The organism is Pseudomonas sp. DY-1, assembly GCF_003626975.1.
Taxonomy (GTDB): Bacteria; Pseudomonadota; Gammaproteobacteria; order Pseudomonadales; family Pseudomonadaceae; genus Metapseudomonas.
On the sequence record NZ_CP032616.1, the window covers coordinates 3554139 to 3610066 of the forward strand.

At 58.8% G+C, this 55928-nt stretch carries 61 protein-coding genes, 6 tRNA genes and 3 rRNA genes (2 of these 70 cut by a window edge); 10 read left to right on the forward strand and 60 right to left on the reverse strand.

The window, feature by feature from the left end; translation table 11 throughout:
• The 52 genes from rpsD to tyrS form a co-directional block, all read right to left on the reverse strand.
• A protein-coding gene (rpsD, locus tag D6Z43_RS16795) for a 30S ribosomal protein S4 (protein ID WP_069081980.1) crosses the window boundary here: on the reverse strand, positions 1-329 show its 5' portion. It extends 292 nt beyond the left edge of the window; 329 of the gene's 621 nt are visible here — the first part of the coding sequence; the start codon lies at positions 327-329; its stop codon lies beyond the left edge, outside the window.
• Between the two features lie 16 nt (positions 330-345).
• Complete coding sequence (gene rpsK / locus D6Z43_RS16800) at positions 346-735, reverse strand: 30S ribosomal protein S11 (RefSeq protein WP_003093689.1); 390 nt, start codon at positions 733-735, stop codon at positions 346-348.
• A gap of 30 nt (positions 736-765) precedes the next feature.
• Complete coding sequence (rpsM, locus tag D6Z43_RS16805) at positions 766-1122, reverse strand: 30S ribosomal protein S13 (protein ID WP_077525972.1); 357 nt, start codon at positions 1120-1122, stop codon at positions 766-768.
• A gap of 132 nt (positions 1123-1254) precedes the next feature.
• Positions 1255-1371 (reverse strand): 50S ribosomal protein L36, encoded by a 117-nt coding sequence (gene rpmJ, locus D6Z43_RS16810; RefSeq protein ID WP_037025762.1) that lies wholly within the window; start codon positions 1369-1371, stop codon positions 1255-1257.
• 30 nt (positions 1372-1401) lie between these two features.
• Positions 1402-2730 carry a preprotein translocase subunit SecY gene (secY, locus tag D6Z43_RS16815; RefSeq protein ID WP_120653275.1) on the reverse strand — a complete coding sequence of 443 codons (1329 nt, stop codon included), beginning with the start codon at positions 2728-2730 and terminating at the stop codon, positions 1402-1404.
• Positions 2731-3165: a 50S ribosomal protein L15 gene (gene rplO, locus D6Z43_RS16820; RefSeq protein WP_120653276.1), complete on the reverse strand. Its 435-nt coding sequence runs from the start codon at positions 3163-3165 to the stop codon at positions 2731-2733. It abuts the gene before it with no gap.
• Positions 3166-3168: 3 nt separating this feature from the next.
• Positions 3169-3345: a 50S ribosomal protein L30 gene (rpmD, locus tag D6Z43_RS16825; RefSeq protein ID WP_120653277.1), complete on the reverse strand. Its 177-nt coding sequence runs from the start codon at positions 3343-3345 to the stop codon at positions 3169-3171.
• Between the two features lie 2 nt (positions 3346-3347).
• Positions 3348-3848 (reverse strand): 30S ribosomal protein S5, encoded by a 501-nt coding sequence (rpsE, locus tag D6Z43_RS16830; RefSeq protein WP_003448746.1) that lies wholly within the window; start codon positions 3846-3848, stop codon positions 3348-3350.
• A 3-nt stretch (positions 3849-3851) separates the two neighbouring features.
• Complete coding sequence (gene rplR / locus D6Z43_RS16835) at positions 3852-4202, reverse strand: 50S ribosomal protein L18 (protein WP_044872684.1); 351 nt, start codon at positions 4200-4202, stop codon at positions 3852-3854.
• 10 nt (positions 4203-4212) lie between these two features.
• Positions 4213-4746, reverse strand: a complete 534-nt coding sequence (gene rplF, locus D6Z43_RS16840) for a 50S ribosomal protein L6 (protein ID WP_077525967.1) — start codon at positions 4744-4746, stop codon at positions 4213-4215.
• A gap of 12 nt (positions 4747-4758) precedes the next feature.
• Positions 4759-5151: a 30S ribosomal protein S8 gene (gene rpsH / locus D6Z43_RS16845; RefSeq protein ID WP_016490543.1), complete on the reverse strand. Its 393-nt coding sequence runs from the start codon at positions 5149-5151 to the stop codon at positions 4759-4761.
• Positions 5152-5342: 191 nt separating this feature from the next.
• Entirely contained in the window at positions 5343-5648 is a 306-nt protein-coding gene (gene rpsN, locus D6Z43_RS16850; RefSeq protein WP_077525966.1) for a 30S ribosomal protein S14, read from the reverse strand.
• A gap of 13 nt (positions 5649-5661) precedes the next feature.
• On the reverse strand, positions 5662-6201 hold the full coding sequence (gene rplE, locus D6Z43_RS16855; RefSeq protein WP_077525965.1) for a 50S ribosomal protein L5: 540 nt from the start codon (positions 6199-6201) through the stop codon (positions 5662-5664).
• Positions 6202-6221: 20 nt separating this feature from the next.
• Positions 6222-6536, reverse strand: coding sequence for a 50S ribosomal protein L24 (gene rplX, locus D6Z43_RS16860; protein ID WP_077525964.1), 315 nt, complete (start codon positions 6534-6536; stop codon positions 6222-6224).
• A gap of 12 nt (positions 6537-6548) precedes the next feature.
• Positions 6549-6917 (reverse strand): 50S ribosomal protein L14, encoded by a 369-nt coding sequence (rplN, locus tag D6Z43_RS16865; protein WP_003448734.1) that lies wholly within the window; start codon positions 6915-6917, stop codon positions 6549-6551.
• A gap of 22 nt (positions 6918-6939) precedes the next feature.
• Positions 6940-7206, reverse strand: a complete 267-nt coding sequence (gene rpsQ / locus D6Z43_RS16870; RefSeq protein ID WP_021219597.1) for a 30S ribosomal protein S17 — start codon at positions 7204-7206, stop codon at positions 6940-6942.
• A 2-nt stretch (positions 7207-7208) separates the two neighbouring features.
• Positions 7209-7400: a 50S ribosomal protein L29 gene (gene rpmC / locus D6Z43_RS16875; RefSeq protein WP_016490538.1), complete on the reverse strand. Its 192-nt coding sequence runs from the start codon at positions 7398-7400 to the stop codon at positions 7209-7211.
• Entirely contained in the window at positions 7400-7813 is a 414-nt protein-coding gene (rplP, locus tag D6Z43_RS16880; RefSeq protein WP_016490537.1) for a 50S ribosomal protein L16, read from the reverse strand. The genes rpmC and rplP overlap by 1 nt, the downstream gene beginning before the upstream one ends.
• Positions 7814-7825: 12 nt before the next feature.
• Entirely contained in the window at positions 7826-8512 is a 687-nt protein-coding gene (gene rpsC, locus D6Z43_RS16885) for a 30S ribosomal protein S3 (RefSeq protein WP_028629286.1), read from the reverse strand.
• Positions 8513-8525: 13 nt separating this feature from the next.
• The gene (gene rplV / locus D6Z43_RS16890) at positions 8526-8858 is read right to left on the reverse strand and encodes a 50S ribosomal protein L22 (protein ID WP_007161246.1); all 333 of its coding nucleotides are present in this window, start codon (positions 8856-8858) and stop codon (positions 8526-8528) included.
• Between the two features lie 13 nt (positions 8859-8871).
• On the reverse strand, positions 8872-9147 hold the full coding sequence (gene rpsS, locus D6Z43_RS16895; protein ID WP_027590504.1) for a 30S ribosomal protein S19: 276 nt from the start codon (positions 9145-9147) through the stop codon (positions 8872-8874).
• Between the two features lie 14 nt (positions 9148-9161).
• Complete coding sequence (rplB, locus tag D6Z43_RS16900; protein WP_077525962.1) at positions 9162-9983, reverse strand: 50S ribosomal protein L2; 822 nt, start codon at positions 9981-9983, stop codon at positions 9162-9164.
• An 11-nt stretch (positions 9984-9994) separates the two neighbouring features.
• Positions 9995-10294: a 50S ribosomal protein L23 gene (gene rplW / locus D6Z43_RS16905; RefSeq protein WP_077525961.1), complete on the reverse strand. Its 300-nt coding sequence runs from the start codon at positions 10292-10294 to the stop codon at positions 9995-9997.
• A complete protein-coding gene (gene rplD / locus D6Z43_RS16910) occupies positions 10291-10893 on the reverse strand; it encodes a 50S ribosomal protein L4 (RefSeq protein WP_077525960.1) in 603 nt (200 codons plus the stop codon). Before rplD ends, rplW begins: the two co-directional genes overlap by 4 nt.
• A 14-nt stretch (positions 10894-10907) precedes the next feature.
• Entirely contained in the window at positions 10908-11543 is a 636-nt protein-coding gene (rplC, locus tag D6Z43_RS16915; RefSeq protein ID WP_077525959.1) for a 50S ribosomal protein L3, read from the reverse strand.
• Positions 11544-11627: 84 nt separating this feature from the next.
• Positions 11628-11939 (reverse strand): 30S ribosomal protein S10, encoded by a 312-nt coding sequence (rpsJ, locus tag D6Z43_RS16920; protein WP_003243886.1) that lies wholly within the window; start codon positions 11937-11939, stop codon positions 11628-11630.
• A gap of 155 nt (positions 11940-12094) precedes the next feature.
• Positions 12095-13288 carry an elongation factor Tu gene (gene tuf / locus D6Z43_RS16925; RefSeq protein WP_103102850.1) on the reverse strand — a complete coding sequence of 398 codons (1194 nt, stop codon included), beginning with the start codon at positions 13286-13288 and terminating at the stop codon, positions 12095-12097.
• A gap of 30 nt (positions 13289-13318) precedes the next feature.
• On the reverse strand, positions 13319-15448 hold the full coding sequence (gene fusA / locus D6Z43_RS16930) for an elongation factor G (RefSeq protein ID WP_120653278.1): 2130 nt from the start codon (positions 15446-15448) through the stop codon (positions 13319-13321).
• 30 nt (positions 15449-15478) lie between these two features.
• Positions 15479-15949 carry a 30S ribosomal protein S7 gene (rpsG, locus tag D6Z43_RS16935; RefSeq protein WP_003448710.1) on the reverse strand — a complete coding sequence of 157 codons (471 nt, stop codon included), beginning with the start codon at positions 15947-15949 and terminating at the stop codon, positions 15479-15481.
• A 108-nt stretch (positions 15950-16057) separates the two neighbouring features.
• Positions 16058-16429 carry a 30S ribosomal protein S12 gene (gene rpsL / locus D6Z43_RS16940; protein WP_003448708.1) on the reverse strand — a complete coding sequence of 124 codons (372 nt, stop codon included), beginning with the start codon at positions 16427-16429 and terminating at the stop codon, positions 16058-16060.
• Between the two features lie 164 nt (positions 16430-16593).
• On the reverse strand, positions 16594-20793 hold the full coding sequence (gene rpoC / locus D6Z43_RS16945; protein WP_077525957.1) for a DNA-directed RNA polymerase subunit beta': 4200 nt from the start codon (positions 20791-20793) through the stop codon (positions 16594-16596).
• A gap of 67 nt (positions 20794-20860) precedes the next feature.
• Positions 20861-24934 carry a DNA-directed RNA polymerase subunit beta gene (rpoB, locus tag D6Z43_RS16950; RefSeq protein ID WP_120653279.1) on the reverse strand — a complete coding sequence of 1358 codons (4074 nt, stop codon included), beginning with the start codon at positions 24932-24934 and terminating at the stop codon, positions 20861-20863.
• A 221-nt stretch (positions 24935-25155) separates the two neighbouring features.
• Complete coding sequence (gene rplL, locus D6Z43_RS16955; RefSeq protein ID WP_028630534.1) at positions 25156-25524, reverse strand: 50S ribosomal protein L7/L12; 369 nt, start codon at positions 25522-25524, stop codon at positions 25156-25158.
• Between the two features lie 86 nt (positions 25525-25610).
• Positions 25611-26111, reverse strand: coding sequence for a 50S ribosomal protein L10 (gene rplJ / locus D6Z43_RS16960; RefSeq protein ID WP_016490524.1), 501 nt, complete (start codon positions 26109-26111; stop codon positions 25611-25613).
• Positions 26112-26323: 212 nt separating this feature from the next.
• On the reverse strand, positions 26324-27019 hold the full coding sequence (rplA, locus tag D6Z43_RS16965) for a 50S ribosomal protein L1 (RefSeq protein ID WP_120653280.1): 696 nt from the start codon (positions 27017-27019) through the stop codon (positions 26324-26326).
• Entirely contained in the window at positions 27019-27450 is a 432-nt protein-coding gene (rplK, locus tag D6Z43_RS16970) for a 50S ribosomal protein L11 (protein WP_003448698.1), read from the reverse strand. The genes rplA and rplK overlap by 1 nt, the downstream gene beginning before the upstream one ends.
• Positions 27451-27566: 116 nt before the next feature.
• Positions 27567-28100 (reverse strand): transcription termination/antitermination protein NusG, encoded by a 534-nt coding sequence (gene nusG / locus D6Z43_RS16975; RefSeq protein WP_028630537.1) that lies wholly within the window; start codon positions 28098-28100, stop codon positions 27567-27569.
• 10 nt (positions 28101-28110) lie between these two features.
• A complete protein-coding gene (gene secE, locus D6Z43_RS16980) occupies positions 28111-28479 on the reverse strand; it encodes a preprotein translocase subunit SecE (RefSeq protein ID WP_120653281.1) in 369 nt (122 codons plus the stop codon).
• 47 nt (positions 28480-28526) lie between these two features.
• Positions 28527-28602: transfer RNA gene (locus tag D6Z43_RS16985), tRNA-Trp, on the reverse strand.
• A gap of 53 nt (positions 28603-28655) precedes the next feature.
• On the reverse strand, positions 28656-29849 hold the full coding sequence (tuf, locus tag D6Z43_RS16990) for an elongation factor Tu (protein ID WP_103102850.1): 1194 nt from the start codon (positions 29847-29849) through the stop codon (positions 28656-28658).
• An 84-nt stretch (positions 29850-29933) separates the two neighbouring features.
• Positions 29934-30009, reverse strand: a tRNA-Thr gene (locus D6Z43_RS16995).
• A 26-nt stretch (positions 30010-30035) separates the two neighbouring features.
• Positions 30036-30109 (reverse strand) — tRNA-Gly (locus D6Z43_RS17000).
• A gap of 26 nt (positions 30110-30135) precedes the next feature.
• A tRNA-Tyr gene (locus D6Z43_RS17005) sits at positions 30136-30220 on the reverse strand.
• Positions 30221-30360: 140 nt separating this feature from the next.
• Positions 30361-31038, reverse strand: a complete 678-nt coding sequence (locus D6Z43_RS17010; protein WP_120653282.1) for an SPOR domain-containing protein — start codon at positions 31036-31038, stop codon at positions 30361-30363.
• Positions 31039-31047: 9 nt separating this feature from the next.
• A complete protein-coding gene (locus D6Z43_RS17015) occupies positions 31048-31797 on the reverse strand; it encodes a pantothenate kinase (RefSeq protein ID WP_120653283.1) in 750 nt (249 codons plus the stop codon).
• A complete protein-coding gene (gene birA / locus D6Z43_RS17020) occupies positions 31787-32743 on the reverse strand; it encodes a bifunctional biotin--[acetyl-CoA-carboxylase] ligase/biotin operon repressor BirA (RefSeq protein WP_120653284.1) in 957 nt (318 codons plus the stop codon). Before birA ends, D6Z43_RS17015 begins: the two co-directional genes overlap by 11 nt.
• A gap of 191 nt (positions 32744-32934) precedes the next feature.
• Positions 32935-33050 (reverse strand): 5S ribosomal RNA (gene rrf / locus D6Z43_RS17025).
• A gap of 135 nt (positions 33051-33185) precedes the next feature.
• Positions 33186-36076, reverse strand: a 23S ribosomal RNA gene (locus D6Z43_RS17030).
• Between the two features lie 227 nt (positions 36077-36303).
• Positions 36304-36379, reverse strand: a tRNA-Ala gene (locus D6Z43_RS17035).
• Between the two features lie 32 nt (positions 36380-36411).
• A tRNA-Ile gene (locus D6Z43_RS17040) sits at positions 36412-36488 on the reverse strand.
• Between the two features lie 65 nt (positions 36489-36553).
• A 16S ribosomal RNA gene (locus tag D6Z43_RS17045) occupies positions 36554-38090 on the reverse strand.
• Together the 16S, 23S and 5S rRNA genes with 2 tRNA genes alongside form the textbook arrangement of a ribosomal RNA operon.
• Before the next feature lie 527 nt (positions 38091-38617).
• Positions 38618-39817, reverse strand: a complete 1200-nt coding sequence (gene tyrS, locus D6Z43_RS17055) for a tyrosine--tRNA ligase (protein ID WP_120653285.1) — start codon at positions 39815-39817, stop codon at positions 38618-38620.
• A gap of 181 nt (positions 39818-39998) precedes the next feature.
• On the opposite strand from tyrS, the gene D6Z43_RS17060 reads away from it, so the two are divergent.
• Together D6Z43_RS17060 and D6Z43_RS17065 are read left to right on the forward strand one after the other, a co-directional pair.
• Positions 39999-41438 (forward strand): peptidoglycan DD-metalloendopeptidase family protein, encoded by a 1440-nt coding sequence (locus D6Z43_RS17060; protein WP_120653286.1) that lies wholly within the window; start codon positions 39999-40001, stop codon positions 41436-41438.
• Between the two features lie 4 nt (positions 41439-41442).
• On the forward strand, positions 41443-42534 hold the full coding sequence (locus tag D6Z43_RS17065; protein WP_120653287.1) for an anhydro-N-acetylmuramic acid kinase: 1092 nt from the start codon (positions 41443-41445) through the stop codon (positions 42532-42534).
• 57 nt (positions 42535-42591) lie between these two features.
• Here the strand turns inward: D6Z43_RS17065 and erpA are convergent, their stop codons facing one another.
• Positions 42592-42942, reverse strand: coding sequence for an iron-sulfur cluster insertion protein ErpA (erpA, locus tag D6Z43_RS17070; RefSeq protein ID WP_120653288.1), 351 nt, complete (start codon positions 42940-42942; stop codon positions 42592-42594).
• Positions 42943-43093: 151 nt separating this feature from the next.
• Positions 43094-44128, reverse strand: coding sequence for an N-acetyl-gamma-glutamyl-phosphate reductase (argC, locus tag D6Z43_RS17075; protein WP_120653289.1), 1035 nt, complete (start codon positions 44126-44128; stop codon positions 43094-43096).
• 134 nt (positions 44129-44262) lie between these two features.
• On the opposite strand from argC, the gene hemJ reads away from it, so the two are divergent.
• The 5 genes from hemJ (at position 44263) to D6Z43_RS17100 (ending at position 48909) form a co-directional block, all read left to right on the forward strand.
• Positions 44263-44688, forward strand: coding sequence for a protoporphyrinogen oxidase HemJ (gene hemJ, locus D6Z43_RS17080; RefSeq protein WP_120653290.1), 426 nt, complete (start codon positions 44263-44265; stop codon positions 44686-44688).
• Positions 44689-44709: 21 nt separating this feature from the next.
• On the forward strand, positions 44710-45672 hold the full coding sequence (locus D6Z43_RS17085; RefSeq protein WP_120653291.1) for a nitronate monooxygenase family protein: 963 nt from the start codon (positions 44710-44712) through the stop codon (positions 45670-45672).
• Entirely contained in the window at positions 45669-46928 is a 1260-nt protein-coding gene (locus D6Z43_RS17090) for an alanine racemase (RefSeq protein ID WP_120653292.1), read from the forward strand. Before D6Z43_RS17085 ends, D6Z43_RS17090 begins: the two co-directional genes overlap by 4 nt.
• A 94-nt stretch (positions 46929-47022) precedes the next feature.
• Positions 47023-48066, forward strand: coding sequence for a DUF805 domain-containing protein (locus D6Z43_RS17095; RefSeq protein WP_120653293.1), 1044 nt, complete (start codon positions 47023-47025; stop codon positions 48064-48066).
• 54 nt (positions 48067-48120) lie between these two features.
• On the forward strand, positions 48121-48909 hold the full coding sequence (locus tag D6Z43_RS17100) for an SDR family oxidoreductase (RefSeq protein WP_120653294.1): 789 nt from the start codon (positions 48121-48123) through the stop codon (positions 48907-48909).
• Between the two features lie 6 nt (positions 48910-48915).
• Here D6Z43_RS17100 and D6Z43_RS17105 read toward each other — a convergent pair whose 3' ends face one another.
• The gene (locus D6Z43_RS17105) at positions 48916-50397 is read right to left on the reverse strand and encodes an AAA family ATPase (RefSeq protein ID WP_120653295.1); all 1482 of its coding nucleotides are present in this window, start codon (positions 50395-50397) and stop codon (positions 48916-48918) included.
• Positions 50398-50487: 90 nt separating this feature from the next.
• On the opposite strand from D6Z43_RS17105, the gene D6Z43_RS17110 reads away from it, so the two are divergent.
• Together D6Z43_RS17110 and coq7 are read left to right on the forward strand one after the other, a co-directional pair.
• Complete coding sequence (locus D6Z43_RS17110; protein WP_120653296.1) at positions 50488-50826, forward strand: histidine triad nucleotide-binding protein; 339 nt, start codon at positions 50488-50490, stop codon at positions 50824-50826.
• An 84-nt stretch (positions 50827-50910) separates the two neighbouring features.
• Positions 50911-51558 carry a 2-polyprenyl-3-methyl-6-methoxy-1,4-benzoquinone monooxygenase gene (gene coq7, locus D6Z43_RS17115; RefSeq protein ID WP_120653297.1) on the forward strand — a complete coding sequence of 216 codons (648 nt, stop codon included), beginning with the start codon at positions 50911-50913 and terminating at the stop codon, positions 51556-51558.
• 60 nt (positions 51559-51618) lie between these two features.
• Here the strand turns inward: coq7 and speD are convergent, their stop codons facing one another.
• Entirely contained in the window at positions 51619-52413 is a 795-nt protein-coding gene (speD, locus tag D6Z43_RS17120; protein ID WP_120653298.1) for an adenosylmethionine decarboxylase, read from the reverse strand.
• A 251-nt stretch (positions 52414-52664) separates the two neighbouring features.
• A complete protein-coding gene (locus D6Z43_RS17125; protein ID WP_120653299.1) occupies positions 52665-53090 on the reverse strand; it encodes an OsmC family protein in 426 nt (141 codons plus the stop codon).
• Positions 53091-53316: 226 nt separating this feature from the next.
• Between D6Z43_RS17125 and crp the strand changes: the two genes are divergently transcribed.
• Positions 53317-53961, forward strand: coding sequence for a cAMP-activated global transcriptional regulator CRP (gene crp, locus D6Z43_RS17130; protein WP_028631060.1), 645 nt, complete (start codon positions 53317-53319; stop codon positions 53959-53961).
• Between the two features lie 60 nt (positions 53962-54021).
• Here the strand turns inward: crp and trpC are convergent, their stop codons facing one another.
• The 3 genes in view from trpC to D6Z43_RS17145 are tightly spaced (each overlapping or abutting the next) and all read right to left on the reverse strand, a layout consistent with a single transcriptional unit that may run on beyond the window.
• A complete protein-coding gene (gene trpC, locus D6Z43_RS17135; RefSeq protein WP_120653300.1) occupies positions 54022-54858 on the reverse strand; it encodes an indole-3-glycerol phosphate synthase TrpC in 837 nt (278 codons plus the stop codon).
• Complete coding sequence (gene trpD, locus D6Z43_RS17140) at positions 54855-55904, reverse strand: anthranilate phosphoribosyltransferase (RefSeq protein ID WP_120653301.1); 1050 nt, start codon at positions 55902-55904, stop codon at positions 54855-54857. Before trpD ends, trpC begins: the two co-directional genes overlap by 4 nt.
• Positions 55904-55928: the end of an aminodeoxychorismate/anthranilate synthase component II gene (locus D6Z43_RS17145; protein WP_120653302.1), read on the reverse strand. Its footprint extends 569 nt past the window's final position; the window shows 25 of its 594 coding nt (coding positions 570-594); the start codon falls outside the window, past its right edge — the gene reads right to left on this strand; it ends in the stop codon at positions 55904-55906. The genes trpD and D6Z43_RS17145 overlap by 1 nt, the downstream gene beginning before the upstream one ends.

Consider the following 55928-nt stretch of genomic DNA (forward strand, 5'->3'; position numbering starts at 1 on the left):
GTAGCGCCGAAGCCCATGCGGTACACGACGTTGTCCAGACGGCACTCAAGGAGTTGCAGTAGGTTTTCGCCGGTAGCGCCCTTACGAGCAGCAGCTTCTTTGTAGTAGTTGCCGAACTGACGCTCCAGAACACCGTAGATACGGCGCACTTTCTGCTTTTCACGCAGCTGGGTGCCGTAGTCGGACAGGCGGCCGCGACGGGCGCCGTGCTGACCAGGAGCGGATTCGATGTTGCACTTGGATTCGAGCGCGCGAGCACCACTCTTCAGGAAGAGGTCGGTACCTTCACGACGGGACAGTTTGCACTTGGGACCAATGTAACGAGCCATTTCTCACTGTCTCCTATTACACGCGACGCTTCTTCGGCGGACGGCACCCGTTGTGCGGGATAGGCGTCACGTCGGTGATGCTGGCGATCTTGTAGCCGCAGGCGTTCAGAGCACGCACAGCGGATTCGCGACCCGGACCCGGGCCCTTGACGTTCACGTCGAGGTTCTTCAGGCCGTATTCCAGAGCGGCTTGACCAGCGCGCTCGGCTGCAACCTGGGCAGCGAACGGGGTGCTCTTACGGGAACCGCGGAAACCCGAACCACCGGAGGTAGCCCAGGAAAGAGCGTTACCTTGACGGTCGGTGATGGTCACGATGGTGTTGTTGAAAGAAGCGTGGATATGGGCGATGCCATCCACAACTGTCTTTTTGACTTTCTTACGAGGACGAGCAGCAGGCTTAGCCATGACTTAATTCCTGTCGATTCGCGGGCGCAATTACTTGCGGATCGGCTTACGCGGGCCCTTACGGGTACGCGCGTTGGTCTTGGTGCGCTGGCCATGAACAGGCAGACCGCGACGATGACGCAGACCGCGGTAGCAGCCCAGGTCCATCAGACGCTTGATGTTCATGTTGATTTCGCGACGCAGGTCACCTTCAGTGGTGAGCTTCGCGACTTCGCCACGCAGCTGTTCGATCTGCTCGTCAGAGAGATCCTTGATCTTTGCCGCCGGATTAACACCGGTGGTAGCGCAGATGCTCTGCGCAGTGGTGCGACCAACACCGTAGATGTAGGTCAGCGAGATAACAGTGTGCTTGTTATCTGGAATGTTGACGCCTGCAATACGGGCCATTCAGTGAAACTCCAGTTGACAGCTACCTACGCCCCGGAAGCCAAGAAAAGGGCGCGAGATATTAGCGCTGTAGAAACGAATAATCAACCCGGCAGCGCACTAGCTGCCGGGTTCATAACGCGTGAATCACACTCAGCCTTGGCGCTGCTTGTGACGCGGTTCCGCGCTGCAGATCACGCGAACGACACCGTCGCGACGAACGATCTTGCAGTTGCGGCACAGCTTTTTCACCGATGCACGAACTTTCATCAGTAACTCCTAGAACCTTACGGAACTGGGTCAGCGGAGCATGCCGCTGCCGTAGCCCTTCAGGTTGGCTTTCTTCATCAGGGATTCGTACTGGTGCGAAACGAGGTGGGATTGTACTTGGGCCATAAAGTCCATAACAACCACTACCACGATCAGCAACGAGGTCCCGCCAAGGTAGAACGGTACATTCGCTGCAACCACCAGGAACTGGGGCAGCAGACAAACAGCCGTCATGTACAGAGCACCGAACATGGTCAAGCGGGTCAGTACGCCATCGATATAGCGCGCCGACTGCTCACCCGGACGGATACCCGGAATAAAGGCACCGGACTTCTTCAGGTTCTCCGCCACGTCTTTCGGATTGAACATCAAAGCTGTGTAGAAGAAGCAGAAGAAGACGATCCCTGCACTAAACAGCAGAATGTTCAACGGCTGACCAGGAGCGATAGACTGCGAGACATCCTGCAGCCAGCCCATGCTTTCGGACTGACCGAACCAGGCACCCAGAGAGGCCGGGAACAGCAGGATGCTGCTGGCGAAGATAGCCGGAATAACGCCCGCCATGTTCACCTTCAACGGCAGGTGGCTGGTCTGCGCAGCGAAGACCTTGCGGCCCTGCTGACGCTTGGCGTAATGCACAGCGATACGACGCTGGCCACGCTCAATGAACACCACGAAACCGATGATCGCTACTGCCAGCAGACCGATGGCGACCAGAGCGAAGATGTTGATATCGCCCTGACGTGCAGACTCGAAAGACTGCCCGATCGCTCTCGGCAGACCGGCCACGATGCCAGCAAAAATCAGCATCGAGATACCGTTGCCGACACCGCGCTCCGTGATCTGTTCGCCCAGCCACATCATGAACATTGCACCAGCCACGAAGGTGGTGACAGCCACGAAGTAGAAGCCGAAATCAGACGAGAAAGCGACACCCTGACTGGCCAGACCAACGGACATGCCGATGGCCTGAACCAATGCCAGGGCTACAGTGCCGTAGCGGGTGTACTGGCTGATCTTGCGACGGCCAGCCTCACCTTCCTTCTTCAACTGCTCCAGCTGCGGGCTGATCGCGGTCATGAGCTGCATGATGATCGATGCCGAGATGTACGGCATGATCCCCAACGCGAAAATGCTCATCCGCTCCAGCGCACCGCCGGAGAACATGTTGAACAGGCTAAGAATGGTCCCCTCGTTCTGCCGGAACAGCTCGGCCAGCCGGTCAGGGTTGATACCGGGCACTGGGATGTGCGCGCCGATCCGGTAGACGATGATCGCCAGGAACAGGAAACGCAGTCGAGCCCAGAGCTCGGACAACCCGCCATTGCTGAGCGCGGAGAGAGCACCTTGCTTAGCCATTTAGTCCTCGAACTTACCGCCAGCTGCTTCGATAGCCGCACGCGCACCTTTGGTGGCGGCGATACCTTTCAGGGTGACCGCGCGAGTAACGTCGCCGGACAGCATGACTTTCACACGCTGTACGTTCTGGTTAATCACGTTGGCATCCTTCAGCGACTGCAGAGTTACGACATCGCCTTCCACCTTGGCCAGCTCGGAGGTGCGCACTTCAGCGCGATCCATGGCTTTCAGGGAAACGAAGCCGAACTTCGGCAGACGACGGTGCAGCGGCTGCTGACCGCCCTCAAAGCCCGGAGCAATGGTGCCGCCGGAGCGAGAGGTCTGACCCTTGTGGCCACGGCCACCGGTCTTACCCAGGCCGCTACCGATGCCACGGCCCGGACGGTGCTTTTCGCGACGGGCACCCGGCGCGGAACGCAGATCGTTCAGTTTCATGGATTAACCCTCGACGCGCAGAAGGTAGTAAGCCTTGTTGATCATGCCGCGGTTCTCAGGAGTGTCCTGGACCTCTACGGAATGACCAATGCGACGCAGGCCGAGACCTTTGACGCAAGCCTTGTGGTTAGCCAGACGGCCGTTAACGCTCTTGATCAGCGTTACTTTGACAGTTGCCATGATTAGAGAATCTCCTCGACGCTCTTACCACGCTTGGCCGCAACCGACTCAGGGGACTGCATGTTCTTCAGACCCTTGAAAGTGGCGTAAACCACGTTCACCGGATTGGTGGAGCCGTAGCACTTGGCCAGAACGTTCTGCACACCGGCCACCTCCAGAACGGCACGCATGGCGCCGCCGGCGATGATACCGGTACCTTCGGAAGCCGGCTGCATGAACACCTTGGAGGCGCCATGGGCGGACTTGATCGGGTACTGCAGGGTGGTGCCATCCAGATCTACCTGGATCATGTTGCGGCGTGCAGCTTCCATCGCTTTCTGAATGGCAGCAGGCACTTCGCGGGACTTGCCGCGACCGAAGCCAACACGACCTTTACCATCACCAACTACGGTCAGCGCAGTGAAGGTGAAGATACGACCACCTTTTACGGTCTTGGCAACGCGGTTAACCTGAACCAGCTTCTCGATGTAGCCTTCGTCGCGCTTTTGCTCGTTATTTGCCATAACTTAGAACTCCAGCCCGCCTTCACGAGCAGCATCAGCCAGCGCCTTGACGCGGCCGTGGTACTTGAAGCCAGAACGATCGAATGCCACCTGAGTGACGCCAGCGGCTTTCGCGCGTTCGGCAACCAGCTGACCAACCTTCTTGGCCGCGTCGACGTTGCCGGTGGCGCCGTCACGCAGTTCTTTGTCCAGGGTCGAGGCGCTGGCCAGGACCTTGGCGCCGTCGGCCGAAATGACCTGGGCGTAGATGTGCTGGGAGGAGCGGTACACGCAGAGGCGTACGGCTTCCAGCTCGCGCATTTTCAGGCGTGCCTTGCGAGCGCGACGCAGACGAGTTTCTTTCTTTACGCTCATTTGCTATGCCCTACTTCTTCTTAGCTTCTTTACGACGGACGACTTCGTCGGCGTAACGTACACCCTTGCCTTTGTAAGGCTCCGGCGGACGGAAGTCGCGAATCTCAGCGGCCACTTGACCGACCAGCTGCTTGTCGATGCCCTTGATCAGGATATCGGTCTGGCTGGGGGTTTCAGCGGTAATGCCTTGCGGCAGTTCGTAATCCACCGGATGCGAGAAGCCGAGAGCCAGGGACAGAGTCTGACCTTTGGCCTGAGCCTTGTAACCAACGCCCACCAGCTGGAGCTTGCGCTCGAAGCCCTGGCTAACGCCGATTACCATGTTGTTCACCAACGCACGGGTGGTGCCCGCCATGGCCTTGTTCTGCTGGTCGCCATTGCGAGCGGCAAAACGCAGCTCACCGGATTCCTGCAGCACTTCCACAGACGAGTGCACTTTCAGTTCCAGAGCGCCCTTGGCACCCTTCACCGAAAGCTGCTGGCCGGCGATCTTGACTTCAACGCCAGCGGGCAGCTTGACGGGGTTCTTAGCAACGCGAGACATGCTTCAACCCCCTTAGAACACAGTGCAAAGCACTTCGCCACCAACACCAGCAGCGCGAGCAGCACGATCAGTCATCACACCCTTGTTGGTGGATACGATCGATACGCCCAGGCCGCCACGTACTTTCGGCAGCTGATCGACGGACTTGTACTGGCGCAGGCCAGGACGACTTACGCGCTTCAGCTCTTCGATGACCGGACGGCCTTCGAAGTACTTCAGCTCGATGGACAGCAGAGGCTTAATGTCGCTGCTGACTTGGTATCCCGTGATGTAACCCTCGTTCTTCAGAACGCTGGCTACCGCCACCTTCAGTTTGGAGGACGGCATGCTTACGACAGACTTTTCAGCCATCTGGGCATTACGGATACGAGTTAGCATGTCCGCTAACGGGTCCTGCATACTCATGGGCTAGATGCTCCTGATACAAAAAGAAATAGCCTTGCGGCTAGAGTCACACGCGAGCACTGGACGGACTAATGCCAGGCCCGGGCGAGCCGGACATTCTAGAGATACTCCAGAAACGAATCAAGCCCCAAAAGGGGCTTGATTCTGATGACCTGGGCTGGGCCGACCAAAGCCGGCCCCACCGACGATCATTACCAGCTGGCTTTCACCAGGCCGGGTACATCACCGCGCATGGCAGCTTCACGCAGCTTGTTACGGCCAAGGCCGAACTTGCGGTAAACGCCGTGCGGACGACCGGTGATGCGGCAGCGGTTACGCAGGCGGGAGGCGCTGGCGTCACGGGGCTGCTTCTGCAGAGCTACCTGCGCTTCCCAACGAGCTTCCGCAGTGGAGTTCGGGTTGGCGATGATAGCTTTCAGCTCAGCACGCTTCTTGGCGAACTTAGCAACCGTCTGCTGACGCTTCAGCTCGCGGTTCTTCATGCTCTGTTTGGCCATGTTCCTACTCCAATCAGTTGCGGAACGGGAATTTGAAGGCGCGCAGCAGAGCACGACCTTCTTCATCCGTACGGGCGGTGGTGGTCAGGGTGATGTCCAGACCGCGCAGCGCATCGATTTTGTCGTAATCGATTTCCGGGAAGATGATCTGCTCTTTGACACCCATGCTGTAGTTACCACGACCATCGAAGGACTTGGCATTCAGGCCGCGGAAGTCACGCACGCGCGGCAGGGAGATGGAGAGCAGACGATCCAGGAACTCGTACATGCGATCGCGGCGCAGGGTGACCTTGACGCCGATCGGCCAGCCTTCACGAACCTTGAAGCCTGCAATGGATTTGCGGGCGTAGGTCACGACGGCTTTCTGGCCGGTGATCTTTTCCAGGTCAGCAACAGCGCTTTCGATGACTTTCTTGTCGCCGATAGCTTCGCCCAGACCCATGTTCAGAGTGATCTTGGTGATGCGCGGAGTTTCCATCACGTTGCCGAGCTGAAGTTCTTCCTTCAGCTTCGGCGCGATTTCTTTCCGGTAAATCTCTTTTAGTCGTGCCATGGTTTTCTACCTAGCAGTGCTCAAGCATCAACCGGCTTTTGGGTCGACTTGAAGACACGAATTTTCTTACCTTCCTCAACCTTGAAACCAACGCGATCAGCCTTGTTGGTCTCGGCATTGAAGATGGCTACGTTGGAGAGGTGCATGGGCGCCTCTCGCTCGACGATACCGCCCTGGACACCGGCCATGGGGTTCGGCTTGGTGTGGCGCTTGATCAGATTTACACCGCTGACCAGCACACGACTGTCAGCGAGAACCTTCAGCACCTTACCGCGCTTGCCCTTGTCCTTGCCGGCGATGACGATGATCTCGTCGTCACGACGAATCTTTTGCATGACGGCTTCTCCTTACAGCACTTCGGGGGCGAGCGAGACGATCTTCATGAACTTCTCGGAACGCAGTTCACGGGTCACGGGCCCGAAGATACGGGTGCCGATCGGCTCCTGCTTGTTGTTCAGCAGGACGGCGGCGTTGCCGTCGAAGCGGATGATCGAGCCATCAGGGCGACGAACGCCATGCTTGGTACGAACCACAACAGCGGTCATTACCTGGCCTTTCTTCACCTTGCCGCGCGGGATCGCTTCTTTAACGGTCACTTTGATGATGTCGCCGATACCGGCGTAACGACGGTGCGAACCACCAAGGACCTTGATGCACATAACGCGACGAGCACCGCTGTTATCAGCGACGTCGAGCATGGATTGAGTCTGAATCATATCTTTCTCCGACCCTTAGTCCTTAGACTTCCACGGCACGTTCGACGACTTCCACCAGGGCCCAGGACTTGGTCTTGGCCAGCGGACGGGTCTCACGAATGGTGACCTTGTCGCCGATACGGCACTGGTTGGTTTCGTCGTGGGCGTGCAGCTTGGTCGAGCGCTTCACGTACTTACCGTAGATCGGGTGCTTAACGCGACGCTCGATCAGAACGGTGATGGTCTTGTCCATCTTGTCGCTGACGACGCGGCCGGTCAGCGTGCGGACGGTTTTCTGAGCTTCAGCCATGATTACTTACCTGCTTGCTGGTTGAGCACAGTTTTCACGCGAGCGATGTCGCGCTTCACTTGCGAGAGCAGGTGAGACTGCCCCAACTGGCCAGTTGCCTTCTGCATGCGCAGATTGAACTGGTCGCGCAGCAGGCCGAGCAGTTGCTCGTTCAGCTGCTGTACGGATTTTTCACGAAGTTCATTCGCTTTCATCACATCACCGTCCGCTTAACAAAGGAGGTGGCGAGCGGCAGCTTTGCAGCGGCCAGGGCGAATGCCTCACGCGCCAGCTCTTCGGAAACACCCTCGATCTCGTACAGGACCTTGCCCGGTTGAATCTGGGCTACCCAGTACTCGACGCCACCCTTACCTTTACCCATACGAACTTCGAGGGGCTTCTTGGTAACGGGCTTGTCCGGGAATACGCGGATCCAGATCTTGCCGCCACGCTTCACGTGACGGGTGAGGGCACGACGTGCGGCCTCGATCTGACGGGCAGTGAGACGACCACGGCCAGTAGCCTTCAGCGCGAACTCGCCGAAGCTGACCTTGCTACCGCGCTGAGCCAGACCACGATTGTGGCCGGTCATCTGCTTGCGGAACTTCGTACGCTTTGGTTGCAGCATTTGGCGTACCCCTTACTTAGCAGCTTTTTTACGAGGAGCGGGCGCTACGGGCTTCAGTTCTTCCTGGCGGCCACCGATGACCTCACCTTTGAAGATCCAAACCTTCACACCGATCACACCGTAGGTGGTGTGCGCTTCGTAGGTTGCGTAGTCGATATCGGCGCGCAGGGTGTGCAGGGGCACACGACCTTCGCGATACCATTCGGTACGGGCGATTTCAGCGCCACCGAGACGACCGCTTACCTGGATCTTGATGCCCTTGGCACCAATGCGCATGGCGTTCTGTACAGCGCGCTTCATGGCGCGACGGAACATCACACGACGCTCCAGCTGCTGAGCTACGCTCTGCGCAACCAGCATACCGTCGAGCTCCGGCTTGCGGATCTCTTCGATGTTGATGTGCACAGGCACACCCATTTGCTTGGTCAGGTCCTGACGCAGCTTCTCAACATCCTCACCTTTCTTGCCGATCACGATGCCGGGACGAGCGGTGTGGATGGTGATGCGTGCGGTTTGAGCCGGACGATGAATATCGATACGGCTTACGGACGCGCTTTTTAGTTTGTCTTGGAGGTACTCACGCACCTTCAGGTCGGCAAACAGATAGTCGGCATAAGTGCGCTTATCTGCGTACCAAACGGAGGTGTGCTCCTTGACGATTCCCAGGCGAATGCCAGTGGGATGTACTTTCTGACCCATCTGATCGACTCCGTTACTTGTCCGCAACCTTGACAGTGATATGGCAAGACCGCTTGACGATGCGATCAGCACGGCCCTTGGCACGCGGCATGATGCGCTTCAGCGAACGCCCTTCGTTGACGAAAACAGTGGAAACCTTGAGGTCATCCACGTCTGCGCCTTCGTTGTGCTCAGCGTTGGCCACGGCCGATTCGAGCACTTTCTTCATGATTTCAGCGGCTTTCTTACTGCTGAAAGTCAACAGGTTGAGCGCTTCGCCCACCTTCTTCCCGCGGATTTGGTCGGCGACCAAGCGGGCTTTCTGGGCGGAGATTCGAGCGCCCGACAGCTTAGCGGCTACTTCCATCGTTCCTTACCCCTTAACGCTTGGCTTTCTTGTCCGCAGCATGACCGCGATAGGTGCGGGTGGCAGCGAACTCGCCCAGTTTGTGACCGACCATGTCTTCGTTCACGAGAACCGGGACATGTTGACGACCGTTGTGTACAGCGATGGTCAGACCGACCATTTGCGGCAGAACGATGGATCGGCGCGACCAGGTTTTCACCGGCTTGCGATCGTTCTTTTCCACCGCCACTTCGACCTTCTTCAGTAGGTGAAGATCGATAAAAGGACCTTTTTTCAGAGAACGCGGCACTGTCGTATCCTCAGTTATTTACGGCGACGGACGATCATGTTGTCGGTGCGCTTGTTCGCGCGGGTCTTCGCACCCTTGGTCGGGAAGCCCCACGGAGACACCGGATGACGGCCACCAGAGGTACGACCTTCACCACCACCATGCGGGTGGTCTACCGGGTTCATCGCCACGCCGCGAACGGTCGGGCGAACACCACGCCAGCGCTTGGCACCGGCTTTACCCAGCGAACGCAGGCTATGCTCGGAGTTCGAGACTTCGCCCAGAGTCGCACGGCATTCAGCCAGGACTTTACGCATCTCGCCGGAGCGCAGACGCAGGGTTACGTAGGCGCCTTCACGGGCAACCAACTGAACGGAGGCACCGGCGGAACGGGCGATTTGCGCACCCTTGCCAGGCTTGAGTTCGATACCGTGAATGGTGCTACCAACCGGGATGTTGCGCAGCGGCAGGGCATTACCGGCCTTGATCGGTGCATTGACGCCCGAGATCAGCTGGTCGCCAGCGCTCACGCCTTTCGGCGCGATGATGTAGCGACGCTCGCCATCGGCGTACTTCAGCAGAGCGATGTGAGCAGTACGGTTCGGATCGTACTCGATGCGCTCAACGGTGGCAGGAATGCCATCCTTGTTACGACGGAAGTCGACCAGACGATAGTGCTGCTTGTGACCACCACCGATGTGACGAGTAGTGATACGACCGTTGTTGTTACGACCACCGGATTTCGATTTTTTCTCGACCAGCGGTGCGTAAGGAGCGCCTTTGTGCAGCTCCTGATTGACGACCTTGACCACGAAACGGCGGCCAGCGGAGGTCGGTTTGCATTTAACGATTGCCATGATGCACCCCTTTACTCAGCGCTGCTGGCGAAATCGAGATCTTGGCCCGGCTGGAGAGCGATGTACGCTTTTTTCCAGTCGTTACGCTTGCCCAGACCGCGAACGGTACGCTTGGTCTTGCCCTTGACTACGAGGGTGGTGACACGAGCGACTTTCACGCTGAACAGGCTTTCTACGGCCTTCTTGATTTCCAGCTTGGTTGCATCAGTGGCAACCTTGAAAACGAACTGGCCCTTGCTGTCAGCCAGCATGGTGGCCTTCTCGGAGACGTGCGGACCAACCAGCACCTTGAATACGCGTTCCTGGTTCATGCCAGCAGCTCCTCGAATTTCTTCACGGCGGACACGGTGATAAGCACCTTGTCGTAGGCGATCAGGCTGACCGGGTCGGAACCCTGAACATCACGAACGTCAACGTGCGGCAGGTTGCGAGCAGCCAGGTACAGGTTCTGATCAACGGCATCGGAAACGATCAGCACGTCGGTCAGGCCCAGGCCATTCAGCTTGCCCAGCAGAGCTTTGGTTTTCGGGGCATCGACAGCAAAGTCTTCAACCACAACCAGGCGCTCTTGACGAACGAGCTCAGAGAGGATGGAGCGCATGGCAGCGCGGTACATCTTCTTGTTGAGCTTCTGGGAGTGATCTTGCGGCTTGGCAGCGAAGGTGGTACCACCGGAGCGCCAGATGGGGCTACGAATGGTGCCAGCACGAGCACGACCAGTGCCCTTCTGACGCCACGGCTTCTTGCCACCGCCGGAAACTTCGGAACGGGTCTTCTGCGCGCGAGTGCCCTGGCGGCCACCGGCCATGTAGGCGACAACAGCCTGGTGAACCAGGGTCTCGTTGAACTCACCACCAAAAGTACGCTCGCTGACTTCGATAGCCTGAGCGCCATTTACATTCAATTGCATCTCAGCTTCCCCTCTTAACCACGAGCCTTGGCTGCCGGACGCACAACGACATCACCACCGGTAGCGCCAGGAACGGCACCTTTGACCAGCAGCAGATTGCGTTCTGCATCGACACGCACAACTTCCAGGGACTGCACGGTTACACGCTCAGCACCGAGGTGACCGGACATTTTCTTGCCCTTGAAGACACGACCAGGAGTCTGGCACTGGCCAATAGAACCCGGGGCGCGGTGGGAGACGGAGTTACCGTGGGTGTTGTCCTGGCCGCGGAAGTTCCAGCGCTTGATGGTACCGGCATAGCCTTTACCCTTGGACTGACCGGTAACATCTACCAGCTGACCAGCTTGGAACAGCTCAGCAGTCAGTTGATCGCCAGCCTGGTACTCGCCTTCTTCAAGACGGAATTCCCAAACACCGCGACCAGCAGCCACGCTTGCCTTGGCGAAGTGACCGGCTTGCGCCTTGGTCACGCGAGAGGCACGACGCTCACCGACAGTTACCTGCACGGCGCGATAGCCATCGCTTTCTTCGTTTTTGAATTGGGTCACGCGATTCGGCTCGATCTCAATGACCGTAACCGGAATGGAGACGCCTTCTTCGGTGAAAATGCGGGTCATGCCGCACTTACGACCGACTACACCAATAGTCATGTTGTAAACCTCATGAGTGTACGGGGCTTTCACCCGCTATGGCCGCCCATTTCAGAGCGTTACACGACTAAAACCCGAAGGTTATTAGCCGAGGCTGATCTGCACTTCCACGCCTGCCGCAAGGTCGAGCTTCATCAGCGCATCGACGGTTTTATCCGTCGGCTGGACGATGTCCAGAACACGCTTGTGGGTACGAATTTCGTACTGATCGCGCGCGTCTTTGTTGACGTGCGGAGAGATCAGAACGGTGTACCGCTCTTTGCGAGTAGGCAGAGGAATAGGACCACGCACCTGAGCACCAGTACGTTTCGCGGTTTCCACGATTTCCTGGGTGGATTGATCGATCAGGCGATGGTCAAAAGCCTTCAACCGAATACGGATTTGTTGGTTTTGCATTTTGACCTCAGACTCTATCTCTGCTTTCCCCAACGGACGGACTACGCCCGTTAAAAGGAGGCGTGATTGTACGGATGCGCCGAGGGGGTGTCAACTTTTGACCAGACAAAAGAAAAGGGCCCCGAAGGGCCCTCTCCTCTTAGCGAGATCTTCGATTACTCGATGATCTTGGCTACAACGCCGGCGCCAACGGTACGACCGCCTTCGCGGATCGCGAAGCGCAGGCCGTCTTCCATGGCGATCGGAGCGATCAGGGTGACAACCATCTTGATGTTGTCGCCCGGCATTACCATCTCAACGCCTTCCGGCAGTTCGCAGTTTCCGGTCACGTCAGTGGTACGGAAGTAGAACTGCGGACGGTAGCCCTTGAAGAACGGAGTGTGACGACCGCCTTCTTCCTTGGACAGCACGTACACTTCGCACTCGAACTTGGTGTGCGGCTTGATGGTGCCCGGCTTGGCCAGAACCTGACCACGCTCTACGTCATCACGCTTGGTGCCGCGCAGCAGGGCGCCAACGTTCTCGCCAGCACGACCTTCGTCGAGCAGCTTGCGGAACATTTCAACACCAGTGCAGGTGGTCTTGGTGGTCGGACGGATACCGACGATCTCGATCTCCTCGCCCACCTTGACGATACCGCGCTCAACACGACCGGTCACCACGGTGCCGCGACCGGAGATGGAGAACACGTCTTCGATCGGCATCAGGAACGGCTGATCGATAGCACGCACCGGCTCCGGAATGTAGGAGTCCAGGGTCTCTACCAGCTTACGAACGGCGGAAACGCCGATTTCGTTGTCGTCCTTGCCTTCCAGGGCCATCAGAGCGGAACCGACTACGATCGGAGTGTCGTCACCCGGGAAGTCGTAGGTGTTCAGCAGGTCGCGAACTTCCATCTCGACCAGCTCCAGCAGCTCGGCGTCATCAACCATGTCGGCCTTGTTCAGGAACACGACAATGTAAGGAACGCCTACCTGACGAGACAGCAGGATGTGCTCACGAGTCTGCGGCATGGGGCCGTCAGCAGCCGAACAAACCAGGATCGCGCCGTCCATCTGCGCAGCACCGGTGATCATGTTCTTCACGTAGTCAGCGTGACCGGGGCAGTCAACGTGAGCGTAGTGACGAATGGCGGAATCGTATTCAACGTGGGAAGTGTTGATGGTGATACCGCGAGCCTTCTCTTCCGGCGCGTTATCGATCTGGTCGAACGCACGAGCGGAACCGCCCCAGGTCTCGGAGCAGACCTTGGTCAGAGCAGCAGTCAGAGTGGTCTTGCCATGGTCAACGTGACCAATGGTGCCGACGTTGACGTGCGGTTTGTTACGTTCAAATTTTTCTTTAGCCACGACAGTAAACCTCTTACTTAAAGGGCTGAATCAACCTTGTTTTTTAACCAGTGCTTCGACGACGTTCGACGGAGCTTCGGCGTATTTGGAGAATTCCATGGAGTAGCTCGCGCGACCCTGGGACATGGAACGCACGTCGGTCGCATAACCGAACATCTCGCCCAGCGGAACCTCGGCACGAATAACCTTACCGGAAACGCTGTCTTCCATCCCCTGAATCAGGCCACGACGACGGTTCAGGTCGCCCATCACGTCACCCATGTAGTCCTCGGGGGTCACCACCTCTACCTTCATGATCGGCTCAAGCACTTTACCGCCACCCTTCTGGGCAAGCTGCTTGGTCGCCATGGAGGCAGCGATCTTGAACGCCATCTCGTTGGAGTCGACGTCGTGGTAGGAACCATCGAACACGGAGGCCTTCAGGCCGATGAGCGGGTAGCCGGCAACAACGCCGTTCTTCATCTGCTCTTCGATGCCCTTCTGGATCGCCGGGATGTATTCCTTGGGAATCACACCACCCACGACTTCATTGGTAAACACCAGACCTTCGGCGATGTTGCCTTTCTCATCCACGTCAGCGGAGGAGAAGCGGATCCAGCAGTGACCAAACTGACCACGACCACCGGACTGACGAACGAACTTGCCTTCGATCTCGACATTGTCCTTGGAGATGGTTTCGCGGTAGGAAACCTGCGGCTTGCCGATATTGGCCTCAACGCCGAACTCACGCTTCATGCGATCGACGAGGATATCCAGGTGCAGCTCACCCATACCAGAGATGATGGTCTGGCCGGTTTCTTCGTCGGTCTTGACGCGGAACGAAGGATCTTCCTGGGCCAGCTTGCCGAGGGCGATACCCATCTTCTCCTGGTCAGCCTTGGTCTTCGGCTCAACAGCTACCGAGATGACAGGCTCCGGGAAGTCCATACGCTCAAGGATGATCGGTTTCTCGATGTCGCACAGAGTGTCGCCAGTGGTGACATCCTTCATGCCGATCAGTGCAGCGATGTCGCCCGCGCGCACTTCCTTGATCTCGTCACGCTGGTTGGCGTGCATCTGCACCATACGACCAACGCGCTCTTTTTTACCCTTCACGGAGTTGATGACCGACTGGCCAGACTCCAGAACGCCCGAGTAGACACGAACGAAGGTCAGGGTACCGACGAACGGGTCGGTAGCGATCTTGAACGCCAGCGCAGAGAACGGCGCGCCATCATCTGCAGGACGCTCGTCGTGGATTTCGTTGTCGTCGGTGCTGTCCGGGTGAACGCCCTTGATCGCAGGAATCTCGGTGGGAGCCGGCAGGAAATCGATGACAGCGTCAAGCACCAGGGGCACGCCCTTGTTCTTGAAAGAGGAACCACAGACAGCCGGAACGATTTCGCAGGCGATAGTACGCTGACGCAGGCCGGCCTTGATCTCTTCGATCGTCAGCTCACCTTCTTCCAGGTACTTGTTCATCAGCTCTTCGTTGGCTTCGGCAGCAGCCTCAACCATGTTGTTGCGCCATTCGTTGGCCAGGTCCACAAGCTCAGCGGGAATTTCTTCCTCGCGATAGGAGGTACCCTTGTCGTCTTCGTTCCAGTAGATGGCCTTCATCTTCAGCAGATCGACCTGACCCTGGAACTCGTCCTCAGCACCGATGGCCAACTGAACCGGAACCGGGGTGTGACCCAGGCGGTTCTTGATCTGGCCGACCACGCGAAGGAAGTTGGCGCCAGCGCGGTCCATCTTGTTCACGTAGACGATACGCGGAACGCCGTACTTGTTGGCTTGACGCCATACGGTTTCGGACTGGGGCTCAACACCGGAAGTACCGCAGAATACAACGACAGCACCGTCCAGCACGCGCAGAGAACGCTCCACCTCAATGGTGAAGTCTACGTGGCCGGGGGTGTCGATGACGTTTACGCGGTACTTGTCGTACTGACCACGCGAACCTTCCCAGAAGGTAGTGATGGCAGCAGAGGTAATGGTAATACCACGCTCCTGCTCCTGCACCATCCAGTCGGTGGTAGCAGCGCCATCGTGAACCTCACCCATCTTGTGGCTCAGGCCTGTGTAGAACAGGATGCGCTCAGTCGTGGTGGTCTTGCCCGCGTCAACGTGGGCGCAGATGCCGATGTTGCGATAGCGGTTAATTGCTGTATTACGAGCCATAAAGCCCTCGCAAAAGAATGGATGCCGTAATTAGAAGCGGTAGTGCGAGAACGCTTTGTTGGCCTCAGCCATACGATGCACGTCTTCACGCTTCTTGACAGCAGCGCCTTTGCCATCGAAGGCATCCAGCAGCTCGCCTGCCAGGCGCAGGGCCATGGACTTCTCGCCGCGCTTGCGCGCGGACTCAACCAGCCAACGCATGGCCAGAGCATTACGACGGGACGGACGAACTTCGACCGGAACCTGGTAAGTGGCACCGCCTACACGGCGGGACTTTACTTCGACCAGCGGAGCGATGGCGTCGAGAGCTTTCTCGAAGATTTCCAGGGGATCGCTGTTCTTGCGGGATTTGACGGTATCCAGGGCACCGTAAACGATGCGCTCGGCTACGGCTTTCTTGCCGCTTTCCATCACGTGGTTCATGAACTTGGCGAGGATCAGGCTTCCGTATTTCGGATCGTCCAGAATCTCACGCTTGGCTGCTACACGACGTCTTGGCATTGATAAGCCCTCAAACGGTCTTCAGGTTAGCCCGGGACCATAACCATTCGGTTACGCCCGACCTTACTCTTATCGACTCAATGAATAAAAAACTGATTTAGCACCGAATTACTTCGGACGCTTGGTACCGTACTTGGAACGACCCTGCTTACGGTCTTTAACGCCGGTGGTATCCAGCGAACCGCGCACGGTGTGGTAACGCACACCCGGAAGGTCTTTTACACGACCGCCACGGATCAGCACTACGCTGTGCTCTTGCAGGTTGTGACCTTCACCACCGATGTACGAAGTCACTTCGTAGCCGTTGGTCAGACGAACACGGCAAACCTTACGGAGTGCGGAGTTCGGTTTCTTCGGCGTGGTGGTGTAGACGCGGGTGCATACGCCACGACGCTGCGGGCAGTTCTGCAGCGCAGGTACGTCGGATTTCTCGACGATACGGCTGCGCGGCTTACGCACCAGCTGGTTAATAGTTGCCATCTAATTGCTCCACTGTTGTCTTTCGACGCTATTGCCTTACAAAGAAAGCAAAATGACAGGGCATAGCGCCCTGCCAAATTTAGGGGTGCATGAGTCTAAAGAGACTCAATGTCCCCGTCAAGGCAATACCCCCCGACGGCCAAGGCCTCCGGGGGGTATCACGCTTAGTTGCTGCTGGAGTTCAGCGCTTCGGTCAGCGCTGCTTCCACTTCGCTCGCGCTCACGCGAACCGGCTTGCCGGCTTCACGCTGACGTTTGCGCTCGCTGTGGTAGGCCAGACCGGTACCAGCCGGGATCAGGCGACCCACAACCACGTTTTCCTTCAGGCCGCGCAGGTAGTCGCGCTTGCCGGTAACCGCCGCCTCGGTGAGGACGCGGGTGGTTTCCTGGAAGGACGCCGCGGAGATGAACGACTCGGTGGACAGCGAGGCCTTGGTAATACCCAGCAGGACGCGTTCGAACTTGGCGATGAAGCGGTCTTCGGTCGCCAGACGCTCGTTCTCTTCCAGCACCTGGGTCAGCTCCATCTGGTCGCCCTTGATGAAGCTGGAATCACCCGACTCGGCAATCTCGACCTTGCGCAGCATCTGACGCAGGATGGTTTCGATGTGCTTGTCGTTGATCTTCACGCCCTGCAGGCGGTACACGTCCTGGATCTCGTTGACGATGTACTTGGCCAGCGCGCTGACACCCAGCAGACGCAGGATGTCGTGCGGGTTGCTCGGGCCGTCGGAGATAACTTCGCCGCGGTTCACCTGTTCGCCTTCGAACACGTTCAGGTGACGCCACTTCGGAATCAGCTCCTCGTACGGGTCGCTGCCATCGTTCGGAGTGATGACCAGACGGCGCTTGCCTTTGGTCTCCTTGCCGAAGGAGATGGTGCCGCTGATTTCGGCCAAGATCGAAGGCTCTTTCGGACGACGAGCTTCGAACAGGTCGGCAACGCGCGGCAGACCACCGGTGATGTCGCGGGTCTTCGAGGTTTCCTGCGGGATACGGGCGATAACGTCACCCACACCCACCTGCGAACCGTCGGCCACACCAACCAAGGCGTTCGCCGGCAGGAAGTACTGGGCGGGAACGTCGGTACCCGGCAGCAGCAGCTCCTTGCCATTGGCGTCGACCAGCTTCACGGCCGGACGAATGTCCTTGCCAGCAGCCGGACGATCCTTCGGATCCAGAACTTCGATGTTGGTCAGACCGGTCAGTTCGTCGGTCTGGCGCTTGATGGTGATGCCCTCCTCCATGCCGACGAAGGTAACGGTACCCTTCATTTCGGTCACGATCGGGTGGGTGTGCGGGTCCCACTTGGCAACGATGGCGCCCGGATCGACCTTGTCGCCTTCCTTCACGGAGATCACAGCACCGTACGGCAGCTTGTAACGCTCGCGCTCGCGACCGAAGTCGTCGGCCACGGCCAGCTCGCCGGAACGGGACACGGCAACCAGATGGCCGTTGAGGTTCTCGACGTGCTTCAGGTTGTGCAGGCGGATGGTACCGCCGTTCTTAACCTGGACGTTGTCGGCTGCGGAAGTACGGCTGGCCGCACCACCGATGTGGAAGGTACGCATGGTCAGCTGGGTACCCGGCTCACCGATGGACTGGGCGGCGATTACGCCGACCGCTTCACCGATGTTCACCTGGTGGCCACGCGCCAGGTCACGACCGTAGCACTTGGCGCAGATGCCGTAGCGGGTTTCGCAGCTGATCGGGGAACGCACAATTACTTCGTCGACGCTCATGCGCTCGATGAACTCAACCCACTGCTCATCGACCAGAGTACCGGCCGGAACGATGACTTCATCGGAGCCCGGCTTGAACACGTCACGGGCAATGACACGCCCCAGTACGCGCTCACCCAGAGGCTCGACGACATCGCCGCCTTCGATGTGCGGGGTCATCAGCAGACCGTGCTCGGTGCCGCAGTCGACCTCGGTCACTACCAGGTCCTGGGCAACGTCTACCAGACGACGAGTCAGGTAACCGGAGTTCGCGGTCTTCAGTGCGGTATCCGCCAGACCTTTACGAGCACCGTGAGTGGAGATGAAGTACTGGAGTACGTTCAGGCCTTCACGGAAGTTCGCGGTGATCGGGGTTTCAATGATGGAGCCGTCCGGCTTGGCCATCAGGCCACGCATGCCGGCCAGCTGACGGATCTGGGCCGCGGAACCCCGCGCGCCGGAGTCAGCCATCATGTACATGGAGTTGAAGGACTCCTGGTCGACTTCCTTGCCCTCGCGATCGACAACCTTCTCTTTCGAGAGGTTGGCCATCATCGCCTTGGACACTTCGTCGTTGGCCTTGGACCAGAGGTCGATCACCTTGTTGTACTTCTCGCCCTGGGTCACCAGGCCGGAGGCGTACTGGGATTCGATTTCCTTCACTTCCTCGGTAGCGGCATCGATGATGCGAGCCTTCTCATCGGGGATGACGAAGTCGTTCACACCGATGGAAACACCGGAAATGGTGGAGTAGGCGAAACCGGTGTACATCAGCTGGTCAGCGAAGATGACGGTGTCCTTCAGACCTACCACGCGATAGCACTGGTTGATCAGCTTGGAGATCGCCTTCTTCTTCATCGGCTGGTTGACGACGTCGTACGACAGGCCAGCCGGGACCACCTGGAACAGCAGCGCACGGCCGACAGTGGTGTCGACGATGCGGGTGTTCTTGGTGATGGAGCCGTCCTTGTCCTTCACGGTCTCGTTGATGCGCACTTTCACGCGGGCGTGCAGGGACGCTTCACCGGCGCGGAATACGCGGTCGACTTCCTGTAGGTCCGCGAACACGCGACCTTCGCCCTTGGCGTTAACGGCTTCACGGGTCATGTAGTACAGACCCAGAACCACGTCCTGCGACGGAACGATGATCGGCTCGCCGTTGGCAGGCGAGAGGATGTTGTTGGTGGACATCATCAGCGCGCGCGCTTCCAGCTGGGCCTCGAGGGTCAGCGGAACGTGAACGGCCATCTGGTCACCGTCGAAGTCGGCGTTATACGCGGCGCAGACCAGCGGATGCAGCTGGATGGCCTTGCCTTCGATGAGGACCGGCTCGAACGCCTGGATGCCCAGACGGTGCAGGGTAGGCGCACGGTTCAGCAGTACGGGGTGTTCGCGGATGACTTCGGCGAGAACGTCCCAGACCTCGGGCAGTTCGCGCTCGACCATCTTCTTGGCCGCCTTGATGGTGGTGGCCATGCCGCGGGCTTCCAGCTTGCCGAAGATGAACGGCTTGAACAGCTCAAGAGCCATCTTCTTGGGCAGACCGCACTGGTGCAGGCGCAGGGTCGGACCTACGGTAATTACCGAACGACCGGAGTAGTCCACTCGCTTACCGAGCAGGTTCTGACGGAAGCGGCCTTGCTTGCCCTTGATCATGTCGGCCAGGGACTTCAGAGGGCGCTTGTTCGAGCCGGTGATGGCACGGCCACGACGACCGTTGTCCAGCAGGGCGTCGACAGCTTCCTGCAGCATGCGCTTTTCGTTGCGCACGATGATGTCCGGCGCAGCCAGGTCGAGCAGGCGCTTCAGACGGTTGTTACGGTTGATCACCCGACGATACAGATCGTTAAGGTCGGAGGTCGCGAAGCGACCACCATCCAGCGGAACCAGCGGACGCAGGTCCGGCGGCAGCACAGGCAGGACAGTCAGCACCATCCACTCTGGATGGTTGCCGGAGTCCTTGAAGGCTTCCATCAGCTTCAGGCGCTTGGACAGCTTCTTGATCTTGGTCTCGGAGTTGGTCTGCGGAATTTCTTCGCGCAGGCGGCCGATTTCATGATCCAGATCGATGGCATTGAGCAGTTCGCGAACAGCTTCGGCACCCATGCGGGCATCGAAGTCGTCACCAAACTCTTCGAGGGCTTCGAAGTACTGCTCGTCGTTCAGCAGCTGGCCTTTCTCGAGGGTGGTCATGCCCGGATCGATCACCACGTAGCTCTCGAAATAGAGCACGCGCTCGATGTCACGCAGGGTCATGTCCAGCAGCAGGCCGATACGGGACGGCAGGGACTTCAGGAACCAGATGTGGGCAACGGGCGAAGCCAGCTCGATGTGGCCCATGCGCTCACGGCGCACCTTGGCCAGGGCGACTTCAACACCGCACTTCTCGCAGATCACACCGCGATGCTTGAGGCGCTTGTACTTACCGCACAGGCACTCGTAGTCCTTCACCGGACCGAAGATCTTGGCGCAGAACAGGCCATCGCGCTCCGGCTTGAAGGTACGGTAGTTGATGGTCTCCGGTTTTTTCACTTCACCGAAGGACCAGGAACGGATCATCTCGGGCGAGGCCAGACCAATACGGATGGCATCGAACTCTTCGATTTGACCCTGGTTTTTCAACAGATTCAGCAAGTCTTTCAAGGCCTTTCCTCCTCACGGACCCGCTACGACCGGCCTTGACCAGCCGTAGCGTTTTGGGCGTCGCGTGTTATTCGGTTTCCAGTTCGATGTCGATGCCGAGCGAGCGGATCTCTTTGATCAACACGTTGAAGGACTCGGGCATGCCGGCCTCCATGCGGTGATCGCCGTCCACGATGTTTTTGTACATCTTGGTCCGGCCGTTCACGTCGTCCGACTTCACGGTCAGCATTTCCTGCAGGGTGTAGGCGGCACCGTAGGCTTCCAGTGCCCAGACCTCCATCTCCCCGAAACGCTGGCCACCGAACTGGGCCTTACCACCCAGCGGCTGCTGGGTAACCAGGCTGTAAGAACCGGTGGAACGTGCGTGCATCTTGTCGTCGACCAGGTGGTTCAGCTTGAGCATGTACATGTAGCCGACGGTGGTCGGACGCTCGAACTGATTGCCGGTACGGCCGTCGAACAGGCGCATCTGACCGCTTTCCGGCAGGTCGGCGAGCTTCAGCATGGCCTTGATCTCGCTTTCCTTGGCACCGTCGAACACCGGGGTGGCCATGGGAACGCCGCCCTTCAGGTTCTTGGCCAGGTCCAGGATTTCCTGGTCGCTCAGCTCGTTCAGGCTTTCCTGACGGCCACCGATCTCGTTGTAGATCTCATGGAGGAATTCGCGCAGTTCAGCGATCTTGCGCTGCTCTTCCATCATACGGTTGATCTTCTCGCCCAGACCCTTGGCAGCGAGGCCCAGGTGGGTTTCGAGGATCTGACCGACGTTCATACGAGACGGTACGCCCAGCGGGTTGAGGACGATGTCCACCGGAGTGCCATTGGCATCGTGAGGCATGTCTTCGACCGGCATGATCACGGAGACCACACCCTTGTTACCGTGACGGCCCGCCATCTTGTCGCCCGGCTGGATACGACGCTTGATGGCCAGGTAGACCTTGACGATCTTCAGCACGCCCGGAGCCAGGTCGTCGCCCTGCTGCAGCTTGCGCTTCTTGTCTTCGAACTTGTCATCCAGCATCTGGCGACGATCAGACAGGTAGGCCTGGGCCTTCTCCAGCTGCTCGTTCAGAGCGTCTTCGGACATGCGCAGCTTGAACCACTGGCCGCGCTCGAGGCCGTCGAGGTACTCGTCGGTGATCTCGGTGCCTTTCTTCACGCCAGCGCCACCTTCGGCAACCTGGCCAACCAGTGCGGAACGCAGACGCTCGAAGGTTGCGCCCTCGACAATACGGAACTCTTCGTTCAGGTCCTTGCGGATCTCGTCCAGCTGCATCTTCTCGATGGACAGCGCACGGGAATCGCGCTCGACGCCGTCACGAGTGAAGACCTGGACGTCGATCACGGTGCCCTTGGTGCCAGTCGGCACGCGCAGGGAGGTGTCCTTAACGTCGGACGCCTTCTCACCAAAGATCGCGCGCAGCAGCTTCTCTTCCGGAGTCAGCTGGGTCTCGCCTTTCGGAGTCACCTTGCCGACCAGGATGTCGCCAGCCTGCACTTCCGCACCAACGTAGACGATACCGGCTTCGTCCAGCTTGTTCAGCGCAGCTTCGCCCACGTTGGGGATGTCCGCGGTGATTTCTTCTGGGCCGAGCTTGGTGTCACGCGCCACACAGGTCAGTTCCTGGATGTGGATGGTGGTGAAGCGATCTTCCTGCACCACGCGCTCGGACAAGCAGATGGAGTCCTCGAAGTTGAAACCGTTCCAGGGCATGAACGCGACGCGCATGTTCTGACCCAGGGCGAGTTCACCCATGTCGGTGGACGGACCATCGGCGAGGATGTCGGCGCGAGCGACCACATCACCCTTCTGCACCAGCGGGCGCTGGTTGATGCAGGTGTTCTGGTTGGAACGGGTGTATTTGGTCAGGTTGTAGATGTCGACGCCGGCTTCGCCAGTCTCGACTTCGTCATCGTTGACACGAACCACGATACGGCTGGCGTCGACCGAGTCGATCACGCCGCCACGACGGGCCACGACGCAGACACCGGAATCGCGCGCAACGTTGCGCTCCATACCGGTACCTACCAGAGGCTTGTCGGCACGCAGGGTCGGCACGGCCTGACGCTGCATGTTCGAGCCCATGAGTGCGCGGTTGGCGTCGTCGTGCTCGAGGAACGGAATCAGCGAGGCAGCAACGGAAACGACCTGCTTCGGAGAGACGTCCATCAGAGTTACGTCTTCCGGCGCCTTCACGGTGAATTCGTTCAGGTGACGTACGGCTACCAGCTCGTCGACCAGTTGGCCCTGCTCGTTCATCGTCGCCGATGCCTGAGCGATAACGTGGTCGGCCTCTTCGATCGCGGAGAGGAAGACGATCTCGTCGGTAACCTGGGTACCCTTCACAACACGGTACGGGCTTTCCAGGAAGCCGTACTGGTTGGTGCGGGCGTAAGTTGCCAGGGAGTTGATCAGACCGATGTTCGGACCTTCAGGGGTCTCGATCGGGCACACGCGGCCGTAGTGGGTCGGGTGTACGTCACGAACCTCGAAGCCCGCGCGCTCACGGGTCAGACCGCCCGGGCCGAGTGCGGAAACGCGGCGCTTGTGGGTGATCTCGGAGAGCGGGTTGTTCTGGTCCATGAACTGGGATAGCTGGCTGGAACCGAAGAATTCCTTGATCGCTGCGGCCACAGGCTTGGCATTGATCAGGTCTTGCGGCATCAGGCCTTCGCTTTCGGCCATCGACAGACGTTCCTTGACCGCGCGCTCGACGCGCACCAGGCCAACACGGAACTGATTCTCAGCCATCTCGCCGACGCAACGAACGCGGCGGTTACCCAGATGGTCGATGTCGTCGACGATGCCCTTGCCGTTACGGATGTCGACCAGGGTCTTCAGCACGTCGACGATATCTTCCTTGCTCAGCACGCCCGAACCTTCGATCTCGGTGCGACCGATACGACGGTTGAACTTCATGCGGCCCACGGCGGACAAGTCGTAACGCTCGGCGCTGAAGAACAGGTTGTTGAACAGGGTTTCGGCGGCTTCCTTGGTCGGCGGCTCGCCAGGACGCATCATGCGATAGATCTCGACCAGGGCTTCCAGCTGATTGCCGGTGGAGTCGATCTTCAGGGTGTCCGAAATGAACGGACCGCAGTCGATGTCGTTGGTGTACAGAGTTTCGATGCGGACAACCTGGGCCTTGGCGATCTTCACCAACAGGTCGGTAGTCAGCTCGGTGTTGCATTCGGCGATGATCTCGCCGGTGGCCGGATGCACGATAGCCTTGGCGCTGGTACGACCCAGCACGTAGTCCATCGGAACTTCCAGCTCCTTGATGCCAGCCTTCTCCAGCTGGTTGATGTGGCGGGCAGTAATACGACGACCCTGCTCCACGATCACCTTGCCGTTCTGATCCTTGATGTCGAACACGGCGATCTCGCCCCGCAGACGCTGCGGAACCAGCTCGAGGTGCAGACCTTCGCCCTTCACGTGGAAGACGTTGGTGGCATAGAAGGCATTCAGCACTTCTTCAGTGCTGTAGTTCAGCGCGCGCAGCAGGACAGTGGCCGGCAGTTTGCGGCGACGGTCGATACGCACGAATACGCAGTCCTTCGGATCGAACTCGAAGTCCAGCCAGGAACCGCGGTAGGGAATGATACGAGCGGAGTACAGCAGCTTGCCCGAGCTGTGGGTCTTGCCACGGTCGTGGTCGAAGAACACACCCGGAGAGCGGTGCAGCTGGGAGACGATGACGCGCTCGGTACCGTTGATGATGAACGTACCGTTTTCGGTCATCAGGGGGATTTCCCCCATGTAGACTTCTTGTTCCTTGATGTCCTTGATCGCTTTGTTCGACGACTCTTTGTCGAAGATGATCAGACGGACTTTTACCCGCAGCGGCACGGCGAAGGTCACACCGCGCAGCACGCATTCCTTGACATCGAATGCCGGCTCACCCAGGCGATAGCCGACGTATTCCAGAGCGGCGTTGCCGGAATAGCTGATGATCGGGAAAACAGACTTGAAGGCCGCGTGCAGGCCGATGTCACGGAATTGCTCTTTGCTGACTCCCGCCTGCAGGAATTCGCGATACGAATCCAGCTGGATGGCCAGGAGGTAAGGTACATCCATGACGTCCGGCAACTTGCTAAAGTCTTTGCGGATACGTTTTTTCTCAGTGTATGAGTAAGCCATCAGCGTTCCCCAGCTTGGTCACCTGCTTGTTTGGCCCCTCCGACGGGAGTAGCCAGAAAATCTTGCAAACCCCTTGGTTTGCTCCGCCTCGCAATAGAGGTCGGGTCACGTCCCAGGTGGCGTCCCAAGACAACCACCTAGAACGGAAAAAGGCCGGTGGCATAAGCCACCAGCCGTCAGCCTTGCGCGGAGCGCTTCGGCTGTTGACGCAAGGTCGTCGCTTACTTGAGCTCGACTTTGGCGCCAGCTTCTTCCAGAGCTTTCTTGGCAGCTTCGGCCTCTTCCTTGGAAGCGCCTTCTTTGACCACGCCCGGGGCGCCGTCAACTACTGCCTTGGCTTCTTTCAGACCCAGACCGGTCAGCTCGCGAACGACCTTGATGACGTTCACTTTCTTCTCGCCGGCTTCGGTCAGGATGATGTTGAACTCGGTTTGTTCTTCAACAACAGCGGCGGCAGCAGCCGGGCCAGCAGCAACGGCAGCAGCAGCGGTGACGCCGAACTTCTCTTCCATCGCCTTGATCAGTTCAACGATCTGCATGACGGACATTTCGGATACGGCGTTGATGATGTCTTCGTTGGTCAGAGCCATGACTCTAATTCCTGTATAGGTGGACGGCCTATGCGGCCATCAAAATTTTGAAAGATTCAGCTTGAAAGAGGGTTATGCGGCCTGGATCAGGCAGCAGCGCCTTCTTTCTGGTCGCGAATTGCCGCCAGAGTACGAGCGAGCTTGCTGGTAGCGCCTTGGATAACGCTCATCAGCTGTGCAACGGCTTCGTTGTAGGTCGGCAGGGTCGCCAGTACGTCGATCTGATTGGCTGCGAGGAACTGGCCCTCGAATGCAGCGGCCTTGATCTCGAACTTGTCCTGACCCTTGGCGAATTCCTTGAAGATACGAGCAGCAGCGCCCGGATGTTCGTTGGAGAACGCAATCAGGGTCGGGCCTTTGAACACGTCGTTGAGCACCTCGAACTGAGTGCCGGCAACGGCGCGGCGAGCCAGTGTATTACGCACGACACGTACGTACACACCAGCCTCGCGGGCCTCTTTACGGAGTCCGGTCATAGCGGCTACGGTCACGCCACGGGCATCAGCCACGACAGCGGACAGGCCAGCTTTGGCAGCCTCGTTGACTTCAGCGACGATGGCCTTCTTGTCTTCGAGTTTAATTGCCACGGGTCTAACTCCTGGATGTTACCGTTTCGTCCAGCCGGAGCCGGACGGCGTTTTGGTGTCTGATTCGGTAAACGAATCGGGAGCACCATCTGCGTAGGCTCGGAAATCGCTTCCCGGTTTGAGGCTTGCGCCGCCTACGGTCTTGGATAGCCCCCGCCAGGCAGGGACCCCAATACCTGGCGTGACGGATAAATCCGTCGCGCCTTTATCACTTAGCCTTCGAGGGAAGCCTGATCGATCTGCAGACCTGGACCCATAGTGGTGCTCAGAGTCACGCGCTTCAGGTACACACCCTTGGAGGTGGACGGCTTCAGGCGCTTCAGGTCAGCCAGCAGAGCTTCAACGTTCTGCTTCAGCTTGACCGGCTCGAAGTCGACTTTACCGACGGAAGCGTGAATGATGCCGTTCTTGTCGGTACGGAAACGCACCTGACCAGCCTTGGCGTTTTTCACGGCGGTAGCTACGTCCGGAGTCACGGTACCGACCTTCGGGTTCGGCATCAGGCCACGCGGACCGAGGATTTGGCCCAGCTGACCGACGACACGCATCGCGTCCGGGGAGGCGATAACCACGTCGTAGTTCAGGTCGCCGGCTTTCATCTCGGCAGCCAGTTCGTCCATACCGACTTTCTCGGCACCAGCAGCCAGTGCAGCTTCAGCGGCCGGACCCTGGGTGAACACGGCAACGCGGACGCTCTTGCCGGTGCCGTTCGGCAGAACGGTGGCACCACGAACGACCTGGTCGGATTTACGCGGATCGACACCCAGATTGATGGAGACGTCCACGGACTCTTTGAACTTGGAGGTCGCCAGTTCAGCCAGGAGCTTGGCGGCATCTTCGAAACCGTACTGCTTGCCAGCTTCTACTTTCTCGGCGATTGCCTTTTGGCGCTTGGTCAGCTTAGCCATTACACACCCTCCACGTTCAGGCCCATGCTACGAGCGGAACCGGCGATGCTACGCACGGCCGCATCCAGGTCAGCTGCAGTAAGATCAGCCTTCTTGGCCTTAGCGATCTCTTCCAGCTGAGCACGGGTAACGGTGCCTACTTTCTGGGTGTTCGGACGCGGAGAACCGCTAGCGATACCGGCCGCTTTTTTCAGCAGAACGGAAGCCGGGGTGCTCTTGGTCTCGAAAGTGAAGCTGCGGTCGCTGTATACAGTGATGATCACGGGAGTCGGCAGACCCGGCTCGAGGCCTTGAGTCTTGGCGTTGAACGCCTTGCAGAACTCCATGATGTTCACGCCATGTTGACCCAGAGCAGGACCGACCGGCGGCGACGGGTTGGCCTGACCGGCCTTCACTTGCAGCTTGATATAAGCTTGAATCTTCTTAGCCATGTATAACTCCAGTTACGGGTTCTAGCGCCCTAAGGCTCCCCGATTGCTTTCGCGTTTATCCCAGTGACGACAAAACCCCGCAACCTAGGGCTGCGGGGTTGGGATGCCATTGTCAGCTAAGCCTTCTCGACCTGACTGAACTCCAACTCTACCGGAGTAGAGCGACCGAAGATGAGCACGGCCACCTGGATCCGGCTCTTCTCGTAATTAACCTCTTCGACGACGCCATTGAAGTCAGCGAACGGCCCATCAATTACACGAACGGTTTCACCAGGCTCGAACAGCGTCTTCGGCTTCGGCTTATCACCACTGTCAGCGACGCGACGCAGGATAGCCTCAGCTTCTTTTTCAGTGATGGGCGCAGGCTTGTCGGCGGTACCACCGATAAAGCCCATGACGCGTGGCGTATCCTTGATCAGGTGCCAAGTCGCCTCGTTCATTTCCATCTGGACCAGCACATAGCCGGGGAAGAACTTACGCTCGCTCTTGCGCTTCTGGCCATTACGCATCTCCACCACCTCTTCAGTGGGGACCAGAATCTCGCCGAACTCGTCTTCCATGCCAGCCAGCTTGACGCGCTCGATTAGCGAGCGCATGACATGCTTCTCGTAACCCGAGTAAGCATGCACAACGTACCAACGCTTAGCCACGGCGCACCTATTAACCAACAATCAACGAAACAAGCCAGCCGAGCAGGGTATCAAGCCCCCACAACAGCAGCGCCATTACCAGCACGACAGCCACGACAATCAGAGTGGTCTGGGTGGTTTCCTGACGGGTCGGCCAAACAACCTTGCGAATCTCCGCGCGAGCTTCCTTAGCGAGAACAAAGAAAGTCTGACCCTTAGCGGTCTGCAGCGCCACAACAGCAGCGACAGCAGCAAGAGCAAGAAGCGCGAGAACACGGTACAGGATCGGCTCAGAGGAGAAATACTGATTGCCGACCACACCAACAGCAACAAGAGCCACCACAACGACCCACTTCAGAACGTCGAAGCGTGTTTCTTTGGCTTCAGCCTTGGCATTCATCAGCTAAGATCCTGTGAGAGAAATGCCAGATTCTCACTCTTGGAATCTGGCAGGCCAGGAGGGAATCGAACCCCCAACCTGCGGTTTTGGAGACCGCCGCTCTGCCAATTGAGCTACTGGCCTGTAACAAAGTCAGGCCGACCATTATGCCGGCCTGACACACCAAGATCAAGTCGTTATTCGATGATCTTGGCTACAACGCCGGCGCCAACGGTACGACCGCCTTCGCGGATCGCGAAGCGCAGGCCGTCTTCCATGGCGATCGGAGCGATCAGGGTGACAACCATCTTGATGTTGTCGCCCGGCATTACCATCTCAACGCCTTCCGGCAGTTCGCAGTTTCCGGTCACGTCAGTGGTACGGAAGTAGAACTGCGGACGGTAGCCCTTGAAGAACGGAGTGTGACGACCGCCTTCTTCCTTGGACAGCACGTACACTTCGCACTCGAACTTGGTGTGCGGCTTGATGGTGCCCGGCTTGGCCAGAACCTGACCACGCTCTACGTCATCACGCTTGGTGCCGCGCAGCAGGGCGCCAACGTTCTCGCCAGCACGACCTTCGTCGAGCAGCTTGCGGAACATTTCAACACCAGTGCAGGTGGTCTTGGTGGTCGGACGGATACCGACGATCTCGATCTCCTCGCCCACCTTGACGATACCGCGCTCAACACGACCGGTCACCACGGTGCCGCGACCGGAGATGGAGAACACGTCTTCGATCGGCATCAGGAACGGCTGATCGATAGCACGCACCGGCTCCGGAATGTAGGAGTCCAGGGTCTCTACCAGCTTACGAACGGCGGAAACGCCGATTTCGTTGTCGTCCTTGCCTTCCAGGGCCATCAGAGCGGAACCGACTACGATCGGAGTGTCGTCACCCGGGAAGTCGTAGGTGTTCAGCAGGTCGCGAACTTCCATCTCGACCAGCTCCAGCAGCTCGGCGTCATCAACCATGTCGGCCTTGTTCAGGAACACGACAATGTAAGGAACGCCTACCTGACGAGACAGCAGGATGTGCTCACGAGTCTGCGGCATGGGGCCGTCAGCAGCCGAGCAAACCAGGATCGCGCCGTCCATCTGCGCAGCACCGGTGATCATGTTCTTCACGTAGTCAGCGTGACCGGGGCAGTCAACGTGAGCGTAGTGACGAATGGCGGAATCGTATTCAACGTGGGAAGTGTTGATGGTGATACCGCGAGCCTTCTCTTCCGGCGCGTTATCGATCTGGTCGAACGCACGAGCGGAACCGCCCCAGGTCTCGGAGCAGACCTTGGTCAGAGCAGCAGTCAGAGTGGTCTTGCCATGGTCAACGTGACCAATGGTGCCGACGTTGACGTGCGGTTTGTTACGTTCGAACTTTTCTTTAGCCATCGAGAACGTCTCCCATCAAGAATTGAGCGAGTCACGCCACCATTAAAACAAAGGCAGATATTTTCATATCTGCCTTTGTTAAGATGGAGCTCATGAGCGGATTTGAACCGCTGACCTCACCCTTACCAAGGGTGTGCTCTACCAGCTGAGCTACATGAGCCAAACACATTGCGAAAGCAGCAAACTTGGAGCGGGTAGCGGGAATCGAACCCGCATCATCAGCTTGGAAGGCTGAGGTTCTACCACTGAACTATACCCGCGGAGCCTGCAGCTCTCGCTTTGAATCTGGTGGAGGGGGAAGGATTCGAACCTTCGAAGTCTATGACGTCAGATTTACAGTCTGATCCCTTTGGCCGCTCGGGAACCCCTCCAAGGGAGGCGGCATTCTATCTCATGCCACCCCGCTGTCAAGCTTTTTCTCATTAAAATCTTGAGGTTAGCTTCATTTGACAGCTGCTTCGCAAATCAGCCTATCGGGCCACGCTGCGAAGCGGGCGCCATTCTATTCAAGCTAACGAGGAGATGCAACACCCTCGCACGGCATAAGTTGATGTTTTAACCCAAAAAAATCTTGAGACAGCTGCTCAAGCAATGGATCGTCAACCAACCTGCGGCTTTCCGGTGCAATCCGCACCCAATAATCACGGTGCGCACGAGCCAGTTCGCGCATGAAGGGCTCATAGCCTGCGTCTCGCAAACGCTGCATGACACTCTCGGCAGAATCCATTCGCGAGAAGATCCCGAGGGATATTCCGTTGATCAGGTCTCCCTGGGTGACGATATAGCTGTCGATCTTCCGCGCCTGAAGCTCCTTGAGCTGACGCAGCGAGGCCTCTCGCGAAGCGAGAGGCGCCAGGTAGACCCAATAGTCGGTACCGGCAGCGGCATCTACAGGCCGCACCTCCGACCGCACATCCAGGCTAATGAGGCGCTGCTCCACTTCGCGCGCCTGCTCCTCTCGCTCAAATCCCCCCAGGAAAAGGCAGACAGCTTCCTCCGTTGATGTCGGGACCACTGCAGTGCGCCTCGGCTGGACATTGCCGGACTCACTAAGCAGACGGATGTCCTGCTGCCCCCCCTTATAAAGAGATAGGGTTTCCACCTCTTTCGGACGCAGTGGTGCCTGCTGCTGATGCCAGACGTAGTAGAAGAGATTGAGAACCAGGAGGAACAGGAACAACCAACGCATGAATCAACCTCAAGGCAATGGGCAGGCAATCGCCAAACCGGCAAACACCAAGTCGGGCAACACTCTTGCCCGCGGCAGCACACTCTTCACCAGCAGCGCATCACCGCCAGTAAGGAAAACCTCAAAATCATCTCCGAGATGCTGCGCCGCCAATTCGATCTGCGCCTGGACGAATCCGCGCAGCATCAGAAGACATCCCCTCTCCACGGCCTCCACCGTCGAGCGGCCGGGAGCCATATCGAGCAGCGCCCTCTCCGCAGCCTGGTCGTCGTAGCGAATTCGGCGAGTGTGCGTCCTCAATTGATTACGCATCAACGGCATACCCGGGCAAATGAATCCCCCGAGATGCTCGCCATTTTCAGCAACCAGATCAGATGTCACCGCAGTACCCAGATCCAGGACCAGGCAAGCCTTGCGAGCTATGTGATAGGCACCCAGCACCGCTAGCCAGCGATCCAGCCCAAGGCGCTGGAACTCTGAGTAGCCATTGCGCACGCCGGACATTTCAGCAGCCGGCTCGACACAGACAGAAACCACGCCGAACACATCCTGAAGCCGGTCGGTCAGTGCACGTGTTTCCTCGTCAGAACGGACACTGACCAACCTGCAATTGCGAAGCACTAGTTCATTCAATGCACGCAACGCAGAAATCAGCTCTTCATCGGAGCCAACCACACCGCCGCCAATAGTTGCGGCTTGCGCACTGTCGATGACACGCCACTTGATAAAGCTGTTGCCACAGTCAAGCTCAAGAATCATCACTCAACCTCAAACTGAGCTCTCCACCACTGTAAGCTCGCTCCTCACCACCGACGTCCAAGCGCAAGGCGCCTGTCGCGTCTATCCCCAATACCAACCCCTGGATACTCTGAACACCGGCGATCAAGTTGACTTGCCGCCCTTGCCAGAGATGCCCGGCTTCCCACTCCTCCCGAAGAGCAGAAAAACCGTATCTCTTGTGACGCACGAGGTAATCGTCGAGGTATTCACTCAAGCGAGCCACCAAGGCACTCCTGTCCACCAAAGCACCGCTTTCCACCTGCATGGAAGTCCAAGGCTGATCTATGTCCTCGGCAGACAACTGCATATTCACATTGATTCCAATACCAATTACGACATGGCAGATGTCGGCCGGGTCCCCCAACAGCTCAAGGAGGATTCCAGCAATCTTGCGGTTCCCAACCAACAGGTCGTTTGGCCACTTGAGGCCAGCCGCCGTCAACCCGAACGACTGCAAGGTCTTCAGCACCGCCAACCCGACAACAAGACTCAAGCCCTCAAGCTGGCGGGCACCGCCATCGACGCGCACAGCAAGACTGTAATAGAGGTTCTGCGCATGAGGACTGACCCATCGACGTCCCCTTCGCCCCCTGCCTTCCGTTTGCCGTTCCGCTATGACCGCAAAGGGCGGCAGTTCACCGCGAGCAAGACCGCGGGAGACCTCCGCATTCGTGGAGTCCAGCGAATCAAACACTCGATGGGACCAAGGAGCCCCCCCCGCATTCAGAACCCCCTGATCAAGGAGACTCAGAGGAAACTGCAGTCGGTAGCCCCGGCCACGCACCTTGTAGATCGCAAGACCGAGCTCCGCTTCCAGCTGCTGCAACTGCTTCCAGACGGCACTTCTGCTTACACCCAGGGCCTCACCCAGCGCCTGGCCTGAGTGAAAGCGCCCATCCTGCAGAAGTTTCAATAGCGTAGGCATGTGCTGGATCCAGCCCTTAATGAGGCAGGCATCATATCTATGCACACTCGGGTTGCATAGAAATCGCGCTCAAGCCGACCGAGCCAACGCCCTCAAACCAGACTGGCTGGAATGCATTCGCGGCCAGCTTTTTTGCGCGCCCAAAGACAAACCCCCGAACCGTTTTCACGGATCGGGGGTTTGGGATAGAAGCTTGACGATGACCTACTCTCACATGGAGAAGCTCCACACTACCATCGGCGATGCGTCGTTTCACTGCTGAGTTCGGGATGGGATCAGGTGGTTCCAACGCTCTATGGTCGTCAAGCAATTCGGTTGGGATCTCGTCTGCGACGCGACCCCGAATCAGGTATGTGACAGTCTGTTTTGCGGTTCAGGCCAATTTTCGGTCTGTCGACTTCAACCAGTCGCACCCACAATCACCAGATTGTTTGGGTGTTATATGGTCAAGCCTCACGGGCAATTAGTATTGGTTAGCTCAACGCCTCACAGCGCTTACACACCCAACCTATCAACGTCGTAGTCTTCGACGGCCCTTTAGGGGATTCAAGATCCCAGTGAGATCTCATCTTGAGGCGAGTTTCCCGCTTAGATGCTTTCAGCGGTTATCTCTTCCGAACATAGCTACCCGGCAATGCCACTGGCGTGACAACCGGAACACCAGAGGTTCGTCCACTCCGGTCCTCTCGTACTAGGAGCAGCCCCTCTCAAATCTCAAACGTCCACGGCAGATAGGGACCGAACTGTCTCACGACGTTCTAAACCCAGCTCGCGTACCACTTTAAATGGCGAACAGCCATACCCTTGGGACCGGCTTCAGCCCCAGGATGTGATGAGCCGACATCGAGGTGCCAAACACCGCCGTCGATATGAACTCTTGGGCGGTATCAGCCTGTTATCCCCGGAGTACCTTTTATCCGTTGAGCGATGGCCCTTCCATACAGAACCACCGGATCACTAAGACCTACTTTCGTACCTGCTCGACGTGTCTGTCTCGCAGTCAAGCGCGCTTTTGCCTTTATACTCTGCGACCGATTTCCGACCGGTCTGAGCGCACCTTCGTACTCCTCCGTTACTCTTTAGGAGGAGACCGCCCCAGTCAAACTGCCCACCATACACTGTCCTCGATCCGGATGACGGACCAGAGTTAGAACCTCAAGCATGCCAGGGTGGTATTTCAAGGATGGCTCCACGAGAACTGGCGTCCTCGCTTCAAAGCCTCCCACCTATCCTACACAAGCAGGCTCAAAGTCCAGTGCAAAGCTACAGTAAAGGTTCACGGGGTCTTTCCGTCTAGCCGCGGATACACTGCATCTTCACAGCGATTTCAATTTCACTGAGTCTCGGGTGGAGACAGCGCCGCCATCGTTACGCCATTCGTGCAGGTCGGAACTTACCCGACAAGGAATTTCGCTACCTTAGGACCGTTATAGTTACGGCCGCCGTTTACCGGGGCTTCGATCAAGAGCTTCGCTTGCGCTAACCCCATCAATTAACCTTCCGGCACCGGGCAGGCGTCACACCCTATACGTCCACTTTCGTGTTTGCAGAGTGCTGTGTTTTTAATAAACAGTCGCAGCGGCCTGGTATCTTCGACCGGCATGGGCTTACGCAGTAAATGCTTCACCCTCACCGGCGCACCTTCTCCCGAAGTTACGGTGCCATTTTGCCTAGTTCCTTCACCCGAGTTCTCTCAAGCGCCTTGGTATTCTCTACCCAACCACCTGTGTCGGTTTGGGGTACGGTTCCTAGTTATCTGAAGCTTAGAGGCTTTTCCTGGAAGCATGGCATCAACCACTTCGTGTTCTAAAAGAACACTCGTCATCAGCTCTCGGCCTTGAACACCCGGATTTGCCTAAGTGTTCGGCCTACCACCTTAAACTTGGACAACCAACGCCAAGCTGGCCTAGCCTTCTCCGTCCCCCCATCGCAATAACTAGAAGTACGGGAATATTAACCCGTTTCCCATCGACTACGCATTTCTGCCTCGCCTTAGGGGCCGACTCACCCTGCGTCGATTAACGTTGCGCAGGAACCCTTGGTCTTTCGGCGTGCGAGTTTTTCACTCGCATTGTCGTTACTCATGTCAGCATTCGCACTTCTGATACCTCCAGCAAGCTTCTCAACTCACCTTCACAGGCTTACAGAACGCTCCTCTACCGCTCGTCTTACGACGAACCCGTAGCTTCGGTGTCTAGTTTGAGCCCCGTTACATCTTCCGCGCAGGCCGACTCGACTAGTGAGCTATTACGCTTTCTTTAAAGGGTGGCTGCTTCTAAGCCAACCTCCTAGCTGTCTAAGCCTTCCCACATCGTTTCCCACTTAACTAGAACTTTGGGACCTTAGCTGACGGTCTGGGTTGTTTCCCTTTTCACGACGGACGTTAGCACCCGCCGTGTGTCTCCCACGCTGACACTTCCAGGTATTCGGAGTTTGCATCGGTTTGGTAAGTCGGGATGACCCCCTAGCCGAAACAGTGCTCTACCCCCTGGAGTGATACGTGAGGCGCTACCTAAATAGCTTTCGAGGAGAACCAGCTATCTCCGAGCTTGATTAGCCTTTCACTCCGATCCACAGGTCATCCGCTAACTTTTCAACGGTAGTCGGTTCGGTCCTCCAGTCAGTGTTACCTAACCTTCAACCTGCCCATGGATAGATCGCCCGGTTTCGGGTCTATACCCAGCGACTAAACGCCCTATTAAGACTCGCTTTCGCTACGCCTCCCCTATTCGGTTAAGCTCGCCACTGAATATAAGTCGCTGACCCATTATACAAAAGGTACGCAGTCACCTAACAAAGTAGGCTCCCACTGCTTGTACGCATACGGTTTCAGGTTCTATTTCACTCCCCTCTCCGGGGTTCTTTTCGCCTTTCCCTCACGGTACTGGTTCACTATCGGTCAGTCAGTAGTATTTAGCCTTGGAGGATGGTCCCCCCATATTCAGACAAAGTTTCACGTGCTCCGTCCTACTCGATTTCACTTCCTGGACCCTTTCGCGTACGGGGCTATCACCCACTATGGCCGCACTTTCCAGAGCGTTCCGCTAAAATCCAAGAAGCTTAAGGGCTAATCCCCGTTCGCTCGCCACTACTAAGGGAATCTCGGTTGATTTCTGTTCCTCAGGGTACTTAGATGTTTCAGTTCCCCTGGTTCGCCTCTTGCACCTATGGATTCAGTACAAGATACCTAGGTTATCCTAGGTGGGTTCCCCCATTCAGAGATCTCCGGATCAAAGTCTGTTTGCCGACTCCCCGAAGCTTATCGCAGGCTACCACGTCTTTCATCGCCTCTGACTGCCAAGGCATCCACCGTATGCGCTTCTTCACTTGACCATATAACCCCAAGCAATCTGCTCGTGATCATAGGGGTGAAGACGACATTCGCCGAAAATTCGCGCTTGAACTCGCAAATTTTACCTTGAATTATTGAGTGCAGTGAAACACTCAACAAGTCACTTCTATCACATACCCGAATTTTTAAAGAACGATTCTGAAGCAAAGTTCAGAATTCAATATCCCACCCGGGATATTCAATTCTGGACTCTTGGTCAGCCTGGAGATGGTGGAGCCAAGGAGGATCGAACTCCTGACCTCCTGCGTGCAAAGCAGGCGCTCTCCCAGCTGAGCTATGGCCCCAATGTCAACCGGTCATACGACCCCGCGACAATTGGTGGGTCTGGGCAGATTCGAACTGCCGACCTCACCCTTATCAGGGGTGCGCTCTAACCAACTGAGCTACAGACCCAATCGCCTTCGCAATTGAATCAAGCAATTCGTGTGGGAACTTATGAAGAAGCTGAAGTCTTCGATTAAGGAGGTGATCCAGCCGCAGGTTCCCCTACGGCTACCTTGTTACGACTTCACCCCAGTCATGAATCACTCCGTGGTAACCGTCCCCCTTGCGGTTAGACTAGCTACTTCTGGAGCAACCCACTCCCATGGTGTGACGGGCGGTGTGTACAAGGCCCGGGAACGTATTCACCGTGACATTCTGATTCACGATTACTAGCGATTCCGACTTCACGCAGTCGAGTTGCAGACTGCGATCCGGACTACGATCGGTTTTATGGGATTAGCTCCACCTCGCGGCTTGGCAACCCTTTGTACCGACCATTGTAGCACGTGTGTAGCCCTGGCCGTAAGGGCCATGATGACTTGACGTCATCCCCACCTTCCTCCGGTTTGTCACCGGCAGTCTCCTTAGAGTGCCCACCATAACGTGCTGGTAACTAAGGACAAGGGTTGCGCTCGTTACGGGACTTAACCCAACATCTCACGACACGAGCTGACGACAGCCATGCAGCACCTGTGTCTGAGTTCCCGAAGGCACCAATCCATCTCTGGAAAGTTCTCAGCATGTCAAGGCCAGGTAAGGTTCTTCGCGTTGCTTCGAATTAAACCACATGCTCCACCGCTTGTGCGGGCCCCCGTCAATTCATTTGAGTTTTAACCTTGCGGCCGTACTCCCCAGGCGGTCGACTTATCGCGTTAGCTTCGCCACTAAGATCTCAAGGATCCCAACGGCTAGTCGACATCGTTTACGGCGTGGACTACCAGGGTATCTAATCCTGTTTGCTCCCCACGCTTTCGCACCTCAGTGTCAGTATCAGTCCAGGTAGTCGCCTTCGCCACTGGTGTTCCTTCCTATATCTACGCATTTCACCGCTACACAGGAAATTCCACTACCCTCTACCGTACTCTAGCTCAGTAGTTTTGGAGGCAGTTCCCAGGTTGAGCCCGGGGATTTCACCTCCAACTTGCTGAACCACCTACGCGCGCTTTACGCCCAGTAATTCCGATTAACGCTTGCACCCTTCGTATTACCGCGGCTGCTGGCACGAAGTTAGCCGGTGCTTATTCTGTTGGTAACGTCAAAACAACCAGGTATTAACTAGCTGCCCTTCCTCCCAACTTAAAGTGCTTTACAATCCGAAGACCTTCTTCACACACGCGGCATGGCTGGATCAGGCTTTCGCCCATTGTCCAATATTCCCCACTGCTGCCTCCCGTAGGAGTCTGGACCGTGTCTCAGTTCCAGTGTGACTGATCATCCTCTCAGACCAGTTACGGATCGTCGCCTTGGTGAGCCATTACCCCACCAACTAGCTAATCCGACCTAGGCTCATCTGATAGCGTGAGGTCCGAAGATCCCCCACTTTCTCCCGTAGGACGTATGCGGTATTAGCGTCCGTTTCCGAACGTTATCCCCCACTACCAGGCAGATTCCTAGGCATTACTCACCCGTCCGCCGCTCGCCGGCATCCCGAAGGACCCGCTGCCGCTCGACTTGCATGTGTTAGGCCTGCCGCCAGCGTTCAATCTGAGCCATGATCAAACTCTTCAGTTCAATACTGCTTGGGTTTTGAGAAAACCCTAAACTTGGCTCAGCAATCGCAAATAAACTCTCGAATTCACGAGTGTTACTTGTGATGCTGATAATCAGTTGACTATCAGTCTTACCTCACAAGCACCCACACGAATTGCTTGATTCAGTTGTTAAAGAGCGTTTCGATCAAGTCTTTCGTCTCAACCGAGGCCGCGCATTCTACAGCAGCCTTTCTTACTGTCAAGCTGTTTTTCGAAAATCTCTTTTCTACTCAACCGCTTGCGCTTTCGATCCGATTCACTCTTCTCGTCAGCGGGAGGCGCATTCTACAGCGTTGAAAGTCGCTGTCAACACCTCGGCGATCATCTTCTGGCCGACCTCTCGGAAGACCGAAGCGACAAGCACTACCACCGCCTGCCGACCACCTCTCCCTGCACCTAACTACAGCTAAGTGCTTGATTTTCAAGCCTTTCCGCTGCTTCGTCGCTGGGAGAGGTGCGCATTATAGGGATGCAGAATCTGCCGTCAACACCTTTCCTGAAATCTTTTTACTCGACCGCCAGGGATACGCGAGCAAAGGATTTCTTACCGGCCTGTAGCACATGGGTCGCGCCTAGCTTGAAGACGTAGGCACGATCCACCACCTCGCCATCCACGCGCACACCACCAGCACCGAGCAGATCACGAGCCACTGCGGCATTCTTGACCAGGCCCGCCTTATTAAGGACAGAAGCGATGGGCATATCCTCGGTAGCAGTCAGCTGGACTTCCGGCAGATCGACCGGCAGCTCGCCCTCTTTCATACGGTTGCCCGCAGAACGGTGAGCGGTAGCAGCGGCTTCTTCGCCATGGAAGCGAGCCACAATCTCTTCAGCAAGCTTGATCTTGATGTCACGCGGATTGGCACCCACCTCGATATCACGCTTGAACTGCTCGATCTCTTCCATGGAGCGGAAGCTCAGCAGCTCGAAGTAGCGCCACATCAGCTGATCCGGTATTGAAACCAGCTTGTTGTACATGATCCCCGGCGCTTCCTGGATACCTACATAGTTACCCAGAGACTTCGACATCTTCTTCACACCATCCAGGCCTTCCAGCAACGGCATGGTGAGGATGCACTGGGATTCCTGCCCATAGGCACGCTGCAATTCACGCCCCATCAGCAGGTTGAATTTCTGATCAGTACCACCCAGCTCGACATCCGCCCTCAGCGCGACCGAGTCGTAGCCCTGCACGAGCGGATAGAGGAACTCGTGAATCGCGATAGGTTGATTGGTGCTGTAGCGCTTGCTGAAGTCATCGCGCTCAAGCATGCGCGCAACGGTGTACTGCGATGCAAGGCGAATGAAGTCTGCCGGGCTCAGCTGGTCCATCCAGGTGGAGTTGAAGGCCACCTCGGTCTTGGCCGGATCGAGGATCTTGAACACCTGAGCCTTGTAGGTCTCGGCATTGTCCAGGACCTGCTCGCGAGTCAGAGGCGGACGGGTAGCGCTCTTGCCGCTGGGGTCGCCAATCATCCCTGTGAAGTCGCCAATCAGGAAAATCACCTGGTGTCCCAGCTCCTGGAACTGGCGCAGCTTATTAATAAGGACGGTGTGCCCCAAGTGAAGATCAGGAGCAGTCGGATCGAAGCCCGCCTTGATGCGCAGCGGCTGGCCACGCTTGAGCTTTTCGACCAGCTCGGACTCGACCAGGACCTCTTCCGCACCGCGCTTGATCAGCGCCAGCTGCTCTTCAACCGACTTCATGACAGGACTCATAGACCGTGGATAGACAAAGGGGAACCAACCATACAAGATCGCGAACTAATTACAAGTTTTGCGCCCAGCCCCATGCCAGTCAGCGGAAGGCACCAATCCAAGGTTGCCTAGGGCGGATTTTGATTATATTTTAGGCAGTTAGTTCATATTCCAAAAAACACCACACGCCATGACGCATTCAGTACCTAAAGCGCCGCCGTACCCGAAGAGCCACTTGCTGGCTGCAAGCGGTGTGGCTGCGCTGCTCAGCCTGGCCCTGCTGGTGTTCCCGTCCCGCGAAGTCGAGGCGAAGAAGACCTACATCAATCTGGAGCTGGAAAACGGCTCGGAGATGGTGATCCAGGAGAAGGACGATCTCCGACAAGCTCCCGCAGCCGGGGATGAGGGTATCTCGCCGTTTGCCAAGATCGAGAACCCAGCCGAGAACCAGAACAGCGCCGGAAAAGACGCGGACAAGAAGAAAGAAGTAGCTACCGACCTCGCTACCATCAAGACGCCTGTTGATCCCAGCCTCAAAGCTGTGACCGTGGGCAACGGCGACACTTTGTCCACGGTGTTTGCCAAGGTTGGCCTGTCCGCAAACGTCATGCATGACGTCCTGAGCAGCAGCAAGGATGCGAAGCAGCTCAGCCGCCTGAAGGTTGGCCAGAGCTTCGAGTTCAAGCTGGCCCCCAATGGTGAGCTCGAGAAGATCAGCACCAAGCTGAGCGGCCTCGAAAGCGTTCACCTTGAAAAGACATCCAAGGGTTACGCCTTCAAACGTGACCTGATCAAGCCGGAGCTCCGCTCGGCTTATGCCCGCGGCGTGATCGACAGCTCCCTGTTCCTGTCCGCCAAGCGTGCCGGCCTGTCCCATGACCTGACCATGGATCTGGCTAACATCTTCGGCTACGACATCGACTTCGCGCTCGACATTCGCGAAGGCGACGAGTTCGAGATGATCTACGAAGAAAAGGTGGTCGAGGGCAAGAAAGTCGGTAGCGGTGAAATCCTCGCCGCGCGCTTCATCAACCGTGGCAAGACCTTCTCTGCAGTCCGCTACGTCGACAAGCAAGGCAACGCCAGCTATCTGCGTGGTGATGGCACTGCAATGCGCAAGGCCTTCATCCGCACTCCGGTAGACTTCGCGCGCATCAGCTCGCGCTTCTCCAACGGCCGCCGACATCCGATCCTGAACAAGATCCGCGCCCACAAAGGCGTCGACTACGCAGCACCTCGTGGCACCCCGATCAAGGCCACCGGTGACGGCAAAATCGTCCTGGCTGGCCGTCGTGGTGGCTACGGTAATGCGGTGATCATCCAGCACGGCAGCAAGTACAAGACTTTGTACGGCCACATGCAAGGTTTCGCCAAGGGTATTCGCACTGGCGGTAGCGTGAAGCAAGGCCAGATCATCGGATACGTGGGCACTACCGGTCTCTCCACCGGCCCGCACCTGCACTACGAGTTCCAGGTTAACGGCGTGCACGTCGATCCGCTGGGTGTGAAGCTGCCGATGGCCGACCCATTGATGGCCAGCGAGAAGAAGCGCTTCATGCAGATGACCCAGCCGCTGATGGCGCGCATGGACCAGGAAAAGGCCAGCATGCTGGCCATGAACAAGCGCTGATCAGATGCCGCGCTATCTGGGAGTGATGTCCGGGACCAGCCTTGATGGCCTGGACATCGCCCTGGTCGAACAGACCGATCGCATTACCCTCCTCGACACCCACTACATTCCCATGCCCAGCTCGCTACGCAGCGAGCTGTTGGCACTCTGCGCTTCTGGCCCGGACGAACTGGCCCGCGCGGCCCTAGCGGAGAATGGCTGGGTAGAACTGGCGGCTTCCGGGATCAACGCACTACTGGTTCGCAACAACCTGGGCGCCAAGGACATTCGCGCCATCGGCAGCCATGGCCAGACAGTGCGTCACGAGCCCGCACGCGGATTCACCGTGCAGATCGGCAATCCAGCCCTGCTTGCTGAGTTGACCGGCATCACCGTAGTAGGCGATTTCCGCCGGCGCGATGTCGCCGCCGGGGGCCAGGGCGCGCCGCTCGTGCCGGCATTCCACGAGTCGCTGTTCGGAGATGCCGACAACCACCGCGCCGTGCTTAACGTCGGTGGCTTCAGCAACCTCAGTCTCATCGATCCGGGTAAAGCGGTACATGGATTCGATTGCGGTCCCGGCAACGTTCTACTGGACGCCTGGATCCATCTCCAGCGGGGCGAAAGCTTCGACCGCAATGGTGACTGGGCAGCAACCGGCACCCTGCAACAACGCCTGCTGGAAACCCTCTCCGGTGATGCCTTCTTCACCACGCGCGGCCCGAAGAGCACGGGACGCGAGCTGTTCAATCTGAGCTGGCTCCAGTCACACCTGGCGCGCCTCCCGAAATTCAAACCCGAGGATGTGCAGGCTACCTTGCTCGAACTCACCGCGCGAAGCATCATCGATGCGCTGCGCGCCGCGCAGCCGAAGACCGATGACCTCCTGGTCTGTGGTGGTGGAGCGCACAACCGCCAACTGATGCTACGGCTCGCCGCCCTGCTACCCGGCGCTCAGGTCCGCAGTACAGCAGATCTCGGCGTGGACCCGGACTGGGTCGAAGCCATGGCCTTTGCCTGGCTCGCACACTGCTGCCTCGAAGGGATTCCCACCAATCGCCCCAGCGTTACCGGCGCCAGGGGCCTGCGCATCCTTGGCGCAATCTACCCTGCCTGATCCACAAACAAAAACGCCGTGCCCAAAGGCACGGCGTTTGTTGTATTCGGACTCGAATCAGATCGAGAAGGACGAACCGCAGCCGCAGGTGGTGGTGGCATTCGGGTTCTTGATCACGAAGCGCGAACCCTCGAGGCCTTCCTGATAGTCCACTTCGGCACCGGCCAGATACTGGAAGCTCATCGGGTCTACCACAAGGCTCACGCCATCGCGCTCGACAATGGTGTCATCGTCAGACACGTCTTCATCAAAGGTGAAACCGTACTGGAAGCCCGAGCAGCCGCCACCGGTGACGAACACACGGAGTTTCAGGCGCGGGTTGCCCTCTTCATCGACCAGGTTCTTCACCTTGCTGGCCGCGCTCTCGGTGAACATCAGGGCTGAAGGGGTGAAGGTTTCGACGCTCATGCTGCAACTCTCCCGGCTTGACGCCGCCATACTGCGCTAAGGCGAGGCATTATCCGCTTACCCTACAAAACTGGTCAACTATTAAGCGATTCGACCCACTCTATGGATCGGAGTGCGACGCCGACCGTGCAATTGCCGGCGTCGCGCCCCATCAGGGCAGCAGAGCAGCGTGGGACAGGCCCAGGCGCTCCTCGAGGCCGAACATGATATTGAGGTTCTGTACCGCCTGGCCGGACGCCCCTTTGACCAGGTTGTCGATCACCGAGAGCACCACCACCAGGTCTCCGCCCTGAGGACGGTGAACCGCGATCCGGCAAACGTTGGCACCACGGACGCTGCGGGTTTCCGGATGGCTGCCCGCCGGCATCACATCGACGAAGGGTTCGCTGGCATAGCGCTTTTCGAACAGGGCCTGCAGGTCGACGCTCTTGTCCGCGACGTTTGCGTACAGGGTGGCGTGAATACCACGAATCATCGGCGTCAGGTGTGGAACGAAGGTCAGGCCGACCGGACCACCGGCAGCGCGACGCAGACCCTGGCTGATTTCCGGCAGGTGACGATGCCCTTTAACCGAGTAAGCCATCATGCTCTCGCCCGCCTCGCAGAAAAGCGAGCCCACCTTCGCGCCACGGCCAGCGCCGCTGACGCCGGACTTGCAGTCAGCGATCAGTTGCGTGGTGTCGGCAAGGCCAGCTTCCAACAGCGGAATGAAGCCAAGCTGAGTGGCGGTCGGATAGCAGCCAGGAACTGCGATCAGGCGCGCGCCCTTGATCGCTTCACGGTTCACTTCCGGCAGGCCGTAAACGGCTTCCGGCAGCAGGGTGGGCGCTCCGTGGGGCTGACCGTACCACTTGGCCCATTCTTCAGCATCCTGCAGTCGGAAGTCAGCGGAAAGGTCGATCACGCGGGTACCGGCGTCCAGCAGTTCGCCGGCCAGCGCGTGGGCAACGCCGTGCGGCGTAGCGAAGAAGACCACGTCGCAGCCGCCCAAGGTAGCCACATCGGGCACGCTGAACGAGAGGTTGTCGTAGTGGCCGCGCAGGTTCGGGTACATATCGGCGACCTTCACCCCAGCCTCGGATCGCGAGGTGATTACCGCGACCTCCGCTTGCGGATGCTGAGCCAGCAGACGCAGCAGTTCGACACCGGTATAGCCCGTGCCGCCGACGATTCCGACCTTGACCATCACTTGCCCCTCAAAGAACCGATTGGAAAGCTGCCGATGATAAGGCCGCATCGGCCAGGGGCCAACCGCCGAGGTGACGTGCGGCCGCTCAAGCCTCTACTATCCGGGCAATCTGTCTGATGGAAACCGTCCCCATGCTCTATCTGTGGCTCAAGGCCCTGCACATCATCGCCATCGTCTGCTGGTTCGCCGGCCTTTTCTACCTGCCACGCCTCTTCGTCTACCACGCCATGGCCGAGGACGAGCCCAGCCGCGAACGCTTCAAGATCATGGAGCGCAAGCTGTACCGCGGCATCATGGGCCCCTCGATGATCGCCACGCTGGTGTTCGGCATCTGGATGCTCTATCTCAATCCGGCCTGGCTGAGCCAGGGCTGGCTGCACGCCAAGCTCACCCTGGTCATCCTGCTGATTGGCTATCACCACGCCTGCGGCTCCCTGCTCAAGCGCTTCGCGCGCGGAGAAAACCGCCGCGGCCATGTGTTCTTTCGCTGGTTCAACGAAGTCCCAGTGCTGTTCCTGATCGCCATCGTCATCCTGGTGGTGGTCAAGCCCTTCTGACCCTGACAAGAGGAATGCCAGATGCCCCTGCCCGCCCTGCTCGAACAACGCCTGCGCTTGCCGGTCGTAGCTGCGCCGATGTTTCTGGTTTCCAACCCCAAGCTGGTCCTGGCCTGCTGCAACAACGGCATCGTCGGCAGCTTTCCCGCGCTCAACCAGCGCGAGAGCAGCGGCTTCCGCGCCTGGCTCGATGAGATCGAAGCGTCGCTGGGGACGGATGCGGCCCCCTACGCGGTGAACCTGATCGTCCATCACAGCAACCCGCGTCTGCAGGCGGACCTCGCGATCTGCGTGGAAAAGCGCGTCCCGATCGTCATCACCAGCCTGGGAGCGGTGAAGGAAGTGGTAGACGCCGTGCATAGCTACGGCGGTCTGGTATTCCACGACGTGACCACCCGCCGCCACGCGGAGAAGGCCGCCGAGGCGGGCGTGGACGGTTTGATCGCGGTTGCCGCCGGCGCCGGTGGCCATGCCGGCACCTGGAGTCCCTTCGCCCTGGTCGCCGAGATTCGCCAGTTCTTCGACAAGACGCTGCTGCTCGCCGGTTGCCTCAACCACGGCCACGAAATCTTCGCGGCCCAGATGCTCGGCGCCGATCTGGCCTATCTCGGCACCCGTTTCATCGCCACCCAGCAAAGCGACGCCGAAACCCGCTACAAGCAGATGATCCTCGACGCCCGGGCCGCCGACATCATTCATACGCCAGCCGTCTCCGGCGTGCCGGCCAGCTTCATGCGCCAGAGCCTGGAGGCAGCCGGCTACGACATGAAACGCCTCGCCGACAAGGGCAGTGTCGACTACGGCGAGAAGCTGAAACCGGTCAGCGATGAAGCCAAGGCCTGGAAGACCGTGTGGTCCGCCGGCCAAGGCGTCGGCAACATCCGCGACTTGCCGACCGTGGACGAACTCATCGCCCGACTCGACCAGGAATACCGCGCGGCCCGCGACAAGTCCGTGCAACTGGGCCAACGCTGGGCACGATGAGGCGACGCACTCTGCTCGGTATTGGCGCGCTTGGTGCGCTTGGCATCTGGGCGGCGCGCCCGACTGATCATGGCCGCCCCCACGACGCCTACTTTGCACGCCTTAACCAACTGTTTCGCGAAGACGGTGGCGGCGTCCCGCAAATGGTCATCGACCTTGATCGCCTGGATGCCAACGCCGATTTGCTCGCCGCCAGGCTGGGTTCGCGCCAATTGCGCCTGGTGGCAAAGTCTTTGGCGTCCGGCGGACTGCTCGATTACCTGGCACGCCGCCTGAACTGCACGCGCTTCATGGTTTTCCACCAGCCGCAGCTGAACCAGTTGGCTCGCCTCTTCCCCTCCGCCGACCTGCTGCTGGGCAAACCCTTACCCACCGCCGCAGCCCTGGCCTTCTACCAGCAGTTGCCCCGTCACCTCGGTTTCGACCCGAGCAATCAGGTCACCTGGCTCGTGGACAGCGCCCAGCGCTTGCAGGAATACACCGAGTTGAGCCGTGCGCTTGGCCAATCGCTGCAGGTTGCGCTGGAGATCGACATCGGTCTCGCGCGCGGTGGGCTCTCTTCACCCGACGCACTGGCCAACGTCCTTTCGCAAATGACGGCGTCTGCGTCTCCATTGAAACTGCGCGGGCTTATGGGATATGACGCTCAGGTCGCCCACGCGCCATTCTGGATCGGCAAGGAACGGGCCCTGAGAGAAAGTAATGCGCGCTACCAGGCATTCATCCAGGTGGCCCGCACATTCCCGATCTGGCCACAGGACCCCCTGCTGAATGGCGGCGGTAGCCAGACCTACCCACTACACGTCGCTGGCAACGGCCCCCTGAGCGAGGTCGCTGTGGGTTCCGCCCTGCTCAAGCCCGCCGCCTTTGACAGCGAATTACTCCGGGAACACCAGGCGGCCCTATGGATAGCCAGCCCTGTGCTAAAGGTGCTCGATGGCACCCTGCCCTATCTGGACAACGTTCAGGGCCTGCTGCAGGGCTGGAACCCTAATCGCCAGCGCGCTCATTACCTCTACGGCGGCAACTGGCAGGCAGAGCCGGTCTCCCCCGCAGGGTTGGGCTACGACAGCCTCTATGGCCGCAGCGCCAACCAGGAACGCCTGATTGGGTCCCGGAGCACGGGGCTTGCCGTGGACGACTGGGTATTTCTGCGCCCCACCCAATCCGAAGGAACCCTTGGCGAGTTCGCTGACTTGCGCCTGCTGCGCCGTGGCAACCTGGTCGGCCGCTGGAACCCGCTGAGCCTGGCCTGAGCCCCACTTTTTGTGCGCCAGGCCGCTTGTGCCGTGGGCCAGCGCGCAATTACGCTGTGCCATCATTCTTTCTGTCGCTGACAAGGATGCCCGCATGACCGAAGCCCGCTTCAAAATCGTCTTCGACGGTGAGCCCATGCCCGGTGTGGCGCTGGAGACCGTCAAGGAAAACCTCGCCCGTCTGTTCAAGAGCGATGCCAGCAAGATCGACAGCCTGTTCGGCGGCCGCAGCGTCGCGCTCAAGCGCGATCTGGTGGAAGCCGAGGCGGATAAGTACCTCACCGCATTGCAGCGAGCCGGCGCGATGGTGCGCAAGGAGCAAGACATTGCAGCCGGCCTGAGCCTGGTGGCCACGGAAGATCACCCTGCCCCGGTCACCGCAGCCGCTGCTGCAGAAACCAGCACTGACACTGACACCATGAACTGTCCCAAGTGCGGCCACGAGCAGGCCAAGGCAGCCGAGTGTCAGGTCTGTGGGATCATCATCGACAAGTACCTGGCGCGCCAGGCGCAACTGACAGAAGAGGCGCCGCAGGTAAAGCCATCCGTCATCAGTAGCGAAACGACCTCCCCCTACGCGCCACCCAGAGCACAGGTCGGCGAGCAACTGCCAGAGTTCGGGGAACTGAAGGTCCTCGGCACCAGCGGCCGGATCGGCCGGGTGCGCTATCTGGGCTGGAGCATGGCGCTGATGCTGGCGTTCCTGCCGATTGGAGGGGTGATCCTCGGCAGCTTTGCACTCTCCGACGCACTGGCGGCGCTACTGACCCTAGTGGCCTGCCTTGCTCTGGTGGTGGTCAGCGTGTGCATCGGTGTGCAGCGCCTCCACGATATCGGCTGGTCCGGCTGGCTCTGGCTGCTGAACTTCGTCCCGATCATAGGCAGTGTGTTCGCCCTGATCATGCTGTTCATGCCAGGTACAGACGGCCCCAACCGCTATGGCCCACCGCCGCCGCCCAACAGCCGAGGGGTAAAAGTGCTGGCATGGCTGATTATTTTGGTACCGGTTATCGGTATAGTCGCCGCCATTTCGTTACCGGCTTACCAGGACTATCTGATGCGCACCCAGATGGGCGACGCCGCAAGCTTCGAGCAGCCGGGCGATGCGCCCGCCCTCGAAGGCGAGTCCGCAGAGTAAGCAACCTCCCGGGGCCGGCGTTGTCCAACCCGGCCCTGTTATGGAGAACCCCAGATGCCTCGTTATGCCCTGATCACCGGCGCCTCCAGCGGTATTGGCCTGGCTCTGGCCGAGGCACTGGCGCGACGGGGCCGTCGCCTTTTGCTGGTCTCCCGGAATCGGGACGCGCTCGAAAGCATCGCCTGCGAACTGACCCAGCGCTTCGGTGTGGAAGTGCTGTTCCGCTACTGCGACCTCGCCGAACCCCTTCACGTATCCGGCCTGCTGATGGACCTGGAGCAGGGCGAACGGGAAATCGACCTGCTGGTGAACAATGCCGGCATAGGTTCTTCCGGGACATTCGTCGACCAGGACTGGGGCCGTGAGCAGGAACTGATCGAACTGAACATCCTCGCGCTCGCGCGGCTCTGCCACGGCATCGGCGGTCTGATGGCGCGGCAGGGCGGCGGACAGATCCTCAATGTTGCCTCAGTAGCGGGCTTCCAGCCCGGCCCCTGGATGAGCAACTACTACGCCAGCAAGGCCTACGTGCTGAGCTTCTCAGAAGGTCTGCGTGAGGAATTGCGACCGCGCGGCGTGAAAGTCTCGGTTCTGTGCCCCGGCCCCACCCGCACTGCCTTCTTCCGCGGCGCCCACTTGGAAGTCGGGAAGCTTGAGGGCAGCAAGCTGATGATGAGCCCAGAAGAACTGGCACTGTTCGCTGTACGTGCACTGGAAAAGAACCGCGCGATCATCATTCCTGGCTGGCGAAACCGGCTTGCAGCGCAGCTCCCGCGATTGGCACCACGCTGGCTGGTACGCCGCCTACTGGGCCGGATCATTCGCCGCTTCGCCCAGCCCTGAACAGGCTCAATCAGCCTTTACGCAACGCCCATCCGCCCACGCGCGCAAGTTTGCCAACTGCTCGGCCATCAGCACCGAAAGCGGCGCCGTCCCCTTGAGTTCACATAGCAGCAGGGTCTGGTCGGCCGGGCATTGCTGGGCCTGCGACGCATAGAGCATCCCCACCACCGCCTGCTCGATCTCGGCGCCCGAGAAACCATCGCTGGCGGCGACCAGCTGATGCAGGTCGAACTGCGCCGGGTCCAGTTCGCGGCGAACGAGGTGAATGCGGAATATCTCGGAACGAACCTCGGGCTGCGGCAGGTCGACGAAAAACAGCTCGTCGAAACGTCCCTTGCGCAGCAACTCCGGTGGCAGGCGATCAATCGCGTTGGCGGTTGCGACCATGAACACCGGCGCCTTGCGCTCGGCCATCCAGGTCAGCAGGGTCCCCAACACGCGCTGGCTCACGCCACCGTCATGGTCACCGCTGGCCAGCCCCTTCTCTACCTCATCCATCCACAACACGCAGGGCGCCATCTGCTCGGCGAGCTTCAAGGCCTCGCGCAGGTTGCGTTCGGTCTCGCCGAAGAACTTGTTGTACAGGCAGGCAAAGTCCAGGCGTAGCAGTGGCAAGCCCCAGAGGCCGGCAACGGCCTTGGCCGCCAGGCTCTTGCCGCCGCCTTGTACGCCGACCAACAGGACACCCTTCGGCCGGTCCACCGCCTTTTCGTCCAGCACCGCAGCCTGGCGCTCGGCCAACCAACGCTTGAGGTTGGCCAATCCGCCCACTTCGGCGAACCGGGCGGTCTCGTATTCGAAGCTGAGTACGCCTTCCAGATCCAGCAACTGGAACTTGGCCTTATTCAGCTCCGGCAAGTCTTCCTGGGTGATGGCACCGTCGTCACAGATCACGTTGCGCGCCAACGCGCGCGCTTCTCCGTGGCTCATGCCGCGCAGGTTCTTCACCACCTGCTGCAGGGTGCGGTTGTCCGTCCGGACCCGCGCGCCCCGATTGCGCTCGCTCCAGCGCGACGCCTCTTCCCGAACGATGCTCAGCAGCTCGTCTTCATTGGGCAGCGCCAGATCGAAACGGGCGGCATAGCGTTGCACCTCCGGCGGCAACTTCAGCGCGTGGGAAACCAGCACCAGCGTCGGCTTGTGATTACCCTCCGCCATGGCCACCTCCTTGAGCAGGCGCACCACCTTGGGGTTGTCACTGAGGAACGGGTGCAGGTCGCACATCACATAGAGGTTCGGTTGCGGATCGGCCTTGATCAGCTTGAGCGCCGTTTCCGGCTCGCGGCTATCACCCTCGCCCAGGACTTCGCCTCCAAAACCCAGGCGCTGCAGCCCTTCGCTGATGGCCCAGGTGAAGAGTCCGAGTCCACGTTTGACCGCAAGGCTGGTGAGCGTTTCCAGCACCCGGCGCTCGTCCCATGACTCGATCAGGATCAGCTTCACGCGTGAGTCCAGTACCAGGCCGAGGTCGTGGATATCGTTCTTCACAGGGGCTCCTTGTGGGCATCGGCCAGCGCTGGCCGGGGCAATCGCTCACCGTTAAACTCGGGACCTCTTATAACAGGCCGGAGAATTCCCGTGGACTGTCTGTTCTGCAAAATCGCCGCCGGAGAAATTCCCGCGCGCAAGCTCTATGAAGATGACCAGGTCGTCGCCTTTCACGACATTGCGCCGCAGGCCCCCGTGCACTTCCTGGTGATCCCGAAGAAGCACATCCGCACCCTCACCGAACTCACTGAAGGTGACAAGGCACTGGTCGGCCACATTGCCTATACCGCCCAGCGCCTCGCTGCCGAACAAGGCTGCGATGAGGGCTTCCGCCTGGTGATGAACTGCAATGAGCAAGGCGGCCAGACCGTCTACCACATCCACATGCATGTCCTCGGCCAGCGCCAGATGCACTGGCCGCCGGGCTGACCCATCGGCCGGGGCCTGATACCGGTCAAGCCTCGGTCATCCCCTTGCGGTAGAATGCCCACCGATATTCCACGGAGGTGCCGCATGGCCAGCGAACGTTCCTATTCCCCCGCCGACCGTCTGCTGCTGCAGGCCGATGCCGCGCTGCGCACGCTGCTGCCGTTTACCGGCCAGCCATTCCGACCCTCCCCTGCCGAAGGCCAGGCCGATGCCGAACTCAAACCTGAGGACGCTCGCCATATCGCCGGACTGATGCGCATCAACCACACCGGCGAGGTCTGCGCGCAAGCGCTCTATCAGGGCCAGGCGCTGACCGCCAAGCTGCCGGAAGTGCGCGAAGCCATGGAACATGCGGCCGAGGAAGAGATCGACCACCTGGCCTGGTGCGAACAGCGCATCCGCGAGCTCGGCAGCCGCCCTAGCGTCCTCAACCCGATCTTCTATGGACTGTCCTTCGGCGTCGGCGCCGTGGCCGGCCTGATCAGCGACCGGGTCAGCCTGGGTTTCGTCGCAGCGACTGAAGACCAGGTATGCAAGCACCTCGACGAACACCTGGCGCAGTTGCCTGCCGATGATGCCAAGTCGCGAGCCATCCTCGAGCAGATGCGTACCGACGAAGAGCAACACGCCACCAGCGCCCTGGAAGCTGGCGGCCTGCGCTTCCCCGCCCCAGTGAAGTTCGGCATGACGCTGCTGTCGAAGGTCATGACCAAGAGCACCTACCGGGTCTGAAACCCGCACATGAAAAAGGGCGCCACCAGGCGCCCTTTTCGTTTCCACTGCGAAACTACATCAGTGAGGCATGTTCCGCGCGTAGAAGATTTCCAGCATTTCGTGGCGCACGCGCTCCTCGACTTCCTTTCGCTGTTCAGGCGTCAGGTTGTTGGTGGCGTCACCAAACAGGTAGTTGTCCAGTTCGAAGTCCTTGAGCAGCATCTTCGTGTGGAACATGTTCTCCTGGTACACGTTGACGTCCGTCATCTGATAGGCGTCCTGGGTGTCGTCGGAGAGGTAGTTCTGGATCGAGTTGATCTCGTGGTCGATGAAGTGCTTCTTGCCTTCCACGTCACGGGTGAACCCGCGCACGCGATAGTCCACGGTGACGATATCCGAGTCGAACTGGTGAATCAGGTAGTTGAGCGCCTTCAGCGGTGAGATAACGCCGCACGTGGAAACATCGATGTCCACCCGGAAGGTTGCGATACCCGACACCGGATGGATTTCCGGATAGGTGTGAACGGTGATGTGACTCTTGTCGAGGTGGGCCAGGATGGTCTCCGGCAGCGGGCCAGGAGATTCCTCGATCTGGCTGTCGGTGGGGGTCACCGGCTGCTCGGAGATCAGGATGGTCACACTCGCGCCCTGGGGATCGTAATCCTGGCGGGCAATATTGAGGATATTGGCACCGATGATGTCGACTACGTCGGTGAGGATCTGGGTCAGGCGTTCGGCATCGTACTCTTCGTCGATGTACTGGACGTAGGCCTGCTGGTCCTCGGGGGTTTCCGCGTAGCAGATGTCATAGATGTTGAAGCTCAAGGTCTTTGTCAGGTTGTTGAACCCGTGGAGCTTGAGTTTGCTTTTCACCGTTGAGAGCTCTCTGTGCATATGCGGCTCTGCCGCGTGGTTGAGCATGCCCGTCAGAAGCGCACGACACTTCTGCGTAGGACGGTTTACACCTCTTCGCGTTGGCGATTGTGGTCGTAGGTTCGGAGCCCGATGCCCCGGAAATTGGAAGGGGGCGAATTATGCAGACGACGGGCGCCGTCTGCCAGAGTTTGCCGCGCAAATATGATGGCCGGATGTCCTGCGCCATCCGGCCGTCGGCTAATTGGAAATCACGCGCCGAGTTCGACGATCTCGTAATCGTGGGTGATCTCGACGCCGGCACGGCCAAGCATGATCGAGGCCGAGCAGTACTTCTCGGCGGACAGCTCCACCGCGCGCTTGACCTGGGCCTCTTTGAGACCGCGCCCTTTCACCACGAAATGCACGTGGATTCTGGTGAATACCTTGGGGTCTTCGCTGGCGCGCTCGGCCTCAAGAAAAGCTTCACAGCTTTCCACGGGCTGGCGGGACTTCTTCAGGATGCTCACCACGTCAAAGTTGGTGCAGCCGCCCAGGCCAAGCAACAACATTTCCATGGGACGCACGCCCAGGTTGCGACCACCGGACTCGGGTGGACCGTCCATCACTACGACATGGCCGCTGCCGGATTCGCCAAGGAACAGGGCTTCGCCTGCCCATTGGATGCGTGCTTTCATCGCCTGAAACTCCGCTCGGAAAAAGGTGCGGTAGCTTATCACAGCGCCTTTTCCCCGCCGGCCCGCAAATAGTTCCTGAGCAGGTGTTAGATGCGTCGCAAAATCACATTGTCGAATCAGGGACCTCTGTTAAGCTGGCGCCGGATTACTGGCACACTTGGCCGGACAACTATTAGAAAATTGCCTGTTGGACAAAGGCTTACCTTCTCTTTTTCGGGACTCGGGCATGGTCGCAATTACCCTTACACCAAAAATAAAGAGCCTGGACAAAATACTCGCGCATTGTCACCGCCGCCGTTACACGGCCAAGAGCACCATCATCTATGCAGGTGATCGTTGCGAAACCCTCTTCTTCATCATCAAAGGCTCCGTCACCATCCTGATCGAGGACGACGATGGGCGCGAAATGATCATCGCCTACCTTAATGCCGGCGACTTCTTCGGCGAGATGGGGCTGTTCGAAAAGGAAGGGGCGGAGAAGGAGCGCAGCGCCTGGGTTCGAGCCAAGACGGAATGCGAAGTGGCTGAACTGAGCTACGCCAAGTTCCGCGAGCTCACCCAGCAGGACCCGGAAATCCTCTACGCACTGGGCAGCCAGATGGCTGACCGCCTGCGCAATACCACCCGCAAAGTGGGCGACCTGGCCTTCCTCGATGTCACCGGCCGTGTTGCGCGCACCCTGCTCGACCTGTGCAAGCAGCCCGATGCCATGACCCACCCGGACGGTATGCAGATCAAGATCACCCGCCAGGAAATCGGCCGGATCGTTGGCTGCTCCCGCGAGATGGTCGGCCGCGTACTCAAGAGCCTTGAAGAACAGGGCTTGGTGCACGTGAAGGGTAAGACGATGGTGGTCTTCGGCACGCGCTGAAGCCCCCAACGAAAAAGCCGGCGCAAGCCGGCTTTTTCATTTCTGGAGGACCGAACCGGATCAATCCGGATCGATTCCCGCCACCACGCGGTTGCGATCGGGGAAGAACAGGCGGCCCAGTTCGACGCCCGGCTCTTCGGCGCGCATGAACGCTTCGCCTACCAGGAACGCATAGACGCCGCTGACTTCCATCAGCTCTACGTCGGCGCGGTTGAGAATGCCACTCTCGGTAATGACCAGGCGATCACGTGGAATACGTGGCAACAGATCGAGGGTGTTTTCCAGGCTGACCTCGAAGGTGTGCAGGTTGCGGTTGTTGATGCCCACGAGCGGGGTATCCAGGCAGTTCAACGCGCGATCCAGCTCTTCACCGTCATGCACTTCCACCAGCACGTCGAGGCCGACATCCTTGGCGGTGGCGGCCAGTTCCTTCATGCGTACGTCGTCCAGCGCGGAGACGATCAACAGGATGCAGTCCGCGCCGATAGCGCGAGCTTCGACCACCTGGTACGGGTCGATCATGAAGTCCTTGCGGATCACCGGCAGGGAGCAGGCGGCACGAGCCTCCTGCAAGTACGCATCGGCGCCCTGGAAGAAGTCCACGTCGGTCAGGACCGACAGGCAGGCTGCACCGCCAGCCTCGTAGCTCCTGGCGATCTGCGCAGGGTTGAAGTCCTCGCGCAGCACGCCCTTGCTGGGCGAGGCTTTCTTCACTTCGGCAATCACTGCCGGCTCGTGGCGCTCGGCCCGTTCCAGCAGCGCGCGGGCGAAACCACGAGGTACGTCGGCAGAGCGAGCCAGCGCCTCGACCTCGGACAGGGAAACGCGGGCACGGCGCTCGGCCACTTCCTCAGCCTTGCGCGCCAGGATCTTCTCAAGAACGGTTGGGATGCTCACGCTTCATTCTCCACTCGGAACACCGCGGTAAAGGAGGCCAGCTCGTCCAGCTTCTCGCGGGCGAGGCCGGTGTGCAGAGCGTCCTGCGCCAGACGCACACCTTCCTTCAGGCTGGAGGCCAGGTCTGCAGCATAGAGGGCCGCACCGGCATTCAACACGATCATGTCGCCGGCCTTCTGGCCATTTTCGGTCTTGCGCCTGCCCAGGGCATCGCGGATCAGTTCAAGGGATTCCTGTGGGCTGCCAACAGTCAGACCGATCAGGCTTTGGCTCTTGATGCCGAAGTCCTCGGGCTGGATCTGGTACTCGGTCACTTCGCCGTTCTTCAGCTCTGCGACATGGGTCGGCGCGGCGAGGCTCACCTCGTCCAGACCATCGCGCGAATGCACGACCAGAATGTGATCGCTGCCCAGGCGCTTGAGCACCTCGGCCAGCGGACGGCACAGCGTCTGGCTGAACACGCCCACGACCTGGTGCTTCACACCGGCCGGATTCGTAAGCGGGCCAAGCATGTTGAACAGGGTGCGCAGACCCAGCTCACGACGTGGGCCGGCAGCGTATTTCATGGCCTTGTGATGAGCCTGGGCAAACATGAAGCCGACGCCGATGCTCTCGATGCAACGGGCGACTTGTTCGGGATTGAGGTCGAGATAGATGCCAGCGGCTTCCAGCACGTCGGCGCTGCCGGTTTTGCCGGAAACCGCTCGGTTACCGTGCTTGGCAACCTTGCCGCCCGCAGCGGCGACCACGAAGGTGGCGGCGGACGAAACGTTGAAGATGTTGGCGCCATCACCGCCGGTACCGACCACATCCACCACGTGCTTGAGGCTGGAAAGCTCGACTCGTGTCGCCAGCTCACGCATCACCGAGACCGCACCAACGATTTCCTCGATGGTCTCGCTCTTCATGCGCATCCCCATGAGGAAGGCGCCGATCTGCGCATCAGTGCACTGGCCGGTCATGATCAGGCGCATCACGTCCTGCATTTCTTCGATGGTCAGGTCCAGCTGGTTGACCACCCGGTTCAGGGCTTCCTTGATGTCCATCAGCGCACTCCGCCGGTCTGCTTG

Excerpts from the sequence above, each read along its gene's own strand:
- rpsK (WP_003093689.1), bottom strand. The coding sequence starts at position 735 with ATGGCTAAGCCTGCTGCTCGTCCTCGTAAGAAAGTCAAAAAGACAGTT.
- rpsM (WP_077525972.1), bottom strand. The coding sequence starts at position 1,122 with ATGGCCCGTATTGCAGGCGTCAACATTCCAGATAACAAGCACACTGTT.
- rpmJ (WP_037025762.1), bottom strand. The coding sequence starts at position 1,371 with ATGAAAGTTCGTGCATCGGTGAAAAAGCTGTGCCGCAACTGCAAGATC.
- secY (WP_120653275.1), bottom strand. The coding sequence starts at position 2,730 with ATGGCTAAGCAAGGTGCTCTCTCCGCGCTCAGCAATGGCGGGTTGTCC.
- rplO (WP_120653276.1), bottom strand. The coding sequence starts at position 3,165 with ATGAAACTGAACGATCTGCGTTCCGCGCCGGGTGCCCGTCGCGAAAAG.
- rpmD (WP_120653277.1), bottom strand. The coding sequence starts at position 3,345 with ATGGCAACTGTCAAAGTAACGCTGATCAAGAGCGTTAACGGCCGTCTG.
- rpsE (WP_003448746.1), bottom strand. The coding sequence starts at position 3,848 with ATGGCAAATAACGAGCAAAAGCGCGACGAAGGCTACATCGAGAAGCTG.
- rplR (WP_044872684.1), bottom strand. The coding sequence starts at position 4,202 with ATGAGCGTAAAGAAAGAAACTCGTCTGCGTCGCGCTCGCAAGGCACGC.
- rplF (WP_077525967.1), bottom strand. The coding sequence starts at position 4,746 with ATGTCTCGCGTTGCTAAGAACCCCGTCAAGCTGCCCGCTGGCGTTGAA.
- rpsH (WP_016490543.1), bottom strand. The coding sequence starts at position 5,151 with ATGAGTATGCAGGACCCGTTAGCGGACATGCTAACTCGTATCCGTAAT.
- rpsN (WP_077525966.1), bottom strand. The coding sequence starts at position 5,648 with ATGGCCAAACAGAGCATGAAGAACCGCGAGCTGAAGCGTCAGCAGACG.
- rplE (WP_077525965.1), bottom strand. The coding sequence starts at position 6,201 with ATGGCACGACTAAAAGAGATTTACCGGAAAGAAATCGCGCCGAAGCTG.
- rplX (WP_077525964.1), bottom strand. The coding sequence starts at position 6,536 with ATGCAAAAGATTCGTCGTGACGACGAGATCATCGTCATCGCCGGCAAG.
- rplN (WP_003448734.1), bottom strand. The coding sequence starts at position 6,917 with ATGATTCAGACTCAATCCATGCTCGACGTCGCTGATAACAGCGGTGCT.
- rpsQ (WP_021219597.1), bottom strand. The coding sequence starts at position 7,206 with ATGGCTGAAGCTCAGAAAACCGTCCGCACGCTGACCGGCCGCGTCGTC.
- rpmC (WP_016490538.1), bottom strand. The coding sequence starts at position 7,400 with ATGAAAGCGAATGAACTTCGTGAAAAATCCGTACAGCAGCTGAACGAG.
- rplP (WP_016490537.1), bottom strand. The coding sequence starts at position 7,813 with ATGCTGCAACCAAAGCGTACGAAGTTCCGCAAGCAGATGACCGGCCAC.
- rpsC (WP_028629286.1), bottom strand. The coding sequence starts at position 8,512 with ATGGGTCAGAAAGTACATCCCACTGGCATTCGCCTGGGAATCGTCAAG.
- rplV (WP_007161246.1), bottom strand. The coding sequence starts at position 8,858 with ATGGAAGTAGCCGCTAAGCTGTCGGGCGCTCGAATCTCCGCCCAGAAA.
- rplB (WP_077525962.1), bottom strand. The coding sequence starts at position 9,983 with ATGGCAATCGTTAAATGCAAACCGACCTCCGCTGGCCGCCGTTTCGTG.
- rplW (WP_077525961.1), bottom strand. The coding sequence starts at position 10,294 with ATGAACCAGGAACGCGTATTCAAGGTGCTGGTTGGTCCGCACGTCTCC.
- rplD (WP_077525960.1), bottom strand. The coding sequence starts at position 10,893 with ATGCAATTGAATGTAAATGGCGCTCAGGCTATCGAAGTCAGCGAGCGT.
- rplC (WP_077525959.1), bottom strand. The coding sequence starts at position 11,543 with ATGACTATTGGTGTAGTCGGTCGTAAGTGCGGCATGACCCGCATTTTC.
- rpsJ (WP_003243886.1), bottom strand. The coding sequence starts at position 11,939 with ATGCAAAACCAACAAATCCGTATTCGGTTGAAGGCTTTTGACCATCGC.
- fusA (WP_120653278.1), bottom strand. The coding sequence starts at position 15,448 with ATGGCTCGTAATACAGCAATTAACCGCTATCGCAACATCGGCATCTGC.
- rpsG (WP_003448710.1), bottom strand. The coding sequence starts at position 15,949 with ATGCCAAGACGTCGTGTAGCAGCCAAGCGTGAGATTCTGGACGATCCG.
- rpsL (WP_003448708.1), bottom strand. The coding sequence starts at position 16,429 with ATGGCAACTATTAACCAGCTGGTGCGTAAGCCGCGCAGCCGTATCGTC.
- rpoB (WP_120653279.1), bottom strand. The coding sequence starts at position 24,934 with ATGGCTTACTCATACACTGAGAAAAAACGTATCCGCAAAGACTTTAGC.
- rplL (WP_028630534.1), bottom strand. The coding sequence starts at position 25,524 with ATGGCTCTGACCAACGAAGACATCATCAACGCCGTATCCGAAATGTCC.
- rplA (WP_120653280.1), bottom strand. The coding sequence starts at position 27,019 with ATGGCTAAGCTGACCAAGCGCCAAAAGGCAATCGCCGAGAAAGTAGAA.
- rplK (WP_003448698.1), bottom strand. The coding sequence starts at position 27,450 with ATGGCTAAGAAGATTCAAGCTTATATCAAGCTGCAAGTGAAGGCCGGT.
- secE (WP_120653281.1), bottom strand. The coding sequence starts at position 28,479 with ATGAATGCCAAGGCTGAAGCCAAAGAAACACGCTTCGACGTTCTGAAG.
- tuf (WP_103102850.1), bottom strand. The coding sequence starts at position 29,849 with ATGGCTAAAGAAAAGTTCGAACGTAACAAACCGCACGTCAACGTCGGC.
- D6Z43_RS17010 (WP_120653282.1), bottom strand. The coding sequence starts at position 31,038 with ATGCGTTGGTTGTTCCTGTTCCTCCTGGTTCTCAATCTCTTCTACTAC.
- D6Z43_RS17015 (WP_120653283.1), bottom strand. The coding sequence starts at position 31,797 with ATGATTCTTGAGCTTGACTGTGGCAACAGCTTTATCAAGTGGCGTGTC.
- birA (WP_120653284.1), bottom strand. The coding sequence starts at position 32,743 with ATGCCTACGCTATTGAAACTTCTGCAGGATGGGCGCTTTCACTCAGGC.
- tyrS (WP_120653285.1), bottom strand. The coding sequence starts at position 39,817 with ATGAAGTCGGTTGAAGAGCAGCTGGCGCTGATCAAGCGCGGTGCGGAA.
- D6Z43_RS17060 (WP_120653286.1), top strand. The coding sequence starts at position 39,999 with ATGACGCATTCAGTACCTAAAGCGCCGCCGTACCCGAAGAGCCACTTG.
- D6Z43_RS17065 (WP_120653287.1), top strand. The coding sequence starts at position 41,443 with ATGCCGCGCTATCTGGGAGTGATGTCCGGGACCAGCCTTGATGGCCTG.
- erpA (WP_120653288.1), bottom strand. The coding sequence starts at position 42,942 with ATGAGCGTCGAAACCTTCACCCCTTCAGCCCTGATGTTCACCGAGAGC.
- argC (WP_120653289.1), bottom strand. The coding sequence starts at position 44,128 with ATGGTCAAGGTCGGAATCGTCGGCGGCACGGGCTATACCGGTGTCGAA.
- hemJ (WP_120653290.1), top strand. The coding sequence starts at position 44,263 with ATGCTCTATCTGTGGCTCAAGGCCCTGCACATCATCGCCATCGTCTGC.
- D6Z43_RS17085 (WP_120653291.1), top strand. The coding sequence starts at position 44,710 with ATGCCCCTGCCCGCCCTGCTCGAACAACGCCTGCGCTTGCCGGTCGTA.
- D6Z43_RS17090 (WP_120653292.1), top strand. The coding sequence starts at position 45,669 with ATGAGGCGACGCACTCTGCTCGGTATTGGCGCGCTTGGTGCGCTTGGC.
- D6Z43_RS17095 (WP_120653293.1), top strand. The coding sequence starts at position 47,023 with ATGACCGAAGCCCGCTTCAAAATCGTCTTCGACGGTGAGCCCATGCCC.
- D6Z43_RS17100 (WP_120653294.1), top strand. The coding sequence starts at position 48,121 with ATGCCTCGTTATGCCCTGATCACCGGCGCCTCCAGCGGTATTGGCCTG.
- coq7 (WP_120653297.1), top strand. The coding sequence starts at position 50,911 with ATGGCCAGCGAACGTTCCTATTCCCCCGCCGACCGTCTGCTGCTGCAG.
- D6Z43_RS17125 (WP_120653299.1), bottom strand. The coding sequence starts at position 53,090 with ATGAAAGCACGCATCCAATGGGCAGGCGAAGCCCTGTTCCTTGGCGAA.
- crp (WP_028631060.1), top strand. The coding sequence starts at position 53,317 with ATGGTCGCAATTACCCTTACACCAAAAATAAAGAGCCTGGACAAAATA.
- trpD (WP_120653301.1), bottom strand. The coding sequence starts at position 55,904 with ATGGACATCAAGGAAGCCCTGAACCGGGTGGTCAACCAGCTGGACCTG.